This is a genomic window from Sphaerisporangium sp. NPDC049003 (genome assembly GCF_043197795.1).
GTDB lineage: Bacteria > Actinomycetota > Actinomycetes > Streptosporangiales > Streptosporangiaceae > Sphaerisporangium.
The window spans coordinates 171990-228789 of record NZ_JBICTU010000010.1; the positions used below are offsets into that span (position 1 = coordinate 171990).

Consider the following 56800-nt stretch of genomic DNA (forward strand, 5'->3'; position numbering starts at 1 on the left):
CCCCGTTCCAGTCACCCACGATCGGGATCTGCGGGCTGCTGCCGTAATAGATCACCGGACGCGTCGCGACACTGGAATCCAGACTGTCCGACAAGTAGTACTCCAGCACCCCCAGACCGCCGCCGCCCGCGAAGGCCGCGAGGTCGCTCAGCGTGCCGTTGAAGACCGTGGGCGAGCCGGGGAGGCTGCTGGAGGACCCGGCGTACTGCCAGGCTGTGAACCGCGACCACCCCGCGGGCAACGCGCCCGGAGAGCCGCTGTAGTTGGACGTCTCGAGGGCGTTGGCCGAGAACGACCCGTTGCCGCCCGTGCACTGGTTCCACCAGTTGGGGTTGGTGTATATCGCCGCGTCCCTGCCGGTGCGCGACTTCACCTCGTTCACGAAGTCGCGGATCCAGGTCACCATCTGGCTGCTGGACAGCCCGTAGCACGGATACATCGGAGCGGCCGTGGTCCACCAGGGCCACTCGATGTCGAGCTGCAGGGGAAGGGTCTTGCCGTCGTTGACGTACTGCGCGTGGTCCACCAGGTAGTCGGCCTGAGCTTTGCCCGTGCCCACGCCCTTGTCGGGACGGCCGAACGCGTACGCCCCGATGTACACGCCGTTGTTCTTGGCGCCGTGGTAGTTCGCGTTGAATTGCGGGTCGACGAAGTCGAGGCCCTCGGTGGCTTTCGCCCAGCCGAACTTCACGCCCTTGGCCGCGACGTCACCCCAGTTGATCGTGCCGTCGTGGTTGGAGACGTCGGTGCCGGCCACGGAGTAGCCCGCCGGAGCCGCGCTCGCCGGCACGGCGCCGGCGACGATCATGGCGCCGAGGGCGGCGATCGCGGTCACCACGCGCACGAGCGTCCTGCGTGCTCGTGTGGCCGGGGATCGGCCTGACGCGGCCAGGGCTACAGGCTCGTCGACGAGGCGGGACGGCTGGTTCTTGCGGGGGTCCATAAGGGGGGTGCCTCTCTGTGCTCCTCGTGGCCGGGGACGGTTCGTCCCGGCTGAGGACACGCTCACCCCGCGTGCTTCAACTTCACTCCTATTTCGCTACAACCGCGCCCGCACCGGCATGGAGCCGCCGCGGCGAGGACAGACCGGTCTCAACGCTCCGACGGAGCGCCTCGCGTCTTGACCGTCGCGACGCTCTTGGAGGTGTCCGGCTGGAAGCGCTCGACCACGTCGGTGTAGTGGTCGGCGGCGTCCACCACATGGCCGACGGCCATCGTGAGGTCGCCGACGTGCGTCACGGCCTGCAGGCGCATGGTGCGCGGCTTGGCGGAGGTCGCACCGCGGACGACCCGCCACCCGGAACTCCCGCCGCGGAGCAGGTACGCCGCACTCGCGTGCTCGGGGTCGAATCCGGACACCCAGTAGTGGCCCTTGCCGTCCCCGGTGACCCCGTACAGCTCGGCGTACCGGCCGGGCACCGAGGCCCGGCTCCAGCGCTTGCCGTTCCACGTGAGGATCAGCGGCGCGATCTTCCCTCCGTCGTGGTAGACGCCTCCCACGGCGACCGCCTTCTTCGGCCCGTCCATGTAGACGTCGCGGAGGAACCCTCCCTGGATGGAGGGCACCGTCACCGGCTTCCACGTGTTCCCGGACAGGCGCATGATCAGGGGCCCCGTCGCGCCGTCCCCGACCGCCAGCCCGTCGCCCTTGCGCGTCAGCGCGACGCCGTACAGGGTGCCCTTCACCTTGCTTTCGACCGCCGTCCAGCCCTTGGCGGTGGAGGTGGCGACGAGCGCGAACCGCTCCTGCTCGACGCCGCGGACCTCGTCGCGGACCTTCTTCGTCCGGCTGCCCACGGCGACCATGCGGCCGGGGACGGCGGCGACGCCTCCGAGGTAGTCGCCCGAGCCGAGCTGCGGCACGCTGACCCGGTCGAACGCCGAGCCGTCACCGCGCACGACGTACGGCAGGCCGTCGTGGCCGTCGCCGACCGCCCAGATCTCGCCGGGCGAGGCCGCCGCGACCGACCGCAGGTGACCGGCGCTCGAGGCGTCGTTGCGGATGCCCATCTCGGTCCAGGCGCCGCCGTCCCAGTGGGTGAGCACGCTGCGGTTCTGCCAGGCCTCCCAGACGTCCTCCTGCCCGACCGCCCAGATGTTCGACTTGGACAGTCCCACCACGTCCGACAGGGATCCGTCGGTCTGCAGCCGTGCCGTCGCCGACTCCTGGAGCAGGCCCGCCGAGCCGCGCGCGGCGGCACTTGGACGAGGCGGGTCGGCATGGGCGTGCGCTGCGGTCGTGGCGTGGATGAGGGCACTGGTCAGCACGACGGTCAGCATCACGCACAACGGCAGAGCACGCCGCGACAAGCGGCGGGACATGTCCAAATCGTACGTGTCCTGCCATCCCGCGCGTGGCACGTCCCCCAGTGTTGACCAAACGGTCACCTGAACCCAGCGCGGCCGTCGACCGGCCGTCGACGGCCCAGGGACGGCCTCAGCCCGCCAGGAGCTCGGCCACCACGGGCAGGTGGTCGGTGGCCGCCTGAAGGTCGGCGGCGGCGGCGTCCACCCCGCCGCAGGACAGGACCGAGAGCCCGGCGGCGGCGAAGACCACGTCCAGGCGCCTTCCCGGCGCCCTCGCCGTGAACGTGAGACCGTCGCCCCGGGGCGCGAGCGGGTAGCAGTCGGCGAGGCGCCGGGCGAAGTAGCCGAAGGCGGCCCCGCCGGCCTGCTCGTTGACGTCCCCCGCCAGCACGATGGGAGCCGCGAAGCGCTCCGCGACCCCCTCCACGAGGTCCATGATCTCGATCGCGTGGCACAGCCGGGCGCCGGGGACCAGATCCAGGTGGACGGACGCGACGGTGATCCTGGCGCCCTCGCACTCGGCCACCGCGATGGCGACCCCGCGCCGCTCCAGCCCCATGAACGGCCGCAGCAGGTGGCCCTCCGCGTGGATCACCCGGGTGCCGGGCGCGGCCAGCACCGCGACGCCGCCCCAGCGCCGCCCGGCGACGACCCGCAGGCCCGACGACCGGGCCAGCTCGGCGCGCCTGCTCCGCCAGCGGAGCAGGCGCGGGGCCTCCTGGACGCACAGCACGTCCGGCGCCATGGCCCTGATGACCCGCGCCAGCGCGGCGTTGTCGTCGTACATCGACCGCACGTTGTAGGTGCCGACGCGGATCACCATGGAGCTTCAGCGCCCGTTCCCGGTCTCGGGCCGCTCGTCAGGGGTGCCTGGCGAGATCGGCCGCGCCCACCAGGCCGGCGGCCGGTCCGAGCTCGGCCGGGCGGATGTCGGCGTGCGGCCGGTGCTCGCGGGCGGTCAGCGCGCGCAGGAAGGACGTGCGCGCCTGGTCGATCCACAGGTCGGCGGCCCGGGAGACCCCCCCGCCCAGGATGAAACAGCCCGGGTCGAGCACGGCGGCGAGGTCGGCCATGCCGTGGCCGAGCCACTCGGCGATGCTCGTGAAGGCGGCCAGGGCCGCGGCGTCGCCCTCGCGGGCGGCCTCGGTGACGTGCTCGCCCTCGATGTCGGACACCGAGCCTCCGGCGAGCTCCAGCATGCGGCCGGCGCGGTCGGGCTCGGCGGCGGCGATCACCCTGGCCTCGTGGACCAGGGCGTTGCCGCTGGCGTACTGCTCCCAGCATCCGAGGTTGCCGCATCCGCACAGGCGCCCGCCGGGGACCACCTGCATGTGGCCCATCTCGGCGCCCATGCCCCACCGGCCCCGGTACAGCGAGCCGCCGAAGACCAGGCCGCCGCCGATGCCCGTGCCGACGGTCACGCACACGACGTGGCTCTCGCCGCGCCCGGCCCCGAAGCGGTATTCGCCCCAGGCCATCGCGTTGGCGTCGTTCTCGACCACGACGGGAAGGTTGACCCGCTCGGCGACCTTCTTCTGCAGGGGTTCCTCACGCCAGGCGAGGTTCGGGGCGAACCGGACGATCGACCGCGTCTCATCGACGAACCCGGCGGCGCCCAGCCCGACGGCCTCGACGTCGTGGCGGCTCGCGAGATCGAGCACCGCCTCGGCGATCGTGTCCGCCACCTTGTCGGGGCTGTCCGCGGGCGTGGGCCGCAGGAGGTTCTCCACGATGTGGCCGTCCTCGTCCACGACCCCGGCGGCGATCTTCGTACCACCGATGTCAACGCCGATCGTCAGCGCCATTTCTCATCCCTTCCCCCCGAGAATCCGCCCGGCTCTCAGCCCAGGTCGATGTGCTCTACTCGGGTGTCCGTGTCGCCGGGGCGCCTCGGCGTGGCGGGGCGCGACATGGCGTCGACCGCCTGGCGGAACGCGGCGAAAAGCTCGCCGCCCGCGGTGATGAGATGGTCGGCGACGTCGCCGCCGGCGTCGCGCCGCGCGGCCTTCAGCCTGCAGACGGGGCAGGCCCGGCAGATGTACTCGTCGTCGTCATGCCCGGCCACCGCCTCGCTCCACACGTCTCCGGCTTCGCGTCTCGCGCCGCCGAAGGCCTGCCCGAGCCCCTGCCCGAGGCCGCTCACGCCGCCCTTGACGATGCCCTTGCCGAGCTCGCGCCCCGCTCGCTGCTGCAGCGAGTCGAAGAGCTTCCGCGCCTCGCCGGTGATCGAGCTCAGGGGGTCGGGACGGTCGTCCTGGGCGCGCGGTTCGTCGCGCCGCCCCGGCCGCTCGTCACCGGCCGCCGCGCGCCGATCGTGTTCTCTCAGCCACTCGTCGCGGCTGACGCCCCGCTGGGCGTCGCGCCGGTCACCGGCCCCGCCGGTGGCCTCGCGCCGGTCTTCCCGCCCGTTGCCGGGCTGGGCGCCGTCGGTGTCGTTCGTTTCGGTCATCAGGCCCCTCCTGCCTCGAACCGTACCCGGAGGCGGCCGTCGCGGAGCGCCGCGTCGCGAACCGATCTGCGGGCGAGCGCGGCGGGCAGCGCGAGGACCCTGCGGTACGAGCCCGCGGTGACGATCAGCTCGTCGCCCTTCCTCGCCAGGTCGACCTCGCTCTTGTCCGCGAGCGGCAGGGCGAGGGTCAGCTCGTGGACCTCTCCCTCGGACCGGATGGTCAGCGGGGCCTCGCCGGTGGGCGGCGCGAACGGGTCGGCCGTGCCGTACAGCTCCTCCGCCAGCGCGGCCAGGGCCTCGGGCCCGACCGGCTCGGCGGGGAGGTAGGGCACCCTGTGGACGGGCAGCGGCGCGAAGGACTCCCCGACCGCCGCCAGGTGCCTCGACTGGGCCTCGACCCAGCCGCGCCGCCACTCGTCGGAACCGCCGCCGGGGAACACCCGGTTGGCGACGACGGCGTCGACGCGGTAGCCGTACAGGCTCAGGGAGGTGAAGGTGCGGCGGGCCTCGGCCACCACGACCGCCTCGGGGGTGAGCACGAGCCGCACGGAGGCGTTGTCGCCGGTCAGAAGCTCACGCACACCCATGAGCCCGGCGTGCAGTCGCTCGCCCGCGCTCACCACGCCGTCCTCGGGGACGCTGAGGCGGGCGACGTGGCGGATCACCGGGGCCAGCGCCCGCATCAGCTTGCGCCCGGCAGGCAGCAGGCGGCTGACGTGCCAGTCGAGGGCCTCGGGGAGGGCGAGCAGGCGGAGCGTCTCGGCGGTCGGGGCGCAGTCGACCACGACGACGTCCCACCGGCCGGTGCGCACCTGCTCGCGCAGCTCCAGCAGGGCGATGACCTCCTCGGCGCCCGGCAGCACCGTGAGCTCCTCGGAGGTGACCTCGTCGAGGCCCAGCTCGGCCAGCAGGCCTCTGGCGTACTCCTGGAGGTCGCCCCAGTGGCGCTCCAGCGCGCGCTGGGTGTCGACCTGCTGGAGGTAGAGGCCGGGAGCCGCCTCGGCGGGCTCGCCGGAGCCGGGGACGCCGAGGGCGTCGGCGAGGGAGTGGGCGGTGTCGGTGGAGACCACGAGCGTCTTGAGCCCACGGCGGGCGGCGAGCGTGGCGGTGGCCGCGGCGACGGTGGTCTTGCCCACTCCCCCCTTGCCGGTGAAGAGCAGGATCCTCGGGGTCCCGGCGCTCATCGGCCCTCGACGCGCTTCTTGAGACCCTTGAGCGCGGTGTCGACGATGACCTTCTCGGCCTTGCGCTTGATCATGCCGATCATGGGGACCTTGAGGTCCACGGCCAGCTCGTAGGTCACCTCGGTGCGCCCGCCCGTGCCCGCGAGGCGGTAGCTGCCGGTGAGCGCGGAGACCATCTTGCCGGGCTCGGCGATGTCCCAGTCGACGGCCTCGTCGCCGCGCCAGCGGTAGGCCAGCGTGTACTCGTCGCTGATCACCCCGGCGTCGAGGGCGAACCGCACGGTCGCCGGGCGCCCGTCGTCGCCCACGGACAGGACCTCCGCGGACCTCACCTGACCGGCCCACTCGGGGTAGGTGGCGAAGTCGGCGATGACCGCCGTGATGGCCGACGGGTCGGCGCCGATCGTGATGCTGGACGTGGTGCGATCAGCCATGGGCTTACCGTACTCGTTCACCGTTGCCGAGCGAACGTCCGCGCGGCCGATCGGCGAAGTCGCGTGGGCTCAGAGGTCGAGGGCGAAGGGGCTGCCCCGGCCACGGAAATGGCCGACGTTGACGCATTCGGTGCGGCCGATGCGGGTGCGCGCGGCCAGCGGCTGGTGTACGTGGCCGAACAGGGCGTAGCGGGGCTGGGTGGCCTTGATCGCCTCCAGCGTCGCCTGGCTCCCCCGCTCGAACCGCCGCGCCACCACGTCGTACAGCAGGCCGGGGACGGCGGGCGGGATGTGGCAGCACAGCACGTCGACGGCGCCGACCGCCTCCACCTTGCGGGCGAACTCCTCGTCGTCGACCTCGTTGGGGGTGCGGTAGCGGGTGCGCAGGCCGCCTCCCACGAACCCGAAGGTGAGCCCGCCGATCTCGGCGGTCTGGCCGTCGAGCACGTGGTGGCCGTCCCTGAGGTAGTCGCCCCACAGGCCGGGCAGGTCGACGTTGCCGTAGGTGAGGTAGGCGGGCGTGGGCATGGCGGCGAAGATGCGCCCGTACTGCTCGCGGACGGCCCGTTCGATGTGCTCGCGCGGCTCGCCGCCGAGCGAGGACCACAGCGCGGCGGACATGCTCCGCGCCTCCTCGAAGCGGCCGGCCGTGCGCAGCCCGATGAACTCCGCCGCCCGCTCCTCGCCGAACAGCTCGCCGAAGATGCCCTGCGAATGGTCGTGGTAGTCGACGAAGAGGATCAGGTCACCCAGGCAGATGAGCACGTCGGCGCCCTCTCCCGCACGGGAGAGGGCGTCCGCGCGCCCGTGGACGTCACTGATGACATGGACCCGCATGACGGACATCGTAATACCCGCCGCATACCCAACCTAGCGCTTGCCTGTCAAGAGGCGACACGCCCCGGCCCGGGCGCGCCGTCCCGCCGGACGGCCCTGATAGCGTGAACCGGCGCCTGTGAACGGTGAGTGACGGACTATCCCCGCGTAACACGACGCGATAGCGTCCAGGAAGCCTTCGGTGAGAGAAGGCCTTCCTGCGTGCACCCAGAGGAGTGACCGTGCGCGAGTACAGCGTTCCCGTGCTGGTGGACGTACCGGCATCCGCCAACTGCGCCGACACCGTGTTCAGGCGCGGCGACCAGGAGCCCGGCGCCGTGGTGATCAGCGTCAAGTCCGGCGACGCCTGGACGCCGGTCACCGCCGCCGAGTTCCGCGACCAGGTCGCCGGCGTGGCCAGGGGCCTGATCGACGCGGGCGTCGAGCCGGGCGACCGGGTGGCGCTCATGTCGCGCACCCGCTACGAGTGGACGGTCGCCGACTACGCCATCTGGGCGGCGGGCGCGGTGGGCGTCCCCATCTACGAGACCTCCTCGGCCGACCAGGTGAGCTGGATCGTCTCCGACAGCGGCGCGAAGTGCGTGATCGTCGAGACCGAGTCCCACGAGCGGACGGTGAGGCAGGCGATCGCCGACGCCGAGGGCACCGCGGTCTGGCGCATCGAGGGCGGCGGGTTCGCCGAGCTGACCGCGCGCGGCGCCGGCGTGCCCGAGGAGACGCTCAAGGAGCGCCGCCTCTCGCGCGGCGGCCCCGACCTCGCCACGATCATCTACACCTCGGGCACGACGGGCCGTCCCAAGGGCTGCCGCCTCACCCACGACAACCTGCTGTTCACCGCGCAAAACGTCGCCAGGGGGCCGCTGGAGGCGCTCTTCGAGGTCGACGGCCGGGCCGCGCTGCTGTTCCTGCCGCTGGCCCACAGCTTCGCCCGCCTCATCGAGATCGTCCTGATCGAGACCGGCACCGTCCTCGCGCACACCCCCAACATGAAGAACGTCGCCCCCGACCTCCAGGCGTTCAAACCGACGTTCCTGCTCGGCGTGCCGCGCGTGTTCGAGAAGGTCTACAACGCCGCCGAGCAGAAGGCCTCCGCCGGAGGAGGGCTCAAGAGCAAGATCTTCCACCGCGCGGTGGACACCGCGATCGCGTGGAGCCGCGCCGAGGGCTCCGGCGGCGCCGGGCTCGGCCTGCGGCTCAGGCGCGCCCTGTTCGACAAGCTCGTGTACGCCAAGCTGCGCGCGGCCACCGGCGGCCGGCTCAACGCGGCCGTCTCCGGTGGCTCGGCCCTCGGCGAGCGGCTCGGTGACTTCTTCAGGGGCGCGGGCATCGAGGTCTACGAGGGCTGGGGGCTGACAGAGACCTCCGCCCCCTCGACCGTGAACATCCCCGGCGCCAACAAGATCGGCACCGTCGGCAAGCCGCTCCCCGGAGTGACGATCGGCGTCGCCGACGACGGCGAGGTGCTGGTCAAGGGCCGCCACGTCTTCGACGGCTACTGGAACAACGAGCAGGCCACCGCGGAGGCCGTCGACGCCGCCGGCTGGTTCCACACCGGCGACGTCGGCGAGCTCGACAAGGACGGCTACCTGCGGATCACCGGCAGGAAGAAGGAGCTCATCGTCACCGCCGCGGGCAAGAACGTCGCGCCCGCGCCCCTGGAGGACCGCATCCGCGCCCACCCCCTGGTCAGCCAGGCCATGGTGGTCGGCGACGACCGGCCGTTCGTCGCGGCCATGGTCACGCTGGACCCCGAGGCCCTCGACCAGTGGAAGGACGCCAACGGCAGGTCCGGCGCCTCGCTCGCCGAGCTCACCTCCGACCCGGCCGTGGTCGCCGCCGTCCAGGCCGCCGTGGACGACGCGAACACGCAGGTCTCCAAGGCCGAGCAGGTGAAGAAGTTCGTCATCCTGGAGACCGACTTCACCGAGGAGAGCGGCCACCTCACCCCGTCGCTGAAGGTCAAGCGCAACCTGGTCGCCCGCGACTTCGCCAAGGACATCGACGCACTCTACGGCTGAACTCCGTACGGCGTGGTCGCGGCGTGACGCCGGGCTGATCCGCCTCGCGCCGGCCGCCGGCAGGTTCGCTCCGGCTGTCGTCGCTCCTGGGCACCCGTCTATACGATGGCTTGGCGAGATGTTGGCGCGGATCCCAAAAGGGTGGACATGGTTGAGAGCGTAAGCACGAAGCGCGGCCGCTCGACCCGGAGCGCGGGCGGGCCCGAGGTCGACCTGCGGCAGCTGCTGGCGGGGCTCACCGCGGTCCGTGACGGGGACTTCGGCACCCGCCTGCCCGAGGACGGCGACGGGCTCTACAAGGAGATCGCGACCGTCTTCAACGGCATGGTCGACCAGCTCTCGCTGTTCACCTCCGAGGTGACCCGCGTGGCCCGCGAGGTCGGCACCGAGGGCCAGCTCGGCGGCCAGGCCGAGGTGCCCGGCGTCTCCGGCACCTGGAAGGACCTCACCGACTCGGTGAACGCCATGGCGGGCAACCTCACCGACCAGGTCCGCAGCATCGCCCAGGTCACCACGGCGGTCGCCAAGGGCGACCTGTCCCAGAAGATCACCGTCTCGGCGCGCGGCGAGATCCTGGAGCTCAAGAACACCATCAACACGATGGTCGACCAGCTCTCCTCCTTCGCCGACGAGGTCACCCGCGTCGCCCGCGAGGTCGGCACCGACGGGCGGCTGGGCGGCCAGGCGCAGGTCACCGAGGTCGCGGGCACCTGGCGCGACCTGACCGACTCGGTGAACTCCATGGCCGGCAACCTCACCGACCAGGTCCGTAACATCTCGCAGGTCGCCACGGCCGTCGCGCGCGGCGACCTGTCCCAGAAGATCACCGTCTCGGCGCGCGGCGAGATCCTGGAGCTCAAGAACACGCTCAACACGATGGTCGACCAGCTCTCCTCCTTCGCCGACGAGGTCACCCGCGTCGCGCGCGAGGTCGGCACCGAGGGCCGCCTCGGCGGCCAGGCCGACGTGAAGGGCGTCTCCGGCACCTGGAAAGCGCTCACCGAGTCGGTGAACGTCATGGCCGACAACCTCACGGCCCAGGTCCGCAGCATCGCCGAGGTCACCACGGCGGTCGCCAAGGGCGACCTGTCGCAGAAGATCCGGGTGGACGCGCGCGGTGAGATCCTGGAGCTGAAGGAGACCATCAACACGATGGTCGACCAGCTCTCGGCGTTCGCCGACGAGGTCACCCGCGTCGCGCGCGAGGTCGGCACCGAGGGCAACCTGGGCGGCCAGGCGACCGTACGGGGCGTGTCGGGCACCTGGAAGGACCTCACCGACAACGTCAACGTCATGGGCTCCAACCTGACCAGCCAGGTGCGGTCGATCGCCCAGGTGGCGACCGCGGTGGCCAGGGGCGACCTCTCCCAGAAGATCACGGTCGAGGCCAAGGGCGAGGTGGCCGCGCTGGCGCAGACGATCAACACGATGGTCGAGACGCTGAGCGCCTTCGCCGACGAGGTCACCCGCGTGGCCCGCGAGGTCGGCACCGAGGGCCAGCTCGGCGGCCAGGCCCGCGTGCCGAACGTCGCCGGCACCTGGAAGGACCTCACCGACAACGTCAACTCCATGGCGAACAACCTCACCAGCCAGGTCCGCAACATCGCCCAGGTCACCACGGCCGTCGCCCAGGGCGACCTGACCAAGAAGATCGACGTCGACGCCCGGGGCGAGATCCTGGAGCTGAAGACCACGATCAACACCATGGTCGACCAGCTCTCCTCGTTCGCGGCCGAGGTCACCCGCGTCGCCCGCGAGGTCGGCAGCGAGGGCAGGCTCGGCGGCCAGGCGGAGGTCGAGGGCGTCTCCGGCACCTGGAAGCGGCTCACCGAGAACGTCAACGAACTGGCGGGCAACCTCACCCGGCAGGTGCGCGCCATCGCCGAGGTGACCAGCGCGGTGACCTCAGGCGACCTCACGCGCTCGATCACCGTCGACGCCTCCGGCGAGGTGGCCGAGCTCAAGGACAACATCAACTCCATGGTGAAGTCGCTCAGGGAGACCACGAGGGCGAACCAGGAGCAAGACTGGCTGAAGACCAACCTGGCCCGCATCTCCGGGCTCATGCAGGGCCACCGCGACCTCGCCGTCGTCGCCGAGCTGGTCATGAACGAGCTGGCGCCCCTGGTCTCCGCCCAGCACGGCACCTTCCTGCTCGCCGAGGAGACCCCGAGCGCCACCGAGCTGCTGGTGGTCGGCAGCTACGGCCACCAGGAGGTGTCCCGCCGCTACGCCCTCGGCGACTCGCTGGTCGGCCAGGCCGCGCTGGCCAAGCGCACCATCCTGGTCGAGGACGTCCCCCCGGGGTACCTCACGATCTCCTCCAGCCTCGGCCAGGCGGGCCCGGTCAACCTGATCGTGCTCCCCGTCGTGGTGGAGGACCAGGTCCTCGGCGTCATCGAGCTGGCCAGCCTCAACAGGTTCACGCAGACCCACCGTGACTTCCTGGAGCAGCTCGTCGAGACCATCGGCGTCAACGTCAACACGATCGTCGCCAACGCCCGCACCGACGCCCTGCTGACCGAGTCGCAGCGCCTCGCGACCGAGCTGCAGGTCGGCCAGGAGGAGCTCCAGCGGTCCAACGCCGAGCTGGAGGAGAAGGCCGAGCTGCTGGCCCAGCAGAACCGCGACATCGAGACCAAGAACAGCGAGATCGAGCAGGCCCGCCAGGAGCTGGAGGACCGCGCCCAGCAGCTCGCGCTCGCCTCGAAGTACAAGAGCGAGTTCCTGGCCAACATGAGCCACGAGCTGCGCACCCCGCTCAACTCGCTGCTGATCCTGGCCCAGCTCCTCGCGCAGAACCCCGCTCGCAACCTCACCGCCAAGCAGGTGGAGTACGCCAACGTCATCCACTCGGCGGGCACCGACCTGCTCCAGCTCATCAACGACATCCTCGACCTGTCCAAGATCGAGGCCGGCAAGATGGACCTCACCCTGGAGCCGTTCCACATCCGCCAGCTCCTCGACTACGTCGAGGCGACGTTCCGGCCGCTGACCACCGAGAAGGGGCTGCGGTTCGACGTCAGGGTCGGCTCCGACGTCCCGACCCAGCTCCTGATGGACGAGCAGCGGCTCCGCCAGGTGCTGCGCAACCTGCTGTCCAACGCGGTGAAGTTCACCGAGGCGGGCTCGGTCCAGCTCCACGTCGAGCGGGCCGGCGAGATGGACCTTCCGGCCGGTCCGAGGCAGCAGGCCCTCGCCTTCCACGTCGTGGACACCGGCATCGGCATCGCCGAGGAGAACCTCTCGCAGATCTTCGACGCCTTCCAGCAGGCCGACGGCACCACGAGCCGCAAGTACGGCGGCACCGGCCTCGGCCTGTCCATCAGCCGCGAGATCGCCACGCTGTTCAACGGCGAGATCCGCGCGGTGAGCACCCTCGGCGAGGGCAGCACCTTCAGCCTCTACCTGCCGATGACCCACTTCTCCGAGGACCCCGCCCCTGCGGCCGTCCCGGCGACGCGCTACGGCGCCCATCACTTCGACGCGGCTCCCTCCGAGGCGGTGGAGCCGCCGGTGCCCGCCTCGGCGGAGCCGGGCGGCGATGAGGAGGGCCGCCGCCTGCTCGTCGTGGAGTCCAGGCCGAACGGGCTGCTGTCCCTGCTGGCGCAGAGCGTCGTGAGCGACCTGTCCGAGACCCACGGGCCCGTGCGGGTGACCACCGCCAGCGACCCCGAGAGCGCGCTCGCCGCGCTGGCCCGCGACGGCTACCACTGCATCGTGCTCGACCTCGGCATGCCCCACGACGCGGCGGCGGAGTTCCTGCGCAGGCTCGACGAGGACGTCGCCCTGCGCTCGCTGCCCGTGCTCGCCCACCACACCCGCAAGCTCACCCGCCCCCAGGAGAACCTGCTGCAGGGCCGCTCGCGCACCCAGCCGCTGGAGCGCCTGCCCAGCCTCGACGAGCTGCGCGAGCGCATCACGCTCCACCTGTCGGCGAAGGGGCCGGGGGACGTCCTGCCCCTGGTCCAGGCGAGCCCCGACGAGGTGGCGCGCGCCGTCGAGAAGGTCGACAGCGGCCTCCTCGGCCGCAAGGTGCTGGTGATCGACGACGACGTGCGCAACGTCTTCGCGCTGACCAACATCCTTGAGCTCCACGGCATGCAGGTGCTCTACGCCGAGAACGGCCGCAAGGGCATCGAGGTGCTCATGCGCAACGACGACGTCGACCTCGTGCTGATGGACATCATGATGCCCGAGATGGATGGGTACGCCGCGACGGCCGCGATCCGCGAGATGCCGCGCTTCGCCAACCTGCCGATCATCGCGGTCACCGCCAAGGCCATGCACGGCGACCGCGAGAAGACCCTCTCCTCGGGGGCCAGCGACTACGTCACCAAGCCCGTGGACGCCGAGGAGCTCATCGACCGCATGCAGCGCTGGCTGGAGCTGTGAGACCCGCGCCGGGCCGGTGACCGGCCAAGCCGAGCGGTCGGCTGAGAGGTCATCCGAGGCCCTCGGCCGAGCCGGCGCCGGTGAGGCCGGGGTCGGCCAGCACCTCGGCGAACCGCTCGGCCACCAGGTCCCAGCGCCATTCCCGCTCGATCCACGCCCGGCCCCGCTCGCCCATCTCGCGGGCGCGGACCGGGTCCTTCAGCAGGGCCGTCAGGGCCGACGCCACGGCCGCCGGATCCTCGCCGTCCACCACCACGCCCGTCTCGCCCTCGCGGACCGCGTCGGGCGCGCCGCCCGAGGCCCCCGCCACGACCGGCAGCCCGGTCGCCGACGCCTCCAGGTACACGATGCCGAGGCCCTCCACGTCGAGTCCTCCCAGCCTCGTGCGGCACGGCATGGCGAACACGTCTCCGGCGTCGTAGTAGGCGGGCAGGCGGTTCCACGGCACCGACCCCGTCACGATGACCGAGTCGCTCAGCCCGCCCGAGCTGATCGCCTGTTCGAGGGCGGCGCGTGACGGCCCGCCGCCGACCAGCAGCAGCACGGCGTCCGGCGCCTCTGCGAGCACCGCCGGCCAGCAGCGTACGAGCGTGTCCTGCCCCTTGCGCGGGACCAGGCGCGAGACGCACACCACGACGGGCCGGTCGCCGATCCCCAGCGACGCCCGCACCTCCGCGCCGCCCGCTCCCCGGTGGAAGACCCCGGTGTCCACGCCGGGCGCGAGCCGTACGAGCCTCTCGGGCGGCATCACCCGCGCCAGCCTCTCGCGGGTGTAGTCGCCGAGGTAGGTGATCACGTCCGCGTGCGCGCCGATCCTCGCGAGCAGGCCCCGTGCGACGGGCACACCCGCCCAGGCGGCCTCGTGGCCGTGGGTCAGCATGACCACCCGCCGCGCCCCCGCCGCGCGCATCGCGGGCGCCAGGATGCCGAGCGGCGCCGCCGCGCCGAACACGACCGTGTCGCACGCCTCCTCGCGCACGAGCGCGGCGGCCCGCCTGGCGACGCCGGGCACGGGCAGCATCAGGGAGGTGGGGTGCCGCACGACCCGGTACGGCTGGCGCGCGTCGAACTCCTCCCAGCCGTCCCACCGGGAGGCGTAGACGATCACGGAGCCCGGCGGGCGGCGTACGGCGAGCGCGTGTACGAAGGCCTGGATCCCACCGGGCCTCGGCGGGAAGTCGTTGGTCACGACCAGCGTCCTCGCGTGCCCGGGGTCGCGCCCGGCCGGGGTCACGGCTCCGGCAGCCCGTGCAGGCGGGCCCAGGAGCGTGCCAGGGCGAGGCGCTGCGGGCTCGTCGGGTGGGACGCGTACATGAGGTACTCGAAGGCGTCGGGCGACAGGTCGGAGATGTTGGTCACGGCGAGGCGCTTCTGCATCGCCGCGAACGTCGCAGGATCGCGGGTCAGGTCGAGCGCGTGAACGTCGGCCCTGGCCTCGATCTGGCGGCTGACGACGTTCTCCGCGGGACCGGAGAGCAGGGTGGCGAGGCTCATCAGGCCCAGCAGCAGCCCGACCGCCCGTGGATCGGCCGCCGACCCGACGCCCGCGCGGCGCCTCAGCGAGGGGAGCGAGACCACCAGGAACAGCAGGCAGGCTCCGGCGGCGGCGCCGAGCGCGCCGACCAGCGTGCCGTAGAGGACGTCGCCGTTCTTGGCGTGGCCGAGCTCGTGGGCGACGACCAGCTCGACCTCGCCCGCCGGCGCCCGCAGCAGCGTGTCGTACACGACGATGCGCCGCGTCGCCCCGAACCCGGAGACGTAGGCGTTGAGCGCGGTGGTCCTGCGGGAGGCGTCGGCGACCAGCACGTCCTCCACGGGGACGCCGTCGCGGTTCGCCATGGCGATGAGGTCGTCGCGCAGCCGTCCCTGCGGGAGCGGGGTGAAGTCGTTGAACAGCGGCTCGACGACCACCGGGTAGACGAACGAGGCGACCACGGTGAGCAGGAACGCCCCGGCCGCCGCCGGGACCCACCAGCGCCGCGGCGCCCGGCGCGCCAGCCAGACGACGGCCAGCACCATGATCGCGACCAGCACGGTCTGGACGCCGAAGGTCTTGAGCCGATCTGCCGACCACGCGGGCCAGTGCTGCGTGGACAGGCCGAAGGCCCGCAGGCGGGTCTCGTACCACATGCCGAGCGGCCACTTGATCAGCAGGCTCACGGCCGAGAGCGCGAGGACGCCGAGCAGGACGCGCAGCCACCACGGGCCCCTGAGGCGGCCCACGACCCACGCGCCGAACGGCGTGAGGACCAGCACGCCCGCCACGACCAGCGTCACCGCGAGCGAGAGGTACACAGGGACGTTCACGGCGGCGTCGAACGCGGCCGCGCGGGCGATCTGCCCGGGGGTGAAGTCGCGCGCGGGATCGGGCGTCACGGCCGGGGCGGCGCCCGGCAGGGACCGCCACGGCGTGGTGACGGCGACCACCGCGGCCACGGCCACGCCGAGCGCGACGAGCGCGATGCCCGCCGCGCGCGCTCCCCCGCCCGTGCGCACGACGCCGCGAACCTCCTCGATCAACCCCGCCACGTGACAGCCCTCCTCACCCGGCCGCTCACGGCACACCTCGGGCGCACCGCCCCCGTGGCCACCGGCCCGCAGGCCCCGCGACTCCGGCACGCGGCCGCCGTGACCACCGGCCCTCTCCCCTCGCCCGCGCCGCGCCTCGGGCGCGCCCGCGGCGTCACGAGAGCTCACTCCGGACGTACTCACGCCAGGCGGCGGTGAACTCCTCCGTGGTCATCCCCAGAGCCCGGCCGAGCGCTGTCCGCGGGTCACTTCGCATGGACTCACGGTAGAGGGTCACAAGGGCACGCTCGCCGAAGCGCCCCGCGACATACCGGCAGGCGAGCCACGCCTCCTCGTACGCCTGCGCCAGGCGCGCGGAGCCGGCGGCGAACGAGGACGGGCCGGGTAGCGCCGCAGGCGGGCTCCCCGCGCGCACCTCGGCGGCCAGTTCCGCCGCGGCCGTCGTCACGGGGATCCCCGCGCCGAGGTAGCCGACGTAGTCGGCGAACCCCTCGATCAGCCACTTGGGGGTGTGGCCGTCGGCCGCCGCCCCGGTGGCGACGTGGGTGAGCTCGTGGGCCAGGACGACGTCGCGGCCCGCGTCCGTCAGGCGGGCGAAGGAGCGCGGCTCGATGATCACGCGATCGGTGCCGGCCACCGCCGCCAGCCCGCTCACCGTGGCGGGCGCGGCGAGCCGCGCGGCCTGATCGGTGGTCGCGGGGACCAGGATCAGCGGCCGTACCGGCCCCGCGACCCGGGCGACGGTCAGGGCCGCGCGGTCGGCCCTGCGGGCGAGATCCGACAGGCCCGCAAGGCCCGACAGGCCCGCGAGGCCCGGTCCGGCCGGGGCGCCCGCGCCGCCCTGAGCGCCGCCCGGCCGGCCGATGACCAGGGAACGCTCGCCCTGGACCACCTCGGCCCCTGACCAGATCTCGGGATGCTCGCGGATCACCGCGTGCGCGAGGGACAGCGGGCCGCCGGCGCCGGGAGGACCCGTCAGCGCGGCCAGCAGCCCCGCCAGTGCGGCCCAGAGCCAGACGACGCGCATGCGGGCAATCTACCCGCTGCCTCCGGCGAACCAGGCCCGTCCCGGGTACGGCCGGGAGACGTCTGAAGGCCCGTCCCGGGAAAGGCCGGGAGGTGTGAAGGCCTGTCCCGGGTGCGGCCGGACGGGTGAAGGCCCGTCCCCGGTACGGCCGGGACGCGCGTGGGCCTGTCCATGATCCGGAGGGTCAGGGCCGCCGGGGGACCGGCCGGGGACGCGCGAGGGCCCCGTCCGCCTCGATGGAGGTGGACGGGGCCTTCACGGCCGTCGCGTGGTCAGCGTGCGGGCGGGGAGGCTTCCCGGGAAAGCGGTCCTGGGAAGTCCCCTGGCACGCGGGTCACGCTCCGGGGCGGACGGCTCCGACGAAGCTGACCTTGCGGTAGCCGTTCAGCTTGTCGATGCGCACCCTCGCACCGCTGTGCGGGGAGTGGATCATCTTGCCGTGCCCGACGTACATGCCGACGTGACCGAGACCGCTGAAGAACATCAGGTCGCCAGGCTTGAGGTTCTTCCAGGAGATCTTCTTCTTCACAGAGCGGAACTGGCTGGCCGCGATGCGAGGAAGCTTCACGCCGGCCTTGCGCCAGGCGTACATGACGAGGCCTGAGCAGTCGAACGAGCCGGGGCCGCTGGCACCCCACCGGTACGGATCGCCGAGCTGCTTCTTGGCCGCGGAGACGGCCGTGTGCGCCTTGATTCGCTGCCTGGCGGCCTTGCTCAGCTTGGAGGAGCTCTGAGGGGCGGCCACCGTGGCGGCGTCAGCCGCCGTCGCCTGTATCGCGACCGCCCCGGCGGAGGCCGTCATGGTGAGCACGGCACCGCCGAGGGAGAGGCGGGCGAAGCGAGACAGACGGGGGTTTTGCGTGGTGCTGGACAGGATCGCTCCTTGGTTCTTCCACTCACGCCTACCGGGTTAGCTGACGGATTCGGGCTTGGAAGTCGCCCTACGGCGCCAATGGCGCCGATTCACCCCCTGACCCCACATTTAGGGCCAATTGGGTCCCCGGCTCCGTGCTCCTTGCCGCACGGATTCGGCAGGTCACCGCTGCCCGCGGTCCTGATTCGCGCCTTGTTTTCGACGGCGGTGACCAATGGATTCGTTCTGCTGGCGCCGGTCGGCCGACCGGCTTTGCTCACGACGGCATGGCGTGCTCGCCGCGGGCCAGAAACTACACAGATCCTCAATTGGAGGCAAAGCCTGAGCCAAGTCCGTAGATCAAATAGGGGTGATCAATAACGGATATCCCCTGCAAACCAGGGGCCTCGTTTACCTAAATGTGATTCCCCTCACATATCCCGAAACAGCACCAGTTGTGAGTCACATCCGTCACTCCGGCCCCACGCGTCGGCGATCTTCCGCAGGGGCCTGGTTCCGCAACCGCTCTTTCGCAACAGCTCTTGCACAGCAGTTGTTGCGCGTGTCAGCCTGATGCCATGGACCAAGAGAACATCCGCACGATCACCGACTCACGGGTGCTGGCCGCCCTGGCGCATCCCCTGCGGCGTCGTCTCATGGACGTGCTGAAGGTGGACGGCCCCTCGACGGCCAGCATGCTCGCCGAGCGCACCGGTCAGGCGGTCGCCAACGTGAGCCACCACCTGCGGGTGCTGGGCGCCAGCGAGCTCATCGAGGAGGCCCCCGAGCTTGCCCGCGACCGCCGCGAGCGCTGGTGGCGGCTGGTGTCGGCCGGGGTGCGCTGGACCACCGCCGACTTCGGCGGCGACCCCGCGTCCGCCGCCATCGCGAGTGCGGCGGAGTCCCTCAACCTCGACCACCACGTCAACCTCGTGCGAGCCTGGTACGCCGCGGGCGAGGACGAGCGGGCGATGTGGCGAAACGCGCCGTTCTCCACCGACAAGTGGCTGCGGCTGACCCCGGCCGAGCTGAGCGAGATCGAGCAGCAGATCAACGACCTCCTGCGCCGGTGGGCCACCCGCGAAGTGCCCGACGACGGGGAGCGGCGCGACCCGGTGTTCCTGTTCGCCTTCGGCGTCCCGGGGCAGCCGTGAGCGGAGCCGTCACCAGACCCCCCGCCCCGGGCGCCGTCCGCCGCCGCAGAGGCGGCCTGCTGCGCGACCGCGACTTCCGGCTGCTGTGGGCCGGAGAGACCGCCAGCGGCTTCGGCAGCACCCTCACCAGTGTGGCCCTGCCACTGGTCGCGATCACCGTGCTGCACACGAGCACGTTCTTCGTGGCCCTGCTGACGGCGGCGGCGTGGCTGCCCTGGATGATCATCGGCCTTCCCGCCGGGGCGTGGGTCGACCGCCTCCCCCGGCGGCCGGTGATGCTGATCTGCGACGGCGCCTCGCTGGTGCTGTTCCTCAGCGTCCCGGTCGCCGCCTGGTGGGGCCGGCTGACCATCGGCCATCTGCTGGCCGTCGCGCTGCTCGCCGGCACGGCGAAGGTGTTCTTCCAGACCGCCTACCAGGTCTACCTTCCCGCGGTGGTCCGCGACGCCGACCTGCCGGAGGGCAACGCCAAGCTCCAGGGCGGCGAGTCGGCCGCCCAGGTCGTGGGCCCCGGCGTGGGCGGCATCGTCGCGCAGCTCTTCGGCGCCGTCACCGGCCTGCTGGTCGACGCGGCGACGTTCCTGATCTCTGCGCTCTGCCTGCTCGCGATGCGGACCCGCGAAGCGCCCGTCAGCCGGGAACGCCGGTCGGCCACGCTGAGGCGGGAGATCGGCGAGGGACTGGCTTTCGTCGCCCGTGACCCCTACCTTCGCGTGCTCACGGTCTTCGGGGCCGTCAGCAACCTCGCGCTCATCGGGTATCAGTCGATCCTCATCGTCTTCCTGGTCCGCGAGGTCGGCGTGAGCTCCGGCACGGCGGGCGTCCTGATCGCGGCGACCAGCCTCGGCGGCGTGGCCGGCGCCGCGAGCGCCACCTGGATCGCGCGGCGCGTCGGAAGCGCTCACGCCCTCATCGCGTGCGAGATGGCAGGAGCCCCGTTCGGGCTGCTCATCCCGCTGGCGAGCCCGGGGTCCGGCCTGGCCTTCGCGGTGGCGGGCGGCCTCGGCGTCGTCGCGGGCGTGGTCGCCGGCAACGTCATCAAGTCGAGCTTCCGCCAGATGTACTGCCCGCGTGAGCTGATGGGCCGCGTCTCGGTCAGCATGCAGTTCGTCAACTACGGCACGATCCCGCTGGGCGCCCTGATCGGCGGGGCGCTCGGCGACGCGATCGGCGTCCGGCCGTCGATGTGGATCCTCACGGGAGCCCTCGCGCTGACGGGCCTCGTCCTGCTCGCCGGGCCGATCCGGCGGCACAGGGACCTGCCGTCCTCGCCCCCTGCGCGCCCCCGCGCGGCGTCAGGACAGGGCGCTCAGGGACGTACGGCGCCGAAGATGCCCCGGTAGGACGAGAGCGGGACGACCTTCACGACGTCGCCCGTGCGGGGGGCGTGGACCATCTTGCCGCCGCCCGCGTACATGCCGACGTGGCCGAGGCCGGAGGCGAACAGCAGGTCGCCCGGCTGCAGGGCGTTGAGGGAGACCCGGCGGGAAGCCCCCCAGGAGTACTGCTCGGCGGCGGTGCGCGGGAGGCTGACGCCGGCGGCCCGCCAGGCCGCCTGGGTGAGCCCTGAGCAGTCGTAGGAGCCTGGACCGGTCCCGCCGTACCGGTAGGGCTTTCCCACCTGGGCGAAGGCGAACTGGAGGGCCGTGCGCGCGTTGCCGGAGGCGGAGCCGGTGTACTTGATGCCCGCGCTGTTGGGGTTTCCCGCGTTGTAGGCGTTGAGGCGGCGGAGCAGGCGCTCCTGCTCGCCGACCAGCTTCTCGACGTCCTTCTTCTGCTTCTTGAGGTCGTCGAGGAGCTTGATCGCCTTGTCGTAGGCGCCCTTGGCCTTGTCGCGCTGGCCCTTGATCGAGCGGGTGGCGTTCTCGAACTCGGTCAGGGTGCGCGACTGGCCGGCGGACATCTGGTCGACCGAGGCGAGCCCGGCCAGCAGCGACTCGGGGTCGCCCTGGGTGACGAGGCTCGGCCAGGCCAGCAGGTCTCCCGACTGGTACGTGCTGACCGCGACCGACACCAGACCGGCGCGCAGGTCCTCGATGATGTCGAGCTGCTTCTTGAGCCGGCCGTTGAGGTCGTTGTACTCCTTGCGGGCCTTCTTCCAGTGCTCGCCCGCCAGGTTGTAGCGGTCCACCACCTTGTCGGCCTGGTCGTTCAGCTTGGCGAGCCTCGCCTTGGTCTGGGCGACCGTGGGCTTGGGCTTCGCCTCCGCCCCGCCTGCCTGCGTAAACAAGACTGCGGCGACGAGACCGGCGGCCACCGGAACCCGCCGGACTCCCCGGATGCCACGCACGACCACTGGGACGCCAGCCCCCTCATGTGAGACAAGTGAGACAACCTGGGGCGAGATCCTACAGAAGTCGCACTGCTAACTGCACCTTTTCATCGGGAATTGGTTTCAATAAGACAACCCCGGTTTGCCTGACGCGCGCGGGTTCAGGGGGTACCCCAGACACCAGGGCGCGGAAACGACAAACCGGGAGAATCCGGAGGTCAGACGCGGCCAGGTGACAAACCGGGAGGCACCGGAAGGTCAGGCGCGGCTGAGGCGGCGGAGCAGGAGGGTGGCCGGCACGGGGCGGGCGCCCATGCGGCGTACCGAGTCGGCCACCTCGCGGTCGGATGAGACGACGGCGACCGCGCGGCCCGGGGGCTCCGCGCGGACGAGCTGCCGGATGAGGTCGTCGGCGATCTCCCCCGGCGCGCTGAACAGCACGCGCACGCCGCGCGGCGCCGACACCTGGACCGGCCCGTTCAGCTCCGCGCCGTCGAACGCGCACGTGACCTCGACCCTGGTCTGCACGGCGAGGCCGCCGAGCCCGGTGAGCAGCCGCGAGCGCTGGTCGAGCAGGGTGAGCGAGGGATACCCGGTCTTGGTGACGTTGTAGCCGTCGACGACCAGGTGCAGGTGCGGAATGGCCAGGAGCTGGTCGAGCAGGGCCGGGTCGTCGTCGGCGAGCGCGCGTGCGGGCACGGCGCGCACGGACGGGCGGCCGGGGCTCACCGCGGTGACGGAGTCGGCCGGCCTGCTGATCGCGACGGGCAGGGCCAGCTCGCTGCGCAGCCCCGCCGCCGCGTCCTGGAGGCTGTCGAGGAGCACGCGGACGCGGGCGTCCTCGATGCTGCGCCCCTCGCGCGCCGCGCGCCTGCTGGCCTCCACCTGGCGCTCGGCGTCGGTGAGGCGCTCGCGCAGCTTGCGCAGCTCGCTCTCGGTCGCGCTGGTCGCCGAGGTCACGGCGGACCTCGCCTCCTGCTCGCGGACCTGCAGCTCGGCGGCCCGCTCCTCGGCCACCCTGACGCGCTCCCTGGCGTCGTGGAGCCTGCGCCGCAGGTCGGCGATCTCGGCCTTGGACACCCTGAGCTGCTCGCGCAGCCGGTCGGTCTCGTCCTTGGCGGACGCCTTCTGCGCGGCGAGCTGCTCGCGCAGCCGTACGACGGTCTGCTCCTGGGCGGTGCCCTCGGCCGCCGCGGCGGCCTGCTCCAGGTCGGCGCGGGCGGTCTCCACGAGAGCGGGCCACCCGGGAGGCCGCGTGAGGTAGGCGGCGGCCGCCACGAGCACCGGCTCGGCCGCGGGAGGGACGTTGCCCTCCTCCAGGCTCGCGACCAGCTCGGGCCACGCCTCCTGGAGCGCCTCGGCGACGATCTCGCGGAACTCCTTGTCGGTCTCCAGCTGCGCGGCGATCGGAGCGCTGCCCAGCCGGGCGCGCTTGCGCGGATCGAACTTGGCGATGCCCTTCAGCGGAGGCGGGATCGCGGCGGGCTGCATCGAGCCGAGCACCTGCGCGGCGAGCTCGACGACATGTAAGCGCACCTGCTCGGGCAGCGGGCGAGACAGGCCTTCTCCGGCTGAACTCATCCGTCTTCCCCTAGCTGACTGGCCATTCAAATTCCGTCTATCCGACAAGGGTACGGCTGGCGCGTTCGTGGTCAGCGCGCTTGGCGCCCGGTTCCTCACCACCCGCCGCCCCCGAAGCCGCCGCCGCACCCCCTCGCGCCCCGGTTAACGGCAGGCGAACGGCATATGGACAAGCGCTTGCTACCGATGTACGACTGGGCCACCACGGATGAGGGAGACGACGATGCCGAGGCTGGACGACCAGCGTGCCGAGAACGGGGAAATGCGTACGTCCACCCGTGACCTGGGCGAACTCCGCGAGCGCATGCGGGCCTGGCTCGCGGGCCGGCTCCCGGGGGCGTCCCGGGTGTCGGTGTCCGAACTGTCGCGCCCGTCCGGCAACGGCCTCTCCAGCGAGACGCTGTTCTTCACCGCGTCCTGGACCGGCGGCCCGGACGAGCGGGAGCTCAGATGCGTCGCGAGGATGGCCCCGGCCCCCGAGGCGGTGCCGGTCTTCCCCGAGTACGACCTCGGGAAGCAGTTCGAGGTCATGCGGCTCGCGCGCGAGCGGGCCGCCGTCCCCGCGCCCCGCACCCTGTGGTTCGAGCCCGACCCGGCCGCGCTCGGCTCGCCGTTCTTCGTGATGGAACAGGAGGAGGGCGACGTCCCGCCCGACCTCGTGCCGTACACGTTCGAAGGCTGGCTGGTCGACGCCTCCCCCGCCGACCTCGCGCGCCTGCAGAGGCGGACCGTGCAGATCCTCGCCCGGCTGCACAACGCGGCCGTACGGCCGGAGGAGCTGGCCTTCCTGCGGCCGCGCCATCCGGGCGACTCGGCGCTGCGGCGGCACGTCAACGAGCAGAGGGCGTACTACGAGTGGGCCCACGGGTCGCTGCGGATCCCCATCCTGGAGGACGCGTTCGCGTGGCTGGACGACCACTGGCCCGCGTCCCCGGGCCAGGACGTGATCAGCTGGGGCGACGCGCGCGTCGGCAACGTGATGTACCGGGACTTCACGCCCGTCGCGGTGCTCGACTGGGAGATGGCGGCGGTCGGGCCACGGGAGATCGACATAGCGTGGATGATCTTCCTCCACCGGTTCTTCCAGGACGTCACTCATGTCATGGGACTGCCCGGTCTTCCCGGTTTCATGACCCGCGAGGACGTCTGCGCGCAATACCACTCCCTGTCGGGGTACGCGCCCAGGGACATGGAGTTCTACGAGATGTACGCCGCCCTACGCCACGGGATCATCATGGCCCGCGTCTGGCACCGCCGGATCCACTTCGGCGAGCTGGCCCTGCCGGACGACCCGAACGACCTGGTGATGCACCGCGCCGCGATCGAGAGCATGCTCGACGGCCACTACTGGGACTGAGCCGGGATCGCGGCGCGGCACGGCGTCAGCGCGAGGAGATGATCGTCTTGGACTTGGCGATGAGGTCGTCGCGGGAGACCTCGTCCACGTAGTCACGCGTGCTCAGGCCCGACTCAAGGCCGACGGCCCTCGCGTAGTGACCGACGTAGTACCTGCCGGCGTACTTGTACTTGATCGAGATCTGCATGGTCATGGAGATGGTGTCCCTGCCGCGGAGCGGGACCACGCAGTACGCCCGCGAGGCGGAGTACCCGCACTTCGCGTGCGGCGGCTTGGAGGTGAAACGGACCTTGGACACCGTGTTCTTCGGCAGGTACGCGGCGAGCACCAGCCCGTCGGCGGTGAGCCGCCGGAGGTGGACGGCCTTGTAGCGGAACGTCGCGACGCCCCCGCGTCTGATCCCGGTGGGGTACCAGACGTACGCCTTCGCCTTCTGGGCGCCGGTCGGGGCGGCTTGGACGGACGCGGCCCGGGTGGAGGTGGCCTCGGCCGGAGCGGCGGTCCAGAGCAGCGATGCCCCCGCCAGGGCCAAAGAAGTGATCAATAACGATGACCTGCGCATACGCGCCTCCCCGTGAGTGATGGGCTTGAGCGGCGCCGCACGTGGGCGGTCCTGTCGCCCGAACGGTCGCCGCGAGTGAAAGGTCGATCCATCGGATCGCCGATATATCAGGCGCATCCGAACATCAGCCGTATAACGACCAAGAACGTCTAGGGTTGCGACCGGATCAAGGACCGCCGGTGCGAACTGTCGGACCGGGCTCGTATGGTCATGGTCGTGGAGATCGGGGTTCAAGGAACGCTTGACGAGCTGGGCACGCCCCTCGACCAGGTGACCTTCGTCGTCTTCGACCTGGAGACGACGGGCGGGTCATCCGCGGAGCACGCCATCACCGAGATCGGCGCGGTCAAGGTGCGCGGCGGCGAGGTGCTGGGCGAGTTCGCCACCCTGGTCGACCCCGGGCGTCCCATCCCGCCGTTCATCACGGTCCTGACCGGCATCAGCGACGTGATGGTGATGGCCGCGCCGCGCGTCGAGCAGGTCCTGCCGTCCTTCCTGGAGTTCGTACGCGGGGCCACGCTGGTCGCGCACAACGCCCCTTTCGACGTCGGCTTCATCAAGGCCAACTGCCAGAGACACGGCTATCCCCCGCCCGCCAACCCCGTCGTCGACACCGCCGACCTGGCCCGGCGCGTCCTCACCCGCGACGAGGTGCCCAACTGCAAGCTCTCCACCCTGGCGAGGATCTTCAGGAGCACCACCGAGCCGTGCCACCGGGCCCTGGCCGACGCCAAGGCGACCGTCGACGTGCTCCACGTGCTGATCGAGCGGGTCGGGGCCTACGGCGTGCAGACCCTGGAGGAGCTCAAGGGCTTCGTGCGGGCCCCCACGCCCGAGCAGAAGCGCAAGCGGCACCTCGCGGTGAGCATCCCCAGCACCCCGGGCGTCTACGTCTTCGAGGACGAGCGCGGCGAGGCGCTGTACGTCGGCAAGAGCGGCGACCTGCGCCAGCGGGTGAAGTCCTACTTCACCGCGAGCGAGACCCGCCCGCGCATCCGCGAGATGATCGGCATCGCAGAGCGGGTCCGGCCGATCGTGTGCGCCACCGGGCTGGAGGCCGAGGTCAGGGAGCTGCGGCTCATCGGGGCCACCAAGCCGCGCTACAACCGCCGGTCGCGCTTCCCCGAGAAGGTCGTCTGGCTCAAGCTCACCGATGAACCCTTCCCCCGGCTGTCCATCGTGCGCGAGGTCAAGGCCGACCAGGCGACCTACCTCGGCCCTTTCTCCTCCGCACGCGGCGCGGAGGAGGCCAGGTCGGCGCTGCACGAGGCCGTGCCGCTCCGGCAGTGCACCGAGCGCATCACCCCCCGCACCCGGCGGGCCGCCTGCGCCCTGGCCGAGATGGGCCGTTGCGGGGCTCCGTGCGAGGGCCGGCAGAGCGTCGACGACTACCGGCGCCACGTCGACGACGCCAGGGCCGCCATGGAGCACGATCCCGGCCCGGTGTTCTCGGCCCTTGAGACCCGCATGGAGCGGCTGGCCGCCGAGCAGCGCTACGAGGAGGCCGCCCTCGACCGTGACCGGCTCGCCGTCTACGTACGCACGGTGGCGCGCATGCAGCGACTGCGGTCGCTCACGGGCATCCCGCAGCTGATCGCGGCGAGCCCCGCCTTCGACGGCGGGTGGGACATCCACGTCGTCCGCCACGGCCGGCTCGCCGCCGCCGGCGTGATGCCGCGCGGCGCCCATCCGACCCCGTACGTCGACGCGCTGGTGGCGACCGCCGAGACCGTGTCCCCCGGCCCTGGGCCCCTCCCGGCCGCGGGCGCCGAGGAGACCGAGTGCATCCTGCGCTGGCTCGACTCCCCCGGCGTGCGGCTGGTCCAGGTCGACGGCACCTGGAGCCTCCCCGCCCGCGGCGCCGGCCGCCTCAAGCAGCGCATCGACCTCGCCTACAAGGGCATCCAGCCCCACCACCCCCGCGAGGGCCGGCCCCTGCGCTGACCCTGATCACCGATCACGCGCTCCTTGAGCCCTGGGCTCACGCGGAGGATGTCCAGGCGGGAATTTCACGTTGAGCACGGGAATCAATACAGTGAGTGCGAGCAGGGGCCGCCTCGCACAGTTCCGCCGGTCGGCGGCGGCGGGTTCGCCGGCGAGAGCCGGTGGCGGTGATCGAGACCGGCGGCGCTAAAGTCGGGCCAGACCGTACTCGAAGGAGAGAGCTCGAATGATCACCGCGATCGTGCACATCAAGGCGGAGGTCGACCGGATTCCCGAGGTCGCCCAGACGCTCGCCGAGCTCGACGGGGTCAGCGAGGTCTACTCGATCACCGGAGACTACGACCTGGTCGCCATGGTCAGGGTGGTCGCCTACGACGAGGTCGCCGAGGTGATCCCCGGGCGCATCAACAAGGTGTCCGGCGTGCTCGCCACCGAGACCCATCTGGCCTTCCGCACCTACTCCAGGCACGACCTGGACGCCGCCTTCTCCATCGGCCTCGCCGAGGCCGACTGAGCGCCCGCACCCTTCCGGACGAGCCGGAGCGTGCTCCCTCCCCTTCCGGACGAGCCGGAGCGAGTTCCCGGCGGTACTAGGCGCTGTTACGCGTGCTCGATCGCAGGTGGGCGGCCGGGCGGGCGGGGGTGGCCGCCGGAAGCCGGGCGCGGACCTCGAAACCGCCACCGGGGAGGGCTCCGGCGGAGAACGATCCGCCGAACAGCGCCGCGCGCTCGCGGATGCCGATCAGCCCGGGACCGAGGACCACCGCACCACGGGCGCGACCGTCGTCGCGTATGAGCACGTCCAGCAGACCGGGCCCCCACCTCAGCGCCACGTGCGCCGAACGTGCCGAGGCGTGCCGCTGCGTGTTGGACAGCGCCTCCTGGACGATCCGGTAGACCGAGATCTCCAGCGCCTCCCCCACCGAAATGGGGTTGCCGTCCTCGACGAGCTCGACGCCCAGCCCCGACTCCCGCGTCCGCGCGAGCAGTTCCGGCAGGTCGGCCAGGCCGGGCTGCGGTTCCGTGCCCCTGACCGTGCCGGTGGCCGCCTGTAGCAGGACCAGCATCCGCTGGAGCTCGGTCAGCGTCTGGCGGCCGGTCTCCTCCGCCGCGTGCAGCGTCTCGCGCGCCCGCATCGGGTTCTTCTCCATGATCATGCGTCCGGCGCCGACACCGAGCGTCATGACGCTGACCCGGTGCGCCACGACGTCGTGCAGCTCGCGGGCGATCTTGATCCGCTCCGCGGCCGTCGAGGCCAGGGCGCGCGCCTCGTGCTGTTCGGCCATCGCCGCCTCGCAAGCGGACAACTCGGCGCGCAGCTCCCGGCTCCGCCGGTTGGACAGCAGGCGCTTCCCGAAGGCCACAGCGCCGCCCAGCGGACCGACGAGCGCCACTCCCACCACGGGGCCGGGCATACCCCACGCCTCGGCCTTGATGGCCGCCAGGGAGCCGACGGTGGCGAGAAGGTCGAGGTAAAGCATGGCGACAGCCTAGAAATGTCCGAAAATCTAGACATCCCCTCGTGGGAGGATCTCACGTCATCCCACGAGGGGACGCGCGAGACGGGCGCTCGCGTCAGGCTGACCGGCGCGCGCGGGGCGAGGCCTGACCGTCGCTCGCGCGGGACCCACCGGCGTTCGCGCGGGACCCACCGGCGTTCGGCACCGGCCCACGGTAGGAGGCCGGTTTCTCGTGCGGCGTTCCAGGACACCCGGCGCGGCCCCACGGTAGGAAGCCGGCTCCTCGCGCGGCACTCCAGAACGCCCGGCAAGGCCCCACGGTGAGAGGCCGGCTTCTGGCGCGGCGCTCCAGGACACCCGGCGTAGCCCTGCGGTAGGAAGCCGGCTTCTCGCGCGGCGTCCGAGGACGCCCGGCGCGGCCCCGCGGCGAGGTGCGGGGCCGGGACGCCGGGATGGTCGTCGGTCAGGAGTGTTTGTGGGAGCGGCTGATCTCTACCCAGCGGGCGAGGGTCTCGGCCGCGCGGCCGGAGTCGACGGCCTCTGACACGCGCTCGTACGCCGACCTCATGGCGGCCACGAACGCCTCACCCGAGACGCCTGACTCGGGATCCGCGAGACCGGGCTCGGTGGTGGGCGCAAGGCTCACCAGGGCGGCGGCGGCGTTGAGGAGGACGGCGTCGCGGATCGGGCCGGTCTTGCCTCCCACCAGATCGTGCACGGCGCGCGCGTTGAACTCGACGTCGCCGCCGCGCAGCGCGTCGGGCTCCGATCGCGGAACGCCCACGTCGAGCGGGTCGAAGGAGATCTGGACGGCCGTGCCGTCCCTGACCACCCAGACCGTCGAGGTCGTGGCCGTGGACAGCTCGTCGAGCCCGTCGTCGCCCCGGAACACCAGCGCCGACACGCTCCGCTCGGCGAAGACCCCGGCGACGACCGGAAGCATGCGCGCGTCGTAGACGCCGATCGCCTGTGCCGACGGGCGGGCCGGGTTGGTCAGCGGGCCGATGAAGTTGAAGAAGGTCGGGATGCCGATCTCCTTGCGCACCGGACCGGCGAACCGCAGGGCCGGGTGGTAGACCGGCGCGAAGCAGAACGCGATGCCCGCCTCGACGGCCGTGCGCGCCGTGAGCTCGGGAGGCAGGTCGAGGGCGATGCCGAGGTACTCAAGGACGTCGGCGGCGCCGCACGACGAGGAGGCCGCGCGGCTGCCGTGCTTGATGACCCGGGCCCCCGCGGCGGCGGCGACGATCGAGGCCATCGTCGAGACGTTGACGGTGTGGGCGCGGTCGCCGCCGGTGCCCACGATGTCGACCGTCGGGCCCTCGACCCTCAGCGGGGTGGCGCGATCGAGCATCGTGCGCGCGAGCCCGACCACCTCGGCGACCGTCTCGCCCTTGGCACGCAGGGCCGTGGCGAAGGCGGCGATCTGGGCGGGGGTCGCGGACCCGGACATGATCTCTTCCATGGCCCACGCGGTCTCGTCCGCGGTGAGATGCTCTTGGTTGAGCAGGGCCGTGAGCAGCGCGGGCCACGTAGTGCGCGCGTCCATTGGGGTGTCTCCGGTCAGTGAGAGATGCGGGTGGACGAACGGTGCCGCATGAGGCCCGCCACGGCCTCCGCCAGCGTCATCGGGTCGAGCGGCTGGGCCACGACCGCGTCGGCGCGGGACCAGTCGGCGAGCCATCGGTCGTCGCGGCGACCGATGATCAGGCAGATCGGCGGGCAGTCGTAGACCTCGTCCTTGGCCTGGCGGCTGATGCCCATGCCCCCGGCGGGAACGGCCTCCCCGTCGAGCACGGCGACGTCGATCTCCCCGGAGTCGAGCTGCTTGATGACGGCGGGCTGCGTCGCGCACTCCACGATCTCCACGAGGGGCACGTCGGCGGCCGGACGCCGCCCGATCGCCAGCCGCACCTTCTCGCGGGTGCTTGCGTCGTCACTGTAGACGAGAACCCTCATGCTCACGGTCGCGCTCACTATCGATTGACGAGGTATGGTCACCACGGATGCTACCTGTCCCCGCCGACGGAATCCCAGACCAGTCAGACTTGGCGTAGTTCCGGCCGTATGTCTCGTTTATGGGACCGATGCGCCCGCAACCGGGGGGTCGTGCGGCGACCCAACCAGGAGAGCCGCAATAATGCTGGGCGTGGCGACAGCATCCGCAATTACGACGACGACAGCACCATCGTCCCGCCGGCCCAACTTGGTCAGCGTCGGGACGATCGTTTGGCTGTCCTCTGAGCTCATGTTCTTCGCGGCGCTGTTCGCGATGTACTTCACCATCCGGTCGGTCAGTCTCGGCCAGGACAAGCCCTGGCCCACGCTGCCCGAAGGCGTCCACCTGGACGTCCCGTACGCGCTGGTCAACACGATCGTCCTGGTCCTGTCGAGTGTGACGTGCCAGCTGGGCGTGTGGGCCGCTGAGAAGGGCCAGGTCAAGAAGCTCCGGTTCTGGTACGTCATCAGCTTCCTCATGGGCGCCTGGTTCGTCGGAGGCCAGCTGTACGAGTACCACAACCTGGTGGAAGAGGGCGTGACCCTGTCCTCCAACGCCTATGGTTCGGTCTTCTACCTCACCACGGGCTTCCACGGCCTGCACGTGACCGGTGGTCTGATCGCGTTCCTGTTCATGCTGGGACGCACGTACGCCGCGAAGCGCTTCACCCATGAGCAGGCCACCAGCGCGATCGTCGTGTCCTACTACTGGCACTTCGTCGACGTCGTCTGGATCGGCCTCTTCGCGACCATCTACATCATCAAATGATCGGAACGAGGATATCGGTGAACTCGATCACCGCACGGAGGCGGCATCCACTCGCGCGATATGCCGTCCTCCTTCTGGCCCTGAGCCTCCTCGGAGGGGTGTACGCCCTGCTCGCGCCCGGAGGCGACCGGGCCGACGCGGCGATCGCCTCCGGCAGGGCGGACGACGTGGCCGCGGGCAAGGAGCTCTTCGCGGCGCACTGCGCGAGCTGCCACGGCCTGAACGCCGAGGGCTCCTACGCGCCCGGCGGTGCATCGGGCCCGAGCCTCATCGGCGCCGGCGCGGCGGCCGTGGACTTCCAGGTGTCCAGCGGCCGCATGCCGTTCGCGAACCCCGGCCCCCAGGCTCCGCGCAAGCGTCCCGCCGAGTGGGTCAACCCGGACACCGTCCGGCAGCTCGCCGCCTACGTGCAGTCGCTCGGCGGCGGTCCCGCCAAGCCTTCCCTGGAGTCGGTGGACCCGGCCAAGGGCGACCCCGCCAAGGGGGGTGAGCTGTTCCGGGCCAACTGCATCCAGTGCCACAACTTCGTGGGCTCGGGCGGCGGCCTGACCTACGGCAAGTACGCGCCTCCGCTGAACCCCGCCACACCCACCCAGATCTACGAGGCGATGGCCACGGGCCCGCAGGCCATGCCGGTCTTCAACGACAGCACGATCACCCCCGAGCAGAAGCGCGACATGATCGCGTACATCGTCGGCGCACGTAACCAGCCCGACCCGGGCGGCAGCGGCCTCGGCCGGATCGGCCCTGTCACCGAGGGCCTCGTGGCCTGGGTCGTGGGCATCAGCCTCCTCGCCCTCGCCGCCATCTGGATCACCGCGAAGAAGCGTCAGGCCAACCATGACTGAGAACCGGAACGACATCGACCAGCCCGACGACCGCGTCCCGAGGCGCGTCATCGGCACCCCCCCTCCGCGGGGTGAGGAGTCCGTGCTCGGCGCGCCGCCCAAGGACGACGGTCCGATCGTGTTCGAAGGGGTGAAGTTCCCCGACCCGGCGGCCGCGCGCAGGGGCGAGCGCGTCGCCGCCCTGCTGTTCGTGGTCGCCTTCCTGGCGGGCGTCGCCTTCGTGGTCTCGTACGTCGTCTTCCAGGTCGGCACGATCGACCGCACCCAGGTCTCCAACTTCGCCCTCGGCGGCACGCTGACGATCGCCCTGTTGTCCCTGGCGGCCGGCATCGTGGTCTGGGTCCGGCAGATCATGCCTAAGTACAGCCTCGTGCAGGAGCGCCACCCGATGGCCTCCGCGCCCCAGGTGCGCGAGGAGGTCGAGAAGACCTTCCTGCAGGGCGCCGAGGAGAGCGGCTTCGTCCGGCACAAGCTGCTGCGCCGCACGCTTCTGCTGGCCTCCGCCCCGCTCGGCCTGCTGCCGCTGGTGCTGCTGAAGGACCTCGGCCCGCTGCCGGGCACCTCGCTGCGGCACACGGTCTGGAACAAGGGCCGCCGCCTGATCGTCGAGGGGACCCACGAGCCGATCCGCGCGGCGGACTTCAACTCCCCCGGCGGCATCCTGTCGGTGGTGCCCGAGGGGTACGAGGAAGACCTCAACGCCCTGGCCAAGGCGACCTTGATCCTGATCAAGTTCCGGCCGGAAGAGATCAAATCGGGCACCAAGCTCAATTGGACCTACGACAGCATCGTTGCATACTCTAAAATCTGCACGCACGTGGGCTGTCCGGCAGCGCTCTACGAGCAGACGACGCACCACATCCTCTGCCCCTGTCACCAGTCCACCTTCGACGCGGCAGACGGAGCGAAGGTCATCTTCGGCCCCGCCGCGCGTCCCCTGCCCCAGCTGCCGATCGGGGTCGACGGCGAGGGGTACCTCATCGCACAGAGCGACTTCAATGTCCCGGTCGGACCCAGCTTCTGGGAGCGCGGGGACGCCGAAGCCGAAGCTAGGGGGCAGAAATGAGCCTCGACGGTCCTCCCAAGGCCATCGCGGGACCCGCGAGTTTCATCGACGACCGCATCGGCGCGGGCAACTTCCTCAAGCGCAACCTGCGCAAGGTCTTCCCGGACCACTGGTCGTTCCTGCTCGGTGAGATCGCGCTCTACTCCTTCATCATCCTGCTTCTGACCGGTACGTTCCTGACGTTCTGGTTCAAGCCGAGCATGGCCGAGGTCACCTACAACGGCTCTTACGGGCCGCTCGTGGGCGTCCACATGTCGCAGGCCTACGAGTCCTCGCTGCACATCAGCTTCGACGTCCGCGGCGGTCTGCTGATCCGCCAGATCCACCACTGGGCGGCGCTGCTGTTCGTGGCGGGCATGATGGTGCACATGCTCCGCGTGTTCTTCACCGGCGCCTACCGCAAGCCGCGCGAGCTCAACTGGATCATCGGTGTGCTTCTTCTCACACTCGCGCTCGCCGAGGGCCTGACCGGCTACTCCCTCCCCGACGACCTGCTCTCCGGCGCCGGTCTGCGGATCACCGAGGGTGTGGCCATCTCCCTCCCGCTTGTCGGCACGTACATCACGTACTTCCTGTTCGGCGGCGAGTATCCCGGCGAGGACGTGATCTCGCGGTTCTACAGCCTGCACATCCTGCTGATCCCGGGCATCCTGCTGGCGCTCATCTCCGCGCACATGATCCTCATGTGGGTGCAGAAGCACACGCAGATGCCGGGCAAGGGCCGCACCGAGACCAACGTGGTGGGCGCTCCGTTCTACCCGGCCTTCATGGCCAAGGCCGGCGCCTACTTCCTGTTCACCTTCGGTGTGCTGGCGCTGCTCGGCACGTTCGCGCAGATCAACCCGATCTGGTTGTTCGGCCCGTACACGCCGGCCGACATCTCGGCGGGTTCCCAGCCCGACTTCTACATGGGCTTCCTGGAAGGCTCGCTGCGGCTCATGCCCGCGTGGGAGATCAACTTCCTGGGGTACACCCTCCCGCTGAGCGTGCTCATCCCGGCTCTGCTGCCGATGGGCATCATCATGACCGGCCTCGCGCTCTATCCGTTCGCCGAGCAGTGGATCACCGGCGACAGGAGCGAGCACCACGTGGCCGACCGGCCGCGCAACAACCCGCACCGCACCTCGATCGGCCTCGCGGCCATCACGTTCTATGGTGTGCTGTGGCTGCTGGGCGCCAACGACTGGATCTCGGCGAAGTTCCACATCTCGCTCTACACCACGACCGAGGTCGGGCGGGTGCTGGTCTTCGTGGGGCCGGCGATCGCGTACTTCATCACCTACCGGATGTGCATCGGGCTCCAGCGCAAGGACCTCGAACTGGTGGTCCACGGTGTGGAGTCCGGCGTCATCAAGCGCCTGCCGCACGGTGAGTACATCGAGGTCCACGTGCCCCCGGCCGATGACCTGGTGGCCCTGGTCCAGGGGAAGAAGTCCATCCCCGCCATCGAGGCCGGCCCGGACGGCGACGGCGTCCCCCCCAAGGGGATGCGGAACCCGCTCGGCAGGCTCCGGGCCAAGCTCAGCGAGACGTACTCGGCCGACACCGACGCGATCGCGCTCGACACGGCCCACAACGGCCACCACGACGGGCACGACGGCCACGGGGCAACGCCCGCCGCGGTCGGCACGGGTCACGGCGACGAGGACACCAAGGCCCTCGGCCACTGAGCCGCCGGCTCCGGAGTACACGAACAAGAAAGACCACAGGGCCCGGACGCGAGATCGCGTCCGGGCCCTGTGGCGTCTCCGTCAGGAAGTGCCCTTGTTCTTCTTCTCGTCCGCCGTGGTGGCGGTGTGGTCGGCCGCGGGGTACGCCGACAGCGTCTCGGTGGTGAACCCCGACCGCAGGCCGCTCCAGCGGAGCCACTGCGGCCAGGTCTCCTGCCAGTGGCCCCACCCGTTGGCCGGGTCGAGCTGGCGGGGCGTGCCGCTCACGATGATCGGGTCGCCGATCAGGGTCGTCTCCTTGAACCACTTGGCGTTCGACGGGCTGACATTGATGCAGCCGTGGCTGACGTTGGAGTTGCCCTGCGAGCCCACCGACCAGGGAGCGCCGTGGACGTACTCCCCGCTGTCGGAGATCCGCACGGTGTCGTACACGGTCAGGCTGTAGTAACCGGCGCTGCCGGGCCCCGCGTCGGGGTTGGTCATGGTGGTGACGTCCTCGCGCGACATCGCCAGGTGGACGCCGTTGGTCGTGTAGTGCCTCCAGTCGCCGCCCTCGCCGGCGCTGAGCGGCACGGTCCTGACGACCTGGCCGTCGCGCTTGACCGTCATCTGGTGCGAGACGGTGTCCGCGTGGCTGATCTGGGACCGCCCGATGGTGAACTCCCGGACGTAGTCCTGGCGGCCGTACATTCCGGCGCCGCCGTGCACCCCGGCGAGCTGCGCCACCAGCTTCACCTTGGTGTGGGCGGGCCAGTACTGCTTGGGCCTGAAGCTGACCGACTTGTCGTCGAACCAGTGCCACGCCCCCTCGACCGGGTTGGAGGCCTGCACCATGAGGTTGCGCTCCACCGAGACCCGGTCGGTGATGGGATGGTCGAAGGTCAGCATGATCGGCATGCCGATGCCGACCGTCAGGCCGGTGATCTCCTTGTTGGGAAGGATCTTGTCGATCGCGAACAGCTGGGACGCCTTGACCGTGGAGAACTCGCTGCTCACCTGCTTGGTCCTGCCCGCGGGGTCCACGGCGACGACGGTCACCTGGTAGGTCTCCCCCGGGGCCATGGCGCGCTTGCTTCGCCACTGGGTGCGGTCCGCGCTCAACAGGCCCGCGACGGGCGTGTCCTTGGACTTGACGCGGACGCTGACGCTCCTGAGAGCGCCGTTGACGGCTCCGACCATGACGGGCAGTTCAGGTGCCACCTGGGTCGCCCCGTTGCCCGGAGAAACGCTCACAGCCAGCTCAGCCCGTGAACCAGCGGTGTCTTGTCCTTCTCGGTCGGTGCCGTTCGTACAACCGCCCGCCAGCAACAGGGCCAACGCCCCCGCCCCAAGGGCGACCACCCGGATCTCGACGTGTCCCACGTTACGTCTCCCCCGCTCCGATGGATCACTCCTTGTGAGTTATTACCCGGTTACAGCGTGTCGCGTACCTTCGCTCAAGGAGAAACGCCGAAACGACCTGCAAAAAAGGCCTCGCGGACGACCGACGGTTCCTTGAAGGAAACCGCAGGTCGCCCGCGAGGCAGGCCGTACGGAGCGCGATCAGACGTGATCGGCGGAGGGGGTAGGCGCGGAGGCCGGCCCGGCGCGGAGGCGCTCGCCGGCCTCTGTCCCGGTCAGTGCGAGAAGTGACCCCGGTAGTACTGGAAGACGAAGCCGATCGAGGCCATGATGACCGCGAAAGCCCCGATGAGGAACATCCACCAGCCGATGACGAATCCGACGACCATGAACGCGGCCGCCAGGCAGACGAACAGCGGCCACCAGCTCGACGGGCTGAAGAAGCCCAGCTCGCCGGCGCCGTCGCTGATCTCGGCGTCCTTCCTGTCCTCCGGCTGCTCGCCGATGCGGCGGGCGGTGAAGAGCAGGTAATAGCCGATCATCAGGGCGAGGCCCACGGAGATGGCCAGCGCGGTGGTGCCGGTCGGCTCCTTCGACCAGAACCAGTAGACGAGGTCCACCGCGCCGAAGAAGACGCCGCAGAGCAGAAACATCCAGCCCTGAACCTTCATCGGGCCTCCTCCAGCTCCTCGACCGGCGCCAGCCGGTGCGGGTTGTGCAGGTCGAAGGCGGGACGCTCCGACCGGATCCGCGGCAGCTTGGTGAAGTTGTGCCGGGGGGGCGGGCACGACGTCGCCCACTCAAGGGAGTTGCCGAAGCCCCACGGGTCGTCCACGGTGACCTTGGGAGCGCTGCGCCACGTACGCCACACGTTGTACAGGAACGGCAGCGTCGAGGCCCCGAGGATGAACGCGCCGATCGAGGAGACGACGTTCAGGTCGGTGAAGCCGTCGGCCGGCGAGTAGTCGGCGTAGCGACGGGGGAAGCCCTCGACGCCGAGCCAGTGCTGCACCAGGAAGGTGGTGTGGAAGCCGATGAACAGCGTCCAGAAGTGCCACTTGCCCAGTGTGTCGTTGAGCATCCTGCCGGTGAACTTCGGCCACCAGAAGTAGAAGCCGGAGAACATCGCGAAGACCACGGTGCCGAAGACGACGTAGTGGAAGTGCGCGACCACGAAGTAGGAGTCGCTCGCCTGGAAGTCCAGCGGCGGCGAGGCCAGGATGATGCCGGTCAGGCCGCCGAACAGGAACGTGACCAGGAAGCCGACGGCGAAGAGCATCGGCGACTCGAACGACAGGTGGCCCCGCCACATCGTGCCGATCCAGTTGAAGAACTTCACCCCGGTCGGCACCGCGATGAGGAAGGTCATGAACGAGAAGAACGGCAGCAGCACCTGGCCGGTGACGAACATGTGGTGCGCCCACACCGCCGCCGACAGGCCGGCGATGGAGATGGTCGCGGCGACGAGGCCGATGTAGCCGAAGATCGGCTTGCGGCTGAAAACCGGGAGCACCTCGGTGATGATGCCGAAGAACGGCAGCGCGATGATGTACACCTCGGGGTGCCCGAAGAACCAGAACAGGTGCTGGAAGAGCATCGCCCCGCCCGTGGACGAGTCGAAGATGTGGGCCCCCAGATGCCGGTCGGCCTCCAGCGCGAGCAGCGCGGCGGCCAGCACCGGGAAGGCCAGCAGCACCAGGATGCTGGTGAGCAGGATGTTCCAAGTGAAGATCGGCATGCGGAACATCGTCATGCCCGGGGCACGCATGGTGATGATCGTGGTGATGAAGTTCACCGCGCCGAGGATCGTGCCGATGCCGGACATCGACAGACCCATGATCCACAGGTCGCCGCCGACGCCCGGGGACGAGACGGCGTCCGACAGCGGGGTGTAGGCGGTCCAGCCGAACGCCGCGGCGCCGTCGGGGGTGAAGAACCCGGAGATGGCGATCACGCTTCCGAACAGGTAGAGCCAGTAGCTCACCATGTTCAGCCGGGGGAACGCCACGTCGGGGGCGCCGATCTGCAGCGGCATGAGCTCGTTGGCGAAGCCCGCGAACAGCGGGGTCGCGAACATGAGCAGCATGATCGTGCCGTGCATGGTGAACAGCTGGTTGAACTGCTCGTTGCTGACGAACTCCAGGCCGGGCTGGGCCAGCTCGGCACGCATGATCAGCGCCATGACGCCGCCGATCAGGAAGAACACGAAAGAGGTGATCAGGTAGAGGTGCCCGATCACCTTGTGGTCGGTCGAGGACGCCCACCGGGCGATGACCGTGCCCTTGCGGGCGCGCCTCTGGGCGGCGATGCTCGCCTGGATCGAGGGCTCGTTGATGGCGGTCACTGGGCACTCCCCGCCTGACTGTTGACGTACTGGTCGTACTCGGCCTGGGGCACGAGCTTCACCGTGAAGAGCATGCGGCTGTGGTCGACGCCACAGAGCTCGGCACAGCGTCCGGCGAACTCTCCGCTCTTGTCGAGCGTCTGGATCTCGAAGACGTTCTTCACGCCGGGGATGACGTCACGCTTGAACAGGAACGCGGGAACCCAGAACGAGTGGTTCACATCCGGCGAGACGAGGTCGAACTGGACCTTCTTGTTCGCCGGCAGCACCAGAACGGGGCGCTGGGCCGGCGTGCCGACCACGCTGACGACCTTGCCGTCGTACTGGCTGGTGAAGCGCCAGCTCCACTGGAAGCCCTCGACCTTGACCTTCACGTCCGGGTTCGCCGACACCTTGGTGATGGCGTTCTCGTCACGGGCGGTGAAGTAGAAGAACACCGCCACCATGATGATCGGCACCGTGGTGTAGAGGATCTCGATCGGGAGGTTGTACCGCACCTGGGGCGGCAGGGCGTCGGTCGAGTTCTTGCGCTTGCGGTGGAACGCGCAGGCCCACAGGATCAGGCCCCAGACGACGACACCGACGGCAAGGGAGGCGATCCAGGCACCGTTCCAGAGACTCTGGATGATGCCGGCCTCCTTGGTGACGCCTTCCGGCATGCCGGCACGAGACCACGTACCTACGCCATCACACGCCGTCAGGGAGACCATCAGCGCCGCCAAAGCGACGGCGCGTGGCACCCTGCGACGGGCCAACGGACGCCGTATAGAACGGCGGGTCGGACTCACGGATCGCCTACCCCACAGATAAAGCCCAAGAGTCCCCCTCCTGGGCGATCGTTTCCAGATTCACGAGATTCGCGCTCTTAGTTGTCTCACGTCACGCTGGGGGACACATTAGCGCGCACTGGGGCCGCCCTCCTTCCCAGCCCCCGTTAACGTGTTTGAGCCGTTGCCGGGATCCTCCCGCCGGCGTCGGCCCAGGCGGACCGCCGTCCGGCAAGGGTGCGACCATGAACGCGTGGCGTACTTCGACGCGGCATCGACCGAACCACTGCACCCCACCGCTCGTGAGGCGCTGATCGCGACCCTCGACGCGGGCGGCGCCGACCCCTCGCGCCTGTACGGCTCCGCGCGGCGGGCCCGCCTGCTGCTCGAACAGGCGCGCGCCGAGGCCGCCGAGGTGATCGGCGCCCGGCCGGACGAGGTGTCCTTCACCTCCTCCGGCACGCAGGCCGTCCACCTGGGGGTGCTCGGGACGCTGCTGGGCCGGCGGCGGGCAGGACGGCGTCTGGTCACCGGCGCCATCGAGCACTCCAGCGTCCTTTCGGCCGCGGCCGCGCACCAGCGCGAGGGGGGCACCGTCGAGCTCGTCGGCGTCGGCCTCACCGGCAGGGTCGATCCCGCCGAGTTCGCCGCCGCCGTCGCGCGGGAGGGCACGGCGCTCGCCTGCCTGCAGACCGCCAACCACGAGGTCGGCACCCTGCAGCCCGTCGAGGAGGCGGCCGAGGCGTGCCGGTCCTCCGGGGTGCCGCTGCTGGTGGACGCGGCCCAGACGGTGGGGCGGCTTCCCGTCCCTGCCGGATGGTCGGTGCTGGCCGCGAGCGCCCACAAATGGGGCGGTCCCGCCGGGGTGGGGCTGCTTGCCGTGCGCAAGGGCACCCGGTGGCGCTCCCCGCTGCCGGAGGACGAGCGCGAGCGGCGCAGGGTGCCCGGTTTCGAGAACGTCCCGGCCGCCGTCGCGGCCGTCGCGGCGCTGCGGGCGGCGGTCGCCGGGGCCGAGGAGGAGAACGCGCGGCTGTCGGCGCTGGTGGACCGCGTCCGCGAAGAGGTGCCCCGGCTGGTCCCTGATGTGGAGGTCGTGGGCGAACCCACACTGCGAGCGCCCCACATCGTCACGTTCTCGTGCCTTTACGTGGCTGGTGAGGCAATATTGACGGAGTTGGACAGGGCCGGTTTTGCCGTATCTTCCGGCAGTTCGTGCACGGCGAGTACGCTACGGCCATCGCACGTGCTGGAGGCGATGGGAGTGCTCACACATGGGAACGTCAGGGTGTCCCTGCCCAGGGGCGCGTCCGGCGCGGAGGTCGACCGCTTCCTGTCCGTCCTGCCCGGCGTCGTCCGGCGTATCCGCGAGAGCGTAGGGGTGACATCGTGATGACCGGCCGGCGGAAGCCCGCGCCCGAGCAGGCGGCGCAGGAGACGGTCCAGCCGCCCGCCGCCCTGACGATCGACGCCCTCGGGCGCAAGTGCCCCATTCCCATCATCATGCTGGCCGAGCGCATCAACGAGGTGCCGCTCAACGCGACGGTGGCCGTGCTCGCCGACGACCCGGCCGCCTTCACCGACGTACCCGCCTGGTGCAGGCTGAAGTCCCACCACCACGTGGCGAGCTACGAGCTGCCCGGGGGCGGCTGGGCCATCCACGTGAGGCGCAACTACTGACCCCTGCCCGCCGGAGCGTTCCCAGCGGGTTCAGGGATCAGCCGTTGAAGAGTCCCATACGGCCCGTACAGGCCCGTACAGGCCGTTACAGGGACAGAGGCGATCAGGAGTACAGGCACCGGATGTGCGGCTCGACCTCGCCGGCGGCGTCGGTGCCGTAGGCGGCCGCGAACCGGTCGAGGAAGCCCTGCCTGCCGAGCTGGTACTCCTGGCAGCCGACGTGCTCCAGGACGTGGGTGGCGGTGAGGTTGCCGAGCTGGCCGCAGCGCTCCAGGGGCAGGCCCCAGACGAGCCCCGACAGGAAGCCCGCGCGGAAGGCGTCGCCGACGCCGGTCGGGTCGACCTTGCCGAGCTCGGGGGTCGGGGCGATGTGCAGGGCCGGCTCCCCCGCGCGGTCGATGCGGGCCCCCTTGGGCCCGAGGGTGGTCACCCGCACTCCGACGCGGGACAGCACATCCTCGTCGGACCAGCCGGTCTTCTGCTCGACGAGCGCCTTCTCGTAGTCGTTCGTGAACAGGTAGGCGGCGCCCTCGATGAGCGACCTGATCTCGTCGCCGCCCATGCGGGCGAGCTGCTGGGAGGGGTCGGCCGCGAACGGGATGCCGCGCTGGCGGCACTCCTCGGTGTGGCGCACCATGGCGGCGGGGTCGTTCGGGCTGATCAGGACCAGGTCGAGGCCGCCCACGCGCTCGGAGATCGGCTGCAGCTCGATCTCGCGGGCCTCGGCCATCGCCCCGGTGTAGAACGAGGCGATCTGGTTGTGGTGCTCATCGGTGGTGCACAGGAACCGGGCGGTGTGATGCAGCTCCGAGATGTGCACCGAGGAGCAGTCGACACCATGGCGCTCAAGCCAGGAACGGTAGTCGGCGAAGTCGGAGCCGACCGCGCCCACCAGGATCGGCGAGAGGCCGAGACAGCCCATGCCGAAGGAGATGTTGGCGGCGATGCCTCCGCGCCGGACCTGCAGGTCGTCGACGAGAAAGGACAGCGATACTCGGTCGAGCTGATCGGCGATGAGCTGGTCCCCGAAACTGCCCGGGAAGGTCATCAGATGATCGGTGGCGATGGAGCCGGTGACGGCGATGCGCACGGGGTCATTCTCCTCGTTGTCAGCCTCGGCGGGACCGCCAAGAATACGGCACCGGAATGGGCCGCAGGCTGGAGGATAGGCCCTCGATGATCTCCACGACGGGCCGGCGATCTGTCGGGCGGCGAGGAGTGACCATTGTCACCTGTGACGATGACGGCACCCCCCTAGGACGCCCAAGTGGCATCGCCGCCCACCCGTGAGGCGAGCGGACGGCGTGCGTGCCGGATGGTGAGTCCGGGCATGACGACACCCCGCCTCGTGGGGTGATCCACGGACGGGGTGCCGACCGGCGCTCCTAGTTGAACGAGTCGCCGCAGGCGCAGGAACCCGTGGCGTTCGGGTTGTCGATCGTGAAGCCCTGCTTCTCGATGGTGTCCACGAAGTCCACGGTCGCTCCCGTGAGGTACGGAGCGCTCATGCGGTCGGTGACGACGCTGACGCCGCCGAAGTCGGAGACGACGTCCCCGTCCATCGAGCGGTCATCGAAGAAGAGCTGGTAGCGCAGGCCCGAGCAGCCGCCAGGCTGCACCGCGACGCGCAGCTGCAGGCCCTCTTCGCCCTGCTGCTCCAGCAGGCTGCGCACCTTGGACGCGGCCGCGTCGGTCAGGACCAGGCCCTGCTGCGTGGTCTCGCTGCTCTCAACCGTCATTTGTTGACTCCCCGTCTGCCCCTACGCCCCTCGGGGACGGAGGCCTTGTTCTGAGGTCTCAGTTAGACGCTACCAACAGCTGGGCGCCGCTACACATTCCTGTCTCACCGTACGGTCTCCCCGACCCCCCCGGGAATAGCGGCCGCCGCTCGTGTGTAGTGTTAGTCGTCAACTAGACGATAAGTCCCCTAAGAGGTGTTTCAGCCGTGACGACTACCGAGACCGGCCTCCCGCTCTTCGTGCTCGGCCAGGGCACCGACACGCACAGCGAACGCGGCGTCGACTGCCCCGGCGAGCTGCCCCCGGCCTCCGACCCGGATCTGGTGGCGCGTGCGGTCAGGGCCAAGGCCGCCCTGGGCGACAGGCTGTTCGTGCTCGGGCACCACTACCAGCGCGACGAGGTCATCCAGTTCGCCGACGTGACCGGAGACTCCTTCAAGCTCGCCCGCGAGGCGGCGGCCCGTCCGGAGGCCGAGTACATCGTCTTCTGCGGGGTCCACTTCATGGCCGAGTCGGCGGACATCCTGACCGGCGACGCCCAGCGGGTCGTGCTCCCCGATCTCGCCGCGGGATGCTCGATGGCCGACATGGCCACCTTCGACCAGGTCGAGGAGGCGTGGGACGTCCTGACGGACCTGGGAATCGCCGACATCACGGTGCCGATCACGTACATGAACTCCTCGGCCGACATCAAGGCGTTCTGCGGGCGCAACGGGGGCGCGGTGTGCACCTCCTCCAACGCCCGCCGCGCCCTGACCTGGGCGTTCGACCAGAGCCCCGAGGGGCCCGCGAAGCAGGCCGGGGACAGGAAGGTCCTGTTCCTGCCCGACCAGCACCTCGGCCGCAACACGGCGGTCCTGGAGATGGGCTTCTCCCTTTCCGACTGCGTGGTCTACAACCCGCACCGCCCCAACGGCGGCCTCACAGATCAGCAGCTCAGGGACGCGAAGGTGATTCTCTGGCGTGGGCACTGCTCGGTACACGGCCGGTTCACCGCCGAGTGCGTGGACGAGGTCCGTGAGCGCGTGCCCGGCGTCAACGTGCTGGTCCACCCCGAGTGCCGGTACGAGGTCGTCACCAAGGCCGACCACGTCGGCTCGACGGAGTACATCATCAAGATGCTGGACGAGGCCCCGGCCGGGTCCTCCTGGGCCGTCGGCACCGAGCTGAACCTGGTCAAGCGGCTGGCCGCCCGGCACCCGGACAAGACCGTGACCTTCCTCGACCGGACGGTCTGCTACTGCTCCACGATGAACCGCATCGACCTGCCGCACCTGGTCTGGGCCCTGGAGTCGCTCGTCGAGGGCGACGTCGTGAACCAGATCACCGTCGACCCCGAGACCACGCACTGGGCCAAGGTCGCCCTCGACCGGATGCTCGCCCTTCCCTGAGCCCGTAGACCGCCGAAGCCCGGCCGGGTGCCGCATCGCCCGGCCGGGCCGGCGCGCACCGGCCGGGACGCCCGGCTAGGTCAGCTCGTACACCACGCGGACGGCGATGGTGACCGATCCGTGCCCGGGGTTGATGGAGGCCTTCTCGGCCAGCGCGAAGCGGGACGGGGACGTGTCGCCCTCCTCCTCCATCTTCACGATGCGGCCGAGGCCCCGGCCGGTCATGGTCGCGTACTGATTGGCCTTGTCCCGCGCGTCCTTGTACGCCTTGGCCCGCGCCGCCCTCACCAGCGCCGCCGTCTTCGAGACCTCGAACGATATGCCGTTCAGCCGCACGTCCTCGCCGACCGCCGCCACCGCGTCGACGATCGCGTCGGCCTTGGACAGGTCGCGGATCAGCGCCTCCACGCCCTGGGAGGCACGGAAGCCCACCACCTTCGGGTACTTGTCGTACTCGGTCCCGAGGGAGAGGTCGTTGGTGCGCATGTCGGACCTGGCCACCCCCGCGGCCAGGAGCACCTCCGTCAGCTTGGCGGCGCCCCTCTGCACGGCCGCGAACGCCTCCCCGGCCTTCGTCCTGCGCGCCTCCACGCCGACGTTGAGGTGCATCACGTCCGGGATCGTCTGGACGCTTCCGCGCCCGACGACGGTGAGTTCCGTCGGGTCGGTCCCGGCTTCCCGCTGCGCCGCCGGCGCGGATCCCCTCGTCAGGGAGGCGGGCGCACTCGCGGAGGTGCCGGAGACCGCGAGCGCCGGGCCCGCCTGCGCTCCCAGGAGGACGGCGGCGATGGCGGTGGCCGCCGGCACCACACTCAGCTTGATCATGGGGACATGCCACCATCGGGGGAGCTCCGCACCGGCGCGCCCCCTCCGGGGACGGCCGGAACTTGACCAATCTCAGGTCCCCCGGGTGTAGCGCAGGTACTGTTTCTTGTACTCCCCCGCCTTGGCCGTCGCCAGCACGCGCGTCGCGTTGCCCTGGAAGTCGATGACCACGGCCTCGTAGTCCTCGCCCTTCTTCCGCCATCCCGCGATGTGCTGGTCGTCGTACCAGCCGATGAGCCGGTCGGTCGGGAAGGGGACGCGGGCCCTCGCCTGGCCGTCCGTGGTCCAGACGCAGATCAGGTCGATCGACCCGTCGCAGGAAGTCATGAACTGCGTCCCGGACGGCGACACGTCGTCGCCGTCCACGGTCAGCGGGGCGCCGACGTCGAGCAGCGTCGACAGCACGGTCCCGTTGACGTCGTAGAACCTGATGCGCTGGGTCTTCCCCTTGAGTGCCCACGTGCCGACGGCCCTGCTGTCGCCGCGCCAGAAGTAGCTCCAGCGGCCGACGTCCTTCTCCTTCACGTGGACGACCTTGGCCTTACGGCTCGCGACGTCGATGATCGCGTAGCCGTAGCCCCTGCTGGTGTCGTCGACGGCCTCGTTGAGGGTGACCAGCACCTTCGTGCCGTCCGGGGACCACTGGGGGAAGGTCGGGTAGACCGGCGCCTCGGCCATCCTGATCGTCGTGGACCTGCCGGTCGCCCGGTCGACGAGGGAGACCGTGGAGTAGCTGTCCTTGGTGTAGACGGTGTCGGTGCCCACCGCCTGGCGGCCGTCGCCGCTGACCGTGTACTCGAAGTACTTCTTGGTCCGGGCGAAGGAGTTCTTCCCCACGCCCCTGAGGTAGACCCGCTTGCCGTAGTCCAGGCTGTAGTACGTCAGCTTGATCGGGTCCGCGTCGTTCTCGTGGATCGTGATCGAGCTTCCCGGCAGGTCGATACTCCGGGTCGCGGCGGGCGGGGTCGCCCCGGCCGAGGCCGTAGCCGTGGGGGTCGAGGGCGTCCCCGCGGCCGAGGGCGTCCCCGCTGTGCCCGACGGCCTGGACCCCGGGGACGACGTCTCGCTCACGGGCTCGCCGGAGCTTCCCGCCGGATCGGTCGCGCCGGCGTTCGAGGAGCCCCGTGAGTCATCGGCCATCGACTGGACGACCAGGTACCCGCCTCCGCCGAGCGCCAGCACCCCCGCGGCCACCGCGGCGGTGATGAGGGGCACCCGGCTCCCCCGGCTCCCCTGGCTCCCCTGGCGCCCGCCGGGCTCGGTGGCCTCGGCGCCGCCCGGTCCGGTCGTCCGCGCGTCGCCCGCCCACGCGGGGGGTGGCGGCGTGCCGGTGGTCTGCCAGCTCGGAAGCGGCTGCCCGGGGTACGGCCGCGAGGCGTACCCCTGTCCCGGATACGGCGGCGAGGGTGGCGGGGGCTGGGACGAGGCCGGGGGCTGCGGCCCGGCGTACGGCGCGGGCGCCTGCCACCCCTGCCCCTGAACCGGTCCCCGCCCGTGAACCTGCCCCCGTCCCAGTCCCTGAACCTGCCCTTGGCCCTGCCCCTGCCCCTGGCCCTGGCCCTGGGGCTGGGGCTGCGCCTGGCCCTGGGCGGGGTCGGCCCGCCACCTGCGCGTGGGCTCCCCCTGCGCCATGGCCGATCCCTCCGCCATGATCGCGACAGCCGGGGCCGCGCCGGTGCCGTGCCCGAGCAGGCGCATGAGCACCTCGCCCGCCGAGGGCCGCGCGGCCGGGTCCTTGGCCAGGCACGCGGCCACGATGCCCCTGAGCGGCTCGTCCAGCGAGCTGAGATCGGGTTCGAGGCTCATGACGCGGTGGAAGATGGCCGGGAGGCTGTCGGTGCCGAAGGGCGCGCCGCCGGTGGCGGCGAACACCATCGTGCCCGCCCAGGCGAACAGGTCGGCGGGCGGGCCCGCCTGCTCCCCGGCGAGCTGCTCCGGGGTCATGTACGCGGGCGTGCCCACGACCATCGAGGTGAGCGTGGAACTCTTGTCCAGCGCCTTGGCGATGCCGAAGTCGATGACGCGCGGCCCGTCCGTGCCCAGCAGGACGTTGGAGGGCTTGAAGTCGCGGTGGACGATGCCGGCCTGGTGGATCGCGACCAGCGCCGTCACGGTGCCGATCGCCAGCCGGTGCAGGGCCGCGCCCTGGCGGGGCCCGTCGCGCTCGACGACCTCGTCGAGGGTCGGACCGTCGATGTACTCGCTGACGATGAACGGCCGCTGGTCGGCCACGCCCGTCTCGATCACCTGCGCGGTGCAGAACGTCGCGACCCGTACGGCGGTGGAGACCTCCCGGACGAACCTGGCGAGCGCCTCCTCGTTCTGGGCGAGGTCGGAGCGGAGCACCTTGACGGCGACGGTGGCGCCCGCCGGCGAGCGGCCCAGGTACACGACCCCCTGACCGCCCTCCCCGAGCCGAGCGGTGAGCTCGTAGCTCCCCACCCGTACCGGGTCGCCCGGCCGCAACGGCACCGGGTTCGACATGGCTCCCCCTCCATCCCCCCACTTATGGACTTATTCAACCCATTGTGGCGTGTTCATGGGGATCACATCGGTTCCAGGGCCAAGCCGTACCCGTAGCGTGACCCGCGCCCTGGCCCTCGCGGCCGGGCGCTCACCCGTCCCGGCGGGGGCCGGCGGGGGCGGTGGGGCGCGCCCCACCGCCGCGGACGCCCCTGCGGAACAGGGTCGAAAGGCTCGGCACGGCCAGGAAGCCCTCGGCGATCACCGAGGCCAGCCCCACCTTGGGCAGGTCGCGCGTGTCGTCGAAGGCGAGGAAGCGCGGCACCCACCGGGGGCGGTACTTGGCGTTCGCCCGGTACAGCGACTCCAGTTGCCACCACCGGGAGAAGAACACCAGCGTGCACCGCCACAGGCGCAGCACCGGTCCCGCGCCGAGCCTCGCGCCGCCTTCGAAGACCGACCGGAACATGGCGAAGTTGAGCGAGATCTCCTTCACCCCGAGCTCCCCCGCCTGGGCGACCAGCCCGGCGACCATGAACTCCATCAACCCGTTGTCGGAGTCGCGGTCGCGCCGCATGAGGTCGAGCGACAGGCCGTCGTCGCCCCACGGCACGAACGACAGCAGGGCCGCCGGCTTCCCGTCGGCGTCCCTGGCCTCCACCAGGACGCAGGAGCCGTCCGCCGGGTCGCCGAGCCGCCCGAGCGCCATCGAGAACCCCCGCTCGGTCTCGGTGTCGCGCCAGGCGGTGGCACGCTCGATGATGTGGCGCATCTCCTCCTGGGACAGATCGGCGTGCCTGCGGATCCGCAGGGTGAACCCGGCGCGCTTCACGCGGTTGACCGCCTGGCGCACCCCGCGCATCTCCCTGCCCTCAAGGCCGAACGACCCGACCTCGATGACCGCCTCGTCCCCGAGCTCCAGGACGCGCAGCCCCGCACGCGCGTACGCGTGGGCCGCCGCCTCGCTCGGGCCGATGGCCGCGGGCGCCCAGCCGTAGCGGCGGGCCTCGTCCATCCACGCCCGGATCGCCGGCCCCCAGGCCTCCACGTCGCCGATGGGGTCTCCCCCGGCCAGGCAGACCCCCGCCACCACGCGGTACGAGACCGCCGCCTTGCCGCTCGGGGAGAAGATGGCGGCGCGGTCGCGGCGGGTGGCGAAGTAGCCGAGCGAGTCGCGCGAGCCGTACGCCTCGACCAGCGCCCTGATCCGCTCCTCGCTCTCGGGGGGCAGCTCCGCCCTGGCCCGCTGGGAGCGGAACAGCACGGCGAAGGCGACCAGAACCGCGACGGCGCTGAGCAGGCCGATGACGAAGTTCACCCACCCCGGCGGGCGCCCGGACCGGTAGAGGTCCAGGGTCGCCGCCCCGCCGAGCGCCCTTTCCAGAGCCCAGGGCAGGTGGTCGCGCGTCTTCAGGGTGTCGGGGAAGATCGTCACCAGGACGTACCCCACCGCGAAGGAGACCGCGAGCAGCGACCCGAGCGTGACCAGCGCCTTCCTGAACGACGCGCGCCGCGTGGGGGCGAAGAACTCGTCGTGCGCCGCGGCGAGGATCCCGAGGACGACGGCCGACAGCACGAGGTTGCCCTCGGAGGCGACCACCTGGCGGGTCAGGGCGAACTCCTCGACCAGGTCCGGCATCAGCGACGACGACAGCACGACGGCCAGGTTCCCGAGGACGAGCAGCACGAAGATGGTCATGAGGACCCAGTACGCCGCCCGCTTGTGACGCGCGAGGGCCCCGGCGAGGATCCCGAGGAACACCGCGTAGCCGAGGTTCGGCTCGACGGGGAAGACCGCCATCTCGATGAAGGCGGTGACGGGCCTGAGCAGGTGCCGTATGGGCGGGACCACGGCGATCACCGCCGAGTACACGGCGGCCACCGCCATGCACACCGACATCACCCGCGGCACGACGGCCCGGAAACGGCCCCCGCCCTCGGACTCTCCGGCCGCTCTGACACGGTCGTGCTCGGTCACTGCCACCCTGTTTCCCCCCGGAGATGGCTGAACTTCCGGGTGGTATACCCGTCCATTCGCATACCTAAGGGCGAGAACGACCGCAGTGATCGTCTTCGTACGGCCTGCGGGGACGGGCGGACGACGGCGGACCGCCGGAACCGTCAGAGGCCGGGGGCTCCCCAGAGGGGGAACCAGCGGGACAGATCGGGTTCGATCGGCAGCTCACCGCCGAGGGCCCCGCGGACCTGAAGCTCCAGCGCGTTGTCACGGCGCTGCCCGGGAAGCGGGGCGAAGGGGTAGAAAGTGCCCTGCTTGTAGAGGTAGACGACGGCCAGCGGCCGGTCCGACCGGTCCTTGAAGGTCACCAGCGAGCACAGCAGCGACGGCCCGAAGCCCGCCCCCTCCAGCGAGGAGTTGACGCCGTGCAGGTCGGTGACCAGGCTGCTGAGGTCGTCCGGCGGCCTTCTCACCAGCAGCCACGTGTAGCCGTAGGAGTCGTTCGACTGCTCGATCTGGGCGTCGCCGAGCAGCGCCTCGATGTCCTGTTCCAGGGTGGCGAAGGCGCCGCCCTCGGCGGCGCGGAAGCAGACCGAGCCGAGCCCGGTCGGCGCGAAGCCGGTCGCCGCCTGGAGCGTCACCGCCGCCGAGGGCAGCGCGAACAACGTGTCCAGGTTCGGCTTGGCGGGCTTGCTGCGCCCGAGCAGCGCGTCCAGCCAGCCCACTCAGGCCCCCCGGCCGAGCTGGGAGGCGATGCGGTTGAGCTGCTCCAGCCTGCGCTCCAGCGGCGGGTGGGTGGCGAACAGGGTCGCGAGGCTCGCCCCGGTGCGGCCGGACAGCGCGGGAGCGAAGAAGAAGGCGTTGAACGGCTGCGCCTCGCGCAGGTCGCGCGTGGGGATGCGGGACATCTCGCCCGTCACCTTGACCAGCGCGCTCGCGAGGGCGGATGGCCGCTGGGTGAGCAGGGCGCCGGCCCGGTCGGCCGACAGCTCGCGGTAGCGCGACAGCGCGCGGGTGAGCAGGAAGCTGATCGCGTACACCACCAGCGAGACCAGCATGATGATGAGCCCGATCGGCGGGCCGTTGTTGTTGCCCCGGTCGCGGCCGAGCCCCGAGTACAGCGCGAAGCGGGTCATCAGGCCCGCGACGATTCCGAGGAAGGACGCGATGGTCATCACGGCGACGTCGCGGTGCGCGACGTGGGACATCTCGTGGGCGACGACGCCTTCGAGCTCCAGCGGGTCGAGCCGTCGCAGCAGGCCCGTGGTGACGCAGACCACGGAGTTCTTCTGGTTCCGGCCGGTGGCGAAGGCGTTGGGGACGTCGCTGTCGGCGATCGCCACGCGGGGCTTCGGTGAGTCGGCCAGGACGCTCAGCCTGTCGATCAGGCCGTGGAGCTCCGGTGCCTCCTGCGGGGAGACCTCCTTCCCGTGCATCGCGAACAGCGCGATCTTGTCGGAGAAGAAGTACTGCACCAGCAGGAGGCCCCCGGCGAGGACGAGCACGACGATCGCCTGGACACCCATGGCGATCAGCACGCCGACGAAAGCGACGTACAGCAAGCCGAGCAGGAACATGGTCACGACCATGCGCACGGTGAGACCCCGGTCGGGGGCGTACCGGGTTTGTGTCATATATCCAAACTAGCCTGGTATAAGCCCTGAATCGCCAAGCATGCCCCTGACTTCGTCGATCGAAGCGTCGGCCGGGGGCAAAATCAGCTCCGAAGGCTCCAGGGCGTCGTCGGGCAGCGGCTTGCCGATCTGCCGCACCTTGTCGAGCAGCGCGTGGAGCTTCGAGCGGAACTGGGCCTCGTCGTCGGTCTCGATCGCGGCCTCTAGCTCACTGTCGAGGGTGTTGAGCACGTCGATGTCGCCTTCGGCGATCTCACACTGGCCCTCACCCATGATTCGGACGATCACAGGCCCTCCCCCGGCTGACGGTACTGCTGGGTCGGCTGCGAGTGCTGCTGCGGAGCGGCCTGCGGAGCAGACTGCTGCCCCGGCTGGCCGGCCTCGATCGCGTCGCGCGGCGCCGGGCCCTGGCCCAGCTCGGCCTTCATGCGGGCGAGCTCCAGCTCCACGTCGCTGCCGCCGCCCATGCGGTCGAGCTCGGCCTGGATGTCGTCGGGACGCGAGCCGCTGAAGTCGTCGAGCGCGCCGCTGGCGAGCAGTTCGTCGATCGCTCCCGCGCGCGCCTGCATCTGGGCGGTCTTGTCCTCGGCGCGCTGGATCGCGAGACCCACGTCGCCCATCTCCTCGGAGATGCCGGAGAATGCCTCGTTGATGCGCGTCTGCGCCTCGGCCGCGGTGTAGGTGGCCTTGATGGTCTCCTTCTTGTGGCGGAAGGAGTCGACCTTGGCCTGGAGGCGCTGGCTCGCGAGGGTGAGCTTCTCCTCCTCGCCCTGCAGGTTGTTGTGCTGCGTCCGCAGGTCGGCGATCTGGGTGTTCAGCGAGGACCGCCGGCTCAGCGCCTCACGGGCGAGGTCCTCACGTCCCACGCTGAGGGCCTTGCGGCCCTGGTCCTCAAGTTTGCTCGCCTGCTGCTGGATCTGGTTGATCTGCAGCTCAACCCGCTTGCGCGAGGTGGCGACGTCGGCCACGCCCCGGCGAACCTTCTGCAACAGCTCAAGCTGCCGCTGATAGGAGTAGTCGAGGGTCTCGCGCGGATCTTCCATCTTGTCCAAGGCCTTGTTGGCCTTGGACTTGAAGATCAAGGAAAGTCTCTTCATCACGCTCATGCGCGTTGGCCGTCCCCTTCTTGGTAGTGCTGTGCCTATGCTCCCGCTGGCTGCGACGCTCGCTGGCCGTATGCTCGCTGCGCTGGCATTCATGCTCCCTTGCGCCGACTCGCGACTCCACAGGCTGCTCACTCATCGTCAGCCCCCGATTATCGCGGCAAAGTCGCTCAGGTCCACCCTACGCATAACGCACGAGGGCGTCATTAAGTTGCACCGCCGGTAGGCTGACGTCGTGTTCCGACGTCGTACGCAGGCCCCCGTGGATGACTCTCCCTCCTCGTCTTCCGAGACGCAGGCCAAAAGCATGGGAAAGGGCCGCCCTACCCCCAAGCGCCGCGAGGCCCAAGGCCGCCGCCGCCAGCCGGTGACCGCCCCCACCAACCGCAAAGAGGCCTACAAGCAGGCTCGCGAACGCCAGGCCGCCGAGCGGATCCGCGCGCGCGAGGGCATGCTGAAGGGCGAGGAACGTTACCTGCCCGCCCGCGACCGGGGGCCGGCGCGCAAGCTCGCCCGCGACTGGGTCGACTCCCGGCGGACCATCAGCCAGTTCTTCCTCCCCGTCTCGCTGGTCCTGCTGGTCGTCCTGTGGACGATCCCCATGTTCGGCGGGCAGACCGGCATGCTCCTCTACTCCTACGCGATCACGATCCTGTGGCCGCTGATGATCGTCGCGGTGGCGGGCAGCTCGTTCTTCGTGGCCCAGCGGGTCAAGAAGGAGGCGGCCAAGCGGTTCCCCGACGAGAACCTCAAGGGCGTCGGCTTCTACGCCGCCATGCGGGCGATGCAGATCCGCCGCCTGCGCTTCCCGCCGCCCATGCTGCTCCCGGGCGGCAAGCCCGTCCCGCCGAAGAGGTGACCCGTCACCGGGCCGGGGTCCAGAGCACCCGGCCCGCGCTCACCTCGGGGCGCAGGCCCCGCAGCGGGCGCCCGGTTTCCAGGGAGCGCGCCGTGTCCCTGAGCAACGCGTAGTACGACGACCAGCCGATCTCCGTGGCTGGCATGAGGCCGCCCCCGGCGAGGACCCCGACGCCGCCGTGCCCGGGGTCGGCCTCCAGTCCCGGCCCTCCCTCGACGCCGGCGAAGAGGATCAGGCGGCGGTTCACAGTGCCGGGCCTGCCCTCGGCGCACAGCGCGCGCCAAGCGTCGCGGATCTCCCGCACGCCCAGGGCCCGTACGCCCGCGGTGCCCGCGCCGGGGAACGCGAAGCCGGGGGTGCGGGAGCCGTTGTGGCGGAGCAGCGACGCACGCAGGCTGGCGGGGAGGTCCACCCCCATCTGCGCCTCCGCGAGCGCGACGACCCGGGCGCTCGCGGGAGGCCGGAGCTCGCCGTAGGTGACGGGCGCGTGGACCCTGAGCCATCTCTCGATCCGCCGCCACTGGTGAACGACCGGCCTGGTCACCCGGGGGCCGGCCTCCCGTACGACGATCGGCCGCCTACCGGGACGACAGGCGGGATCCGGCGAGGGCGGGAGATCCCCGGGGAACGCGACATGGTCGGGTGAGGACCCGGCGGAGGGGTCCGCCGACGGTCCCGCCGCGAAGCCGGCGCCCCGGCCCGGCTCCACGTACGGCACGAGCGGGCCGCCCCCGCCGACGAGGAAACCGCCCTCACCTGGCCCCAGGTACGGCGCGAAGTGGCCGGTGAAGACGACGACACAGGCGGCGGCCACGTACCCCCACCTCCCGATCGGCCTCGCCCGGTCCGGGTCGTAACGCCTCAGGTCGGCGGCCGAGGGACGGCCGAGCACCGGTTCGGGCGGCACGGCCTCCTGTACGGGCTCGCGCGGCGCCGGGCCGGGGGCGGACGCGAGCCCGACCGGAGAACCCGGAGCGGATGACCGCCTGATCGACGGAGCCGGGGCGGACGCGAGGCGGGCAGGCGGGGCGCCGCGCCGCGAGAGGGCGCGCCAGGCCCACACCACCGTCCCCGCCGCCATGCCCGCGGCGGTCACCGCGAGCGCCAGCCTGAGAACCCTCGAAGTGATCAGCCGCCGCACGCCGGGCAGACTATCCCGAATCAGATCACCGGAAGGCGCCGGTTAGGGTCGGTCGCATGCAATTCCGTCATCTTGGCCGCAGCGGTCTCAAGGTCAGCGAGATCAGCTACGGCAACTGGATCACCCATGGTTCCCAGGTCGAGGAGGACGCCGCCAAGGAGTGCGTGAGCGCCGCCCTCGACGAGGGGATCACCACCTTCGACACCGCCGACGTCTACGCGGGCACCCGGGCCGAGGAGGTCCTCGGCCGCGCGCTGAAGGGCGTCCGCCGCGAGTCCCTGGAGATCTTCACGAAGGTCTACTGGCCGACCGGACCCGGGCAGAACGACCGTGGCCTGTCGCGCAAGCACATCACCGAGAGCGTCAACGGCTCGCTGCGCCGCCTGGGAACCGACTATGTCGACCTCTACCAGGCGCACCGGTACGACTACGAGACGCCGCTCGAAGAGACGCTGAAGACCTTCGACGACCTCGTGCGCCAGGGGAAGGTCCTCTACGTGGGCGTCAGCGAGTGGAAGGCCTCGCAGATCGCCGACGCGCTCAGGATCGCCGACGAGATGGGCTTCGACCGCCTGGTCTCCAACCAGCCCCAGTACTCCATGCTGTGGCGCGTCATCGAGTCCGAGGTCGTGCCGCTGTGCGAGAAGGAGGGGGTCGGGCAGATCGTGTGGTCCCCCATCGCGCAGGGCGTGCTCACCGGGAAGTACCTCCCCGGGCAGGCGCCGCCCTCGGGATCGCGGGCCACCGACCCGACCGGGTCGGGCTTCATCTCCCGCATGCTCGACGACGACCTGCTCACGCGGGTGCAGGACCTCAAGCCGATCGCGGCCGACCTCGGGCTGACGATGGCGCAGCTGGCGGTGGCGTGGGTGCTGCACAACCCCAACGTCTCGTCGGCCATCGTCGGGGCCACGAGGCCGGAGCAGGTGCGTGACAACGTCAAGGCGTCCGGGGTGAGGCTCGACGCCGACGTCCTCGCCAAGATCGACGACGCGCTCGGCCCGGTCGTGGTGCGGGACCCCGCCCTGACCGAGAGCCCGGCGGCACGGCCCTAGCGGCGGTGGCGTTAAGGGCGCGACCGTAAAGGCTCACGGGCCCCTTGCGTTCCCGGTCACTTGACAACATTCGTCACATCGGCCACAGGAATAGCCAAGGGGCCCGGCCATCACTCGGCACGCAAGGACATCCCGCCGTACTCGACCTTGTCGTCTTCCAGCAGCGAGACCTGCTCGATGCCGGAATTCAGAAGGGTTCGCCAGTTTTCTCCGAGCCATGACTCCGCGTCGGCCTGACTTGGAAAGATCTCGCGCGGAAGCGGGCCGTCCGTAACCTCACCACCATTAGCATTTTCATATCGCCAGCGCCAAGTCATGCCATACGCTCCTTTTCACGGGGTTTGCCCAATGCCTTCAACAGGCTGAGCAGACCCTATCTCCTGGAGTGTGCCGCAGATCTTGCCGTGAGGGCGTCGGGACAGGCCAGCCGGGCCAGGAGAACCACCGGGACGAGCCGAACCGCGAGACCCATCGAGGATGGAGGCCAACTCATGCCGCCCACGTTCCGTCTCCCGGCGCCCGCCGGACCCGGACTCGCGACGGCGGCCGAGCCCCCCTCCCCGGTCAGGGCGTAGTGAAGGTTCTGCTCTCCGGCACGGCCGGCCCCTATGGGTGGCCCGAGCCCGCGTGCGGCTGCGCCTCCTGCGGCAGGCTGTCCCCCGGCCACCGCCGTCCCACCGCCGTCGTGCTGGACGACGTCGTACGGCTCTCGCCGCCCGCAGGTCTCCCCCTCGCGCCTCCGGCGTCGCTCCCCAAGGGCTACCGGATGATCGTCACGCCCGACGGGTACGCGATGAGCGGCCCCGACCGCGGCCGGGTCCTGCACGCCGTCTCGCCGGACGACCACTGCGGGTCCCCCTCGCCGAGCTGGGCGGAGGAGGCCTACGACCTCGTGCTCATCGACCTTCTCGACCATCCCGAGCGTTTGGGCGACCTGCGGCGGCGCGGGCTCGTCACCGCGCGGACGCACGTCGTGGCGGTCCACCTCGACCACCGCCTTCCCTCCGAGGCCGAGCTGGACAGGCGCCTTTCGTACTGGGGTGCGCAGATGGTCGACGACGGCACGATCCTCGACACGCGCCTGCCCGCGCCCGCACGGGCGCTCGCGCCGAGACGGGTGCTGGTCCTCGGAGGCGCCCGCTCGGGCAAGTCGGCCGAGGCGGAGATGCGGCTGATCGCCGAGCCGGACGTCACCTATGTCGCCACCGGGCCGACCGGCGGGAGGGACGCCGACTGGCTCGCCCGCGTCCGCGCCCACCGGCTGCGCCGCCCGCCGTACTGGACGACCATCGAGACCACCGAGCTTGAGGCGCTGCTGAGGTCGGAGACGGGGCCGCTGCTCGTCGACGGCATCGGCACCTGGCTGGCGGCGGTGTTCGACGGGTGCGGGGCGTGGGGGGATCCCGCCTACGACCGTCCCCGGGGACGCAAGCCCGGCCGGTTCGGCACGGCCCTGGACGCGGTGGCGGCGCGCTGCGACGACCTGGTCGCCGCCTGGCGGCAGACCCGGGCCCAGGTGGTGGCGGTCAGCGACGAGGTGGGCCTCAGCGTGGTGCCCGCGACGGCCAGCGGGCGCGTGTTCCGCGACGCGCTCGGCCGCCTCAACCAGCGTCTCGCCGCGGAGTCGGAAGAGGCCGTCCTCGTCGTGGCCGGCCGCGTCGTCCCCCTTCCGGTCTGACATGGCCGCGTCCGAAGTCCCCGAATCGCCGGTCGCCGCGGGGCTGCGCCTGGCCGTCGGCACGCTCACCGTCTGCCCGGCGGGCGTGCCCCGCGTCGACCGCACGACGGCC

Annotated in this window: 51 protein-coding genes and 1 riboswitch (1 of these 52 running past the window's edge); of the genes, 18 read left to right on the forward strand and 33 right to left on the reverse strand. The window is 70.9% G+C overall.

From position 1 onward, the window contains the following. From ACGFIV_RS13670 to ACGFIV_RS13705, 8 genes are all read right to left on the reverse strand, one after another. Positions 1 to 943: GH25 family lysozyme (locus tag ACGFIV_RS13670; protein WP_392834705.1), on the reverse strand; the 943-nt coding region annotated here is incomplete at its 3' end. Positions 944 to 1092: 149 nt separating this feature from the next. Beyond that, positions 1093 to 2322: a hypothetical protein gene (locus tag ACGFIV_RS13675; protein ID WP_358558339.1), complete on the reverse strand. Its 1230-nt coding sequence runs from the start codon at positions 2320 to 2322 to the stop codon at positions 1093 to 1095. Positions 2323 to 2437: 115 nt separating this feature from the next. Next, positions 2438 to 3130 (reverse strand): endonuclease/exonuclease/phosphatase family protein, encoded by a 693-nt coding sequence (locus ACGFIV_RS13680; RefSeq protein WP_358558341.1) that lies wholly within the window; start codon positions 3128 to 3130, stop codon positions 2438 to 2440. Between the two features lie 37 nt (positions 3131 to 3167). After that, a complete protein-coding gene (locus ACGFIV_RS13685) occupies positions 3168 to 4112 on the reverse strand; it encodes an ROK family glucokinase (protein ID WP_358558343.1) in 945 nt (314 codons plus the stop codon). A gap of 35 nt (positions 4113 to 4147) precedes the next feature. Further along, positions 4148 to 4756, reverse strand: a complete 609-nt coding sequence (locus ACGFIV_RS13690; protein ID WP_358558345.1) for a hypothetical protein — start codon at positions 4754 to 4756, stop codon at positions 4148 to 4150. Then, complete coding sequence (locus ACGFIV_RS13695) at positions 4756 to 5940, reverse strand: ArsA family ATPase (protein ID WP_358558347.1); 1185 nt, start codon at positions 5938 to 5940, stop codon at positions 4756 to 4758. Before ACGFIV_RS13695 ends, ACGFIV_RS13690 begins: the two co-directional genes overlap by 1 nt. After that, on the reverse strand, positions 5937 to 6374 hold the full coding sequence (locus ACGFIV_RS13700) for an SRPBCC family protein (protein WP_358558349.1): 438 nt from the start codon (positions 6372 to 6374) through the stop codon (positions 5937 to 5939). Before ACGFIV_RS13700 ends, ACGFIV_RS13695 begins: the two co-directional genes overlap by 4 nt. 69 nt (positions 6375 to 6443) lie before the next feature. Then, positions 6444 to 7211, reverse strand: coding sequence for a metallophosphoesterase (locus ACGFIV_RS13705; RefSeq protein WP_358558351.1), 768 nt, complete (start codon positions 7209 to 7211; stop codon positions 6444 to 6446). Positions 7212 to 7432: 221 nt separating this feature from the next. On the opposite strand from ACGFIV_RS13705, the gene ACGFIV_RS13710 reads away from it, so the two are divergent. Both ACGFIV_RS13710 and ACGFIV_RS13715 read left to right on the forward strand, forming a co-directional pair. Further along, positions 7433 to 9229 (forward strand): long-chain fatty acid--CoA ligase, encoded by a 1797-nt coding sequence (locus ACGFIV_RS13710; protein WP_358558353.1) that lies wholly within the window; start codon positions 7433 to 7435, stop codon positions 9227 to 9229. Between the two features lie 147 nt (positions 9230 to 9376). Next, on the forward strand, positions 9377 to 13624 hold the full coding sequence (locus ACGFIV_RS13715) for a HAMP domain-containing protein (RefSeq protein WP_358558355.1): 4248 nt from the start codon (positions 9377 to 9379) through the stop codon (positions 13622 to 13624). A gap of 49 nt (positions 13625 to 13673) precedes the next feature. Here ACGFIV_RS13715 and ACGFIV_RS13720 read toward each other — a convergent pair whose 3' ends face one another. The 4 genes from ACGFIV_RS13720 to ACGFIV_RS13735 form a co-directional block, all read right to left on the reverse strand. Next, the gene (locus tag ACGFIV_RS13720; RefSeq protein WP_392834714.1) at positions 13674 to 14858 is read right to left on the reverse strand and encodes a glycosyltransferase family 4 protein; all 1185 of its coding nucleotides are present in this window, start codon (positions 14856 to 14858) and stop codon (positions 13674 to 13676) included. Continuing rightward, on the reverse strand, positions 14855 to 16321 hold the full coding sequence (locus ACGFIV_RS13725; protein ID WP_392834717.1) for a M48 family metallopeptidase: 1467 nt from the start codon (positions 16319 to 16321) through the stop codon (positions 14855 to 14857). Before ACGFIV_RS13725 ends, ACGFIV_RS13720 begins: the two co-directional genes overlap by 4 nt. Further along, positions 16308 to 17180: a hypothetical protein gene (locus ACGFIV_RS13730; RefSeq protein ID WP_392834720.1), complete on the reverse strand. Its 873-nt coding sequence runs from the start codon at positions 17178 to 17180 to the stop codon at positions 16308 to 16310. Before ACGFIV_RS13730 ends, ACGFIV_RS13725 begins: the two co-directional genes overlap by 14 nt. A gap of 334 nt (positions 17181 to 17514) precedes the next feature. Further along, the gene (locus tag ACGFIV_RS13735) at positions 17515 to 17982 is read right to left on the reverse strand and encodes a C40 family peptidase (protein WP_392834724.1); all 468 of its coding nucleotides are present in this window, start codon (positions 17980 to 17982) and stop codon (positions 17515 to 17517) included. Positions 17983 to 18064: 82 nt separating this feature from the next. After that, positions 18065 to 18224, reverse strand: a riboswitch (cyclic di-AMP (ydaO/yuaA leader). A 387-nt stretch (positions 18225 to 18611) separates the two neighbouring features. Between ACGFIV_RS13735 and ACGFIV_RS13740 the strand changes: the two genes are divergently transcribed. Beyond that, positions 18612 to 19187, forward strand: a complete 576-nt coding sequence (locus ACGFIV_RS13740; RefSeq protein ID WP_358549350.1) for a helix-turn-helix domain-containing protein — start codon at positions 18612 to 18614, stop codon at positions 19185 to 19187. Next, positions 19184 to 20530 carry an MFS transporter gene (locus tag ACGFIV_RS13745; RefSeq protein ID WP_358549353.1) on the forward strand — a complete coding sequence of 449 codons (1347 nt, stop codon included), beginning with the start codon at positions 19184 to 19186 and terminating at the stop codon, positions 20528 to 20530. Before ACGFIV_RS13740 ends, ACGFIV_RS13745 begins: the two co-directional genes overlap by 4 nt. Here ACGFIV_RS13745 and ACGFIV_RS13750 read toward each other — a convergent pair. Together ACGFIV_RS13750 and ACGFIV_RS13755 are read right to left on the reverse strand one after the other, a co-directional pair. Further along, a complete protein-coding gene (locus ACGFIV_RS13750; protein ID WP_358549356.1) occupies positions 20497 to 21417 on the reverse strand; it encodes an NlpC/P60 family protein in 921 nt (306 codons plus the stop codon). The genes ACGFIV_RS13745 and ACGFIV_RS13750 overlap by 34 nt on opposite strands. 300 nt (positions 21418 to 21717) lie before the next feature. After that, complete coding sequence (locus ACGFIV_RS13755) at positions 21718 to 23040, reverse strand: NYN domain-containing protein (protein ID WP_358549359.1); 1323 nt, start codon at positions 23038 to 23040, stop codon at positions 21718 to 21720. Between the two features lie 223 nt (positions 23041 to 23263). On the opposite strand from ACGFIV_RS13755, the gene ACGFIV_RS13760 reads away from it, so the two are divergent. Beyond that, positions 23264 to 24397 carry a phosphotransferase family protein gene (locus ACGFIV_RS13760; protein ID WP_358549362.1) on the forward strand — a complete coding sequence of 378 codons (1134 nt, stop codon included), beginning with the start codon at positions 23264 to 23266 and terminating at the stop codon, positions 24395 to 24397. Positions 24398 to 24422: 25 nt separating this feature from the next. Here ACGFIV_RS13760 and ACGFIV_RS13765 read toward each other — a convergent pair whose 3' ends face one another. Continuing rightward, a complete protein-coding gene (locus ACGFIV_RS13765) occupies positions 24423 to 24941 on the reverse strand; it encodes a hypothetical protein (protein WP_358549364.1) in 519 nt (172 codons plus the stop codon). Positions 24942 to 25169: 228 nt separating this feature from the next. Between ACGFIV_RS13765 and ACGFIV_RS13770 the strand changes: the two genes are divergently transcribed. Together ACGFIV_RS13770 and ACGFIV_RS13775 are read left to right on the forward strand one after the other, a co-directional pair. Further along, positions 25170 to 26903 (forward strand): DEDD exonuclease domain-containing protein, encoded by a 1734-nt coding sequence (locus ACGFIV_RS13770; protein WP_392834803.1) that lies wholly within the window; start codon positions 25170 to 25172, stop codon positions 26901 to 26903. 226 nt (positions 26904 to 27129) lie between these two features. Beyond that, positions 27130 to 27417: an Lrp/AsnC ligand binding domain-containing protein gene (locus ACGFIV_RS13775; RefSeq protein WP_358549367.1), complete on the forward strand. Its 288-nt coding sequence runs from the start codon at positions 27130 to 27132 to the stop codon at positions 27415 to 27417. Between the two features lie 76 nt (positions 27418 to 27493). On the opposite strand, the gene ACGFIV_RS13780 is transcribed toward ACGFIV_RS13775, so the two are convergent. The 3 genes from ACGFIV_RS13780 to ACGFIV_RS13790 all read right to left on the reverse strand — a co-directional run bounded on the left by ACGFIV_RS13780 (position 27494) and on the right by ACGFIV_RS13790 (position 30322). Further along, positions 27494 to 28384 (reverse strand): sensor histidine kinase, encoded by an 891-nt coding sequence (locus ACGFIV_RS13780; protein WP_392834732.1) that lies wholly within the window; start codon positions 28382 to 28384, stop codon positions 27494 to 27496. Between the two features lie 442 nt (positions 28385 to 28826). After that, a complete protein-coding gene (trpD, locus tag ACGFIV_RS13785) occupies positions 28827 to 29912 on the reverse strand; it encodes an anthranilate phosphoribosyltransferase (RefSeq protein ID WP_358549372.1) in 1086 nt (361 codons plus the stop codon). A gap of 14 nt (positions 29913 to 29926) precedes the next feature. Next, positions 29927 to 30322, reverse strand: coding sequence for a hypothetical protein (locus ACGFIV_RS13790; RefSeq protein ID WP_358549488.1), 396 nt, complete (start codon positions 30320 to 30322; stop codon positions 29927 to 29929). Positions 30323 to 30503: 181 nt separating this feature from the next. Between ACGFIV_RS13790 and ACGFIV_RS13795 the strand changes: the two genes are divergently transcribed. The 4 genes from ACGFIV_RS13795 to ACGFIV_RS13810 are packed head-to-tail and all read left to right on the forward strand — an operon-like array spanning position 30504 to position 34714. Then, entirely contained in the window at positions 30504 to 31130 is a 627-nt protein-coding gene (locus tag ACGFIV_RS13795; protein WP_358549374.1) for a heme-copper oxidase subunit III, read from the forward strand. A gap of 17 nt (positions 31131 to 31147) precedes the next feature. Continuing rightward, a complete protein-coding gene (locus ACGFIV_RS13800) occupies positions 31148 to 31978 on the forward strand; it encodes a c-type cytochrome (protein ID WP_358549377.1) in 831 nt (276 codons plus the stop codon). Beyond that, positions 31971 to 33044 carry a Rieske 2Fe-2S domain-containing protein gene (locus ACGFIV_RS13805; RefSeq protein WP_392834739.1) on the forward strand — a complete coding sequence of 358 codons (1074 nt, stop codon included), beginning with the start codon at positions 31971 to 31973 and terminating at the stop codon, positions 33042 to 33044. Before ACGFIV_RS13800 ends, ACGFIV_RS13805 begins: the two co-directional genes overlap by 8 nt. Further along, positions 33041 to 34714, forward strand: coding sequence for a ubiquinol-cytochrome c reductase cytochrome b subunit (locus ACGFIV_RS13810; protein WP_358549383.1), 1674 nt, complete (start codon positions 33041 to 33043; stop codon positions 34712 to 34714). The genes ACGFIV_RS13805 and ACGFIV_RS13810 overlap by 4 nt, the downstream gene beginning before the upstream one ends. A gap of 81 nt (positions 34715 to 34795) precedes the next feature. On the opposite strand, the gene ACGFIV_RS13815 is transcribed toward ACGFIV_RS13810, so the two are convergent. The 4 genes from ACGFIV_RS13815 to coxB all read right to left on the reverse strand — a co-directional run bounded on the left by ACGFIV_RS13815 (position 34796) and on the right by coxB (position 39058). Beyond that, a complete protein-coding gene (locus ACGFIV_RS13815; protein ID WP_392834743.1) occupies positions 34796 to 35947 on the reverse strand; it encodes an Ig-like domain-containing protein in 1152 nt (383 codons plus the stop codon). Between the two features lie 383 nt (positions 35948 to 36330). Then, a complete protein-coding gene (locus ACGFIV_RS13820) occupies positions 36331 to 36726 on the reverse strand; it encodes a cytochrome c oxidase subunit 4 (RefSeq protein ID WP_358549389.1) in 396 nt (131 codons plus the stop codon). After that, positions 36723 to 38399: a cytochrome c oxidase subunit I gene (gene ctaD / locus ACGFIV_RS13825; protein ID WP_358549392.1), complete on the reverse strand. Its 1677-nt coding sequence runs from the start codon at positions 38397 to 38399 to the stop codon at positions 36723 to 36725. The genes ACGFIV_RS13820 and ctaD overlap by 4 nt, the downstream gene beginning before the upstream one ends. Then, positions 38396 to 39058 carry a cytochrome c oxidase subunit II gene (gene coxB, locus ACGFIV_RS13830; protein ID WP_358549395.1) on the reverse strand — a complete coding sequence of 221 codons (663 nt, stop codon included), beginning with the start codon at positions 39056 to 39058 and terminating at the stop codon, positions 38396 to 38398. Before coxB ends, ctaD begins: the two co-directional genes overlap by 4 nt. A 361-nt stretch (positions 39059 to 39419) precedes the next feature. On the opposite strand from coxB, the gene ACGFIV_RS13835 reads away from it, so the two are divergent. Beyond that, positions 39420 to 40556: an aminotransferase class V-fold PLP-dependent enzyme gene (locus ACGFIV_RS13835; RefSeq protein ID WP_358549398.1), complete on the forward strand. Its 1137-nt coding sequence runs from the start codon at positions 39420 to 39422 to the stop codon at positions 40554 to 40556. Further along, on the forward strand, positions 40556 to 40843 hold the full coding sequence (locus ACGFIV_RS13840) for a sulfurtransferase TusA family protein (protein WP_358549400.1): 288 nt from the start codon (positions 40556 to 40558) through the stop codon (positions 40841 to 40843). Before ACGFIV_RS13835 ends, ACGFIV_RS13840 begins: the two co-directional genes overlap by 1 nt. A gap of 103 nt (positions 40844 to 40946) precedes the next feature. Here ACGFIV_RS13840 and ACGFIV_RS13845 read toward each other — a convergent pair whose 3' ends face one another. Continuing rightward, positions 40947 to 41933, reverse strand: a complete 987-nt coding sequence (locus ACGFIV_RS13845) for a carbohydrate kinase family protein (RefSeq protein WP_358549403.1) — start codon at positions 41931 to 41933, stop codon at positions 40947 to 40949. Between the two features lie 295 nt (positions 41934 to 42228). Then, positions 42229 to 42582: an iron-sulfur cluster insertion protein ErpA gene (gene erpA, locus ACGFIV_RS13850; protein ID WP_358549406.1), complete on the reverse strand. Its 354-nt coding sequence runs from the start codon at positions 42580 to 42582 to the stop codon at positions 42229 to 42231. A 206-nt stretch (positions 42583 to 42788) separates the two neighbouring features. On the opposite strand from erpA, the gene nadA reads away from it, so the two are divergent. Then, complete coding sequence (gene nadA / locus ACGFIV_RS13855) at positions 42789 to 43973, forward strand: quinolinate synthase NadA (RefSeq protein ID WP_358549409.1); 1185 nt, start codon at positions 42789 to 42791, stop codon at positions 43971 to 43973. Between the two features lie 75 nt (positions 43974 to 44048). On the opposite strand, the gene ACGFIV_RS13860 is transcribed toward nadA, so the two are convergent. From ACGFIV_RS13860 to ACGFIV_RS13890, 7 genes are all read right to left on the reverse strand, one after another. Then, positions 44049 to 44798, reverse strand: a complete 750-nt coding sequence (locus tag ACGFIV_RS13860) for an SIMPL domain-containing protein (protein ID WP_358549411.1) — start codon at positions 44796 to 44798, stop codon at positions 44049 to 44051. Between the two features lie 72 nt (positions 44799 to 44870). After that, positions 44871 to 47282 carry a serine/threonine protein kinase gene (locus ACGFIV_RS13865; RefSeq protein ID WP_392834752.1) on the reverse strand — a complete coding sequence of 804 codons (2412 nt, stop codon included), beginning with the start codon at positions 47280 to 47282 and terminating at the stop codon, positions 44871 to 44873. Between the two features lie 130 nt (positions 47283 to 47412). Next, on the reverse strand, positions 47413 to 49245 hold the full coding sequence (locus ACGFIV_RS13870) for a phosphatidylglycerol lysyltransferase domain-containing protein (protein WP_392834755.1): 1833 nt from the start codon (positions 49243 to 49245) through the stop codon (positions 47413 to 47415). Positions 49246 to 49382: 137 nt separating this feature from the next. Then, a complete protein-coding gene (locus ACGFIV_RS13875) occupies positions 49383 to 49943 on the reverse strand; it encodes a hypothetical protein (RefSeq protein WP_358549419.1) in 561 nt (186 codons plus the stop codon). Then, positions 49944 to 50852 (reverse strand): zinc metalloprotease HtpX, encoded by a 909-nt coding sequence (gene htpX / locus ACGFIV_RS13880; RefSeq protein ID WP_358549421.1) that lies wholly within the window; start codon positions 50850 to 50852, stop codon positions 49944 to 49946. A gap of 9 nt (positions 50853 to 50861) precedes the next feature. Beyond that, a complete protein-coding gene (locus ACGFIV_RS13885) occupies positions 50862 to 51140 on the reverse strand; it encodes a hypothetical protein (RefSeq protein WP_358549423.1) in 279 nt (92 codons plus the stop codon). Continuing rightward, on the reverse strand, positions 51137 to 51958 hold the full coding sequence (locus ACGFIV_RS13890) for a PspA/IM30 family protein (protein ID WP_358549425.1): 822 nt from the start codon (positions 51956 to 51958) through the stop codon (positions 51137 to 51139). The genes ACGFIV_RS13885 and ACGFIV_RS13890 overlap by 4 nt, the downstream gene beginning before the upstream one ends. A gap of 304 nt (positions 51959 to 52262) precedes the next feature. On the opposite strand from ACGFIV_RS13890, the gene ACGFIV_RS13895 reads away from it, so the two are divergent. Beyond that, entirely contained in the window at positions 52263 to 52814 is a 552-nt protein-coding gene (locus tag ACGFIV_RS13895) for a DUF3043 domain-containing protein (protein WP_392834761.1), read from the forward strand. Between the two features lie 4 nt (positions 52815 to 52818). Here the strand turns inward: ACGFIV_RS13895 and ACGFIV_RS13900 are convergent, their stop codons facing one another. After that, positions 52819 to 53955 carry an SMI1/KNR4 family protein gene (locus tag ACGFIV_RS13900; protein ID WP_358549431.1) on the reverse strand — a complete coding sequence of 379 codons (1137 nt, stop codon included), beginning with the start codon at positions 53953 to 53955 and terminating at the stop codon, positions 52819 to 52821. Between the two features lie 56 nt (positions 53956 to 54011). On the opposite strand from ACGFIV_RS13900, the gene ACGFIV_RS13905 reads away from it, so the two are divergent. Next, positions 54012 to 55010: an aldo/keto reductase family protein gene (locus tag ACGFIV_RS13905; protein WP_358549434.1), complete on the forward strand. Its 999-nt coding sequence runs from the start codon at positions 54012 to 54014 to the stop codon at positions 55008 to 55010. A gap of 110 nt (positions 55011 to 55120) precedes the next feature. Here ACGFIV_RS13905 and ACGFIV_RS13910 read toward each other — a convergent pair whose 3' ends face one another. Then, positions 55121 to 55327, reverse strand: a complete 207-nt coding sequence (locus ACGFIV_RS13910) for a hypothetical protein (protein WP_358549436.1) — start codon at positions 55325 to 55327, stop codon at positions 55121 to 55123. Between the two features lie 257 nt (positions 55328 to 55584). On the opposite strand from ACGFIV_RS13910, the gene ACGFIV_RS13915 reads away from it, so the two are divergent. Beyond that, positions 55585 to 56688: a bifunctional adenosylcobinamide kinase/adenosylcobinamide-phosphate guanylyltransferase gene (locus ACGFIV_RS13915; RefSeq protein ID WP_392834767.1), complete on the forward strand. Its 1104-nt coding sequence runs from the start codon at positions 55585 to 55587 to the stop codon at positions 56686 to 56688. Position 56689: 1 nt separating this feature from the next. After that, positions 56690 to 56800: the 5' portion of an adenosylcobinamide-GDP ribazoletransferase gene (locus tag ACGFIV_RS13920; RefSeq protein ID WP_358549441.1), read on the forward strand. It continues 660 nt past the right edge of the window; the window shows 111 of its 771 coding nt (coding positions 1–111); the start codon lies at positions 56690 to 56692; the stop codon falls past the right edge of the window.

Excerpts from the sequence above, each read along its gene's own strand:
- ACGFIV_RS13690 (WP_358558345.1), bottom strand. The coding sequence starts at position 4,756 with ATGACCGAAACGAACGACACCGACGGCGCCCAGCCCGGCAACGGGCGG.
- erpA (WP_358549406.1), bottom strand. The coding sequence starts at position 42,582 with ATGACGGTTGAGAGCAGCGAGACCACGCAGCAGGGCCTGGTCCTGACC.
- ACGFIV_RS13820 (WP_358549389.1), bottom strand. The coding sequence starts at position 36,726 with ATGAAGGTTCAGGGCTGGATGTTTCTGCTCTGCGGCGTCTTCTTCGGC.
- coxB (WP_358549395.1), bottom strand. The coding sequence starts at position 39,058 with ATGCCGGAAGGCGTCACCAAGGAGGCCGGCATCATCCAGAGTCTCTGG.
- ACGFIV_RS13700 (WP_358558349.1), bottom strand. The coding sequence starts at position 6,374 with ATGGCTGATCGCACCACGTCCAGCATCACGATCGGCGCCGACCCGTCG.
- ACGFIV_RS13740 (WP_358549350.1), top strand. The coding sequence starts at position 18,612 with ATGGACCAAGAGAACATCCGCACGATCACCGACTCACGGGTGCTGGCC.
- ACGFIV_RS13780 (WP_392834732.1), bottom strand. The coding sequence starts at position 28,384 with ATGCTTTACCTCGACCTTCTCGCCACCGTCGGCTCCCTGGCGGCCATC.
- ACGFIV_RS13775 (WP_358549367.1), top strand. The coding sequence starts at position 27,130 with ATGATCACCGCGATCGTGCACATCAAGGCGGAGGTCGACCGGATTCCC.
- ACGFIV_RS13695 (WP_358558347.1), bottom strand. The coding sequence starts at position 5,940 with ATGAGCGCCGGGACCCCGAGGATCCTGCTCTTCACCGGCAAGGGGGGA.
- ACGFIV_RS13755 (WP_358549359.1), bottom strand. The coding sequence starts at position 23,040 with ATGAGTTCAGCCGGAGAAGGCCTGTCTCGCCCGCTGCCCGAGCAGGTG.
- ACGFIV_RS13840 (WP_358549400.1), top strand. The coding sequence starts at position 40,556 with ATGACCGGCCGGCGGAAGCCCGCGCCCGAGCAGGCGGCGCAGGAGACG.
- ACGFIV_RS13795 (WP_358549374.1), top strand. The coding sequence starts at position 30,504 with ATGCTGGGCGTGGCGACAGCATCCGCAATTACGACGACGACAGCACCA.
- ACGFIV_RS13730 (WP_392834720.1), bottom strand. The coding sequence starts at position 17,180 with ATGCGCGTCGTCTGGCTCTGGGCCGCACTGGCGGGGCTGCTGGCCGCG.
- ACGFIV_RS13790 (WP_358549488.1), bottom strand. The coding sequence starts at position 30,322 with ATGAGGGTTCTCGTCTACAGTGACGACGCAAGCACCCGCGAGAAGGTG.
- ACGFIV_RS13805 (WP_392834739.1), top strand. The coding sequence starts at position 31,971 with ATGACTGAGAACCGGAACGACATCGACCAGCCCGACGACCGCGTCCCG.
- ACGFIV_RS13760 (WP_358549362.1), top strand. The coding sequence starts at position 23,264 with ATGCCGAGGCTGGACGACCAGCGTGCCGAGAACGGGGAAATGCGTACG.
- trpD (WP_358549372.1), bottom strand. The coding sequence starts at position 29,912 with ATGGACGCGCGCACTACGTGGCCCGCGCTGCTCACGGCCCTGCTCAAC.
- ACGFIV_RS13685 (WP_358558343.1), bottom strand. The coding sequence starts at position 4,112 with ATGGCGCTGACGATCGGCGTTGACATCGGTGGTACGAAGATCGCCGCC.
- ACGFIV_RS13860 (WP_358549411.1), bottom strand. The coding sequence starts at position 44,798 with ATGATCAAGCTGAGTGTGGTGCCGGCGGCCACCGCCATCGCCGCCGTC.
- ACGFIV_RS13810 (WP_358549383.1), top strand. The coding sequence starts at position 33,041 with ATGAGCCTCGACGGTCCTCCCAAGGCCATCGCGGGACCCGCGAGTTTC.
- ACGFIV_RS13705 (WP_358558351.1), bottom strand. The coding sequence starts at position 7,211 with ATGCGGGTCCATGTCATCAGTGACGTCCACGGGCGCGCGGACGCCCTC.
- ACGFIV_RS13735 (WP_392834724.1), bottom strand. The coding sequence starts at position 17,982 with ATGACGGCCTCCGCCGGGGCGGTCGCGATACAGGCGACGGCGGCTGAC.
- ACGFIV_RS13715 (WP_358558355.1), top strand. The coding sequence starts at position 9,377 with ATGGTTGAGAGCGTAAGCACGAAGCGCGGCCGCTCGACCCGGAGCGCG.
- htpX (WP_358549421.1), bottom strand. The coding sequence starts at position 50,852 with ATGACACAAACCCGGTACGCCCCCGACCGGGGTCTCACCGTGCGCATG.
- ACGFIV_RS13865 (WP_392834752.1), bottom strand. The coding sequence starts at position 47,282 with ATGTCGAACCCGGTGCCGTTGCGGCCGGGCGACCCGGTACGGGTGGGG.
- ACGFIV_RS13770 (WP_392834803.1), top strand. The coding sequence starts at position 25,170 with ATGGTCGTGGAGATCGGGGTTCAAGGAACGCTTGACGAGCTGGGCACG.
- ACGFIV_RS13895 (WP_392834761.1), top strand. The coding sequence starts at position 52,263 with ATGGGAAAGGGCCGCCCTACCCCCAAGCGCCGCGAGGCCCAAGGCCGC.
- ACGFIV_RS13890 (WP_358549425.1), bottom strand. The coding sequence starts at position 51,958 with ATGAGCGTGATGAAGAGACTTTCCTTGATCTTCAAGTCCAAGGCCAAC.
- ACGFIV_RS13675 (WP_358558339.1), bottom strand. The coding sequence starts at position 2,322 with ATGTCCCGCCGCTTGTCGCGGCGTGCTCTGCCGTTGTGCGTGATGCTG.
- ACGFIV_RS13680 (WP_358558341.1), bottom strand. The coding sequence starts at position 3,130 with ATGGTGATCCGCGTCGGCACCTACAACGTGCGGTCGATGTACGACGAC.
- ACGFIV_RS13905 (WP_358549434.1), top strand. The coding sequence starts at position 54,012 with ATGCAATTCCGTCATCTTGGCCGCAGCGGTCTCAAGGTCAGCGAGATC.
- ACGFIV_RS13910 (WP_358549436.1), bottom strand. The coding sequence starts at position 55,327 with ATGACTTGGCGCTGGCGATATGAAAATGCTAATGGTGGTGAGGTTACG.